Raw genomic sequence first — 52,625 nt, forward strand, 5'->3', positions numbered from 1 at the left:
GACGGTGCCGTCATAATAGCCGGCGACGCGCGAGCGGGCGTCGAGATCGAACACGGTGTCGAACGCCCCCTCGGCGGCGAGCGCGCGCCCCTCGGCCTGGCGGATGCGGGCCAGCGCCTCGATGATCTGCGGCGCGGCGCGCGCGGACGCGCTCAGCACCTCGTCCAGCGTCAGCGGCGCCGGCGCGGTGGGCGGTGCGGGTGCTGGCGCCGGGGCGAGCGGGGCGGGGCGGGTGGCGGCACCGGCCGCCGATGGCGAAAGCGCGAGCAGCAGGAACGCGAGCAAGCGGATCATGACTTTTTTGCCTTGTCGTCCTCACCTTTGGGTGGCGCCGCGTCCTTTGCCGGTGCCGCGCCGCCCGCGTCCTTGGCGGCGGTGGGGCGATGGCCGAATTCGAGCGGGAAATCGTTGAGCTGGCGCCACAGTTCATAACCGACCAGCACACGCTCGCCCTGCACCCAGCCGCGCACCTTGCCGCCGGGGCGCACGAAGATGCCGCCGGGCCAGGCCGGCTTGCCGGGTTGCGGCTCGACGAGGATGCGGAAGGTGCCGTCGGGCGCGGCATTGGGGTCGATCGCGCGCACGCGCCCGTCGAACATGCCCTGCGCCACCGACGGCCAGCCGCTGAACTGGATGGCGGGCCAGCCCTCGAACTCCAGCCGGACCGGGCGGCCGGCGCGGACCAGCGGCAGGTCGCGGCCATCGACATAGAGCTCGACCGCGCGTTCGACCCGTTCGGGGGCGATCACCGCCAGCACCGTGCCGGGCGCGACCAGCGCGCTGCCGCCGACGGCGTTGAGCTGCTGTATGCGGCCGTCGCGCGGCGCGCGCACCAGTTGCGCCGACTGGCGGTTGAGCTGGATGTCGATGCGGTTGAGCTTGGCGCGCGCCTCGGCGAGCTTGGCGCCGGCATCGGCGACCTTGATCTGGGTCTGCTCATAATCGCGCCGCGCCGCCAGCCCCTCGGCGAGCAACTGGCCGGTGCGCGCCACGTCGATGCCGGCGACCGCGCGGCTCTGGCTGATCGCGGCGATCTCGGCCTGCACCTGGGCGCGCTCGGCGGCGAGGCGGGCGATCAGGTCGGGGTCGAGATCGCTGACCCGCGCGATCGGGTCGCCGCGCGCGACATGCTGGCCGTCATGCACATACCAGCGATCGACCCGGCCGGGGACCAACGCGGTGACCTGTTGCGGCCGATCGTCGGGGTCGAGCGCGACCACCTGGCCGGCGGCGCTGGCGGTCTGCACCCAGGGCACCAGCGCCATGATCGCGATGGCGAGCGCGATGCCGATGAGCAGCATCGCGGCGAGCACACGCGCAAGCCTGGGCGGTTTCATCGCCGCCAGCGTCGGGAAATGCGCCAGGCGATCAGGCTGGTACGGCATCATGCAACCCCCGGTCGGGCGGCGGCGAGCAACGCCGCGCAACTGGCGAAGCGGCGCTGTTCGCGCGGGCCGAGATGGAACCAGCCATCCAGCGCGATGTCCTCGGGCCGGCCGGTGCACAGCAGCACCGTCGTCCCGGCCTGTTTCAGGCGGCGCAGCACGCCGAGCAGACGATCGGTCGGCAACAGGTCGTACAGCGGCGACAAGACCAGCACATGCGGCCGGACGAGCAACGCATTGGCGAGCTTCAGCGCCATCACCTCGCCGATCGACAGCGGATAGCCCGACCCGGCGAGCCGCGTGTCGAGGCCTTGCGGCAGCCCGGCGATGCGCGCGCGCAGGCCAAGCGCGTCGAGCGCCTCCAGCATGACGTCGGGGGTGGCATCGGCGGCGGCGAGCGCGAGATATTCGCGGATCGTCACCTCGACGATGGTCGGCCGGTCGAGCACGAGGATCTCGGAGCGCAGCAGATACATGTCGAACGCCGCCATGTCGGCGCCGCCGACCGTCACCAGCCCGCGCTCGGGCACGATATGGCGTTTCAGCACCATCGCCAGCAGGCGTTCCGCCCCGCCATCGGCCAGCGTGACGAGCTGCTCGCCCGCCTCGAGCGCGAAATCGAAGCGGGCGCCGTCCACTACCACGCCGTCGAGCCGGATCGCGCCGTGGTTTGGCGCCTGGCCGGCGGCGGCGACGGGGCGCTCCTGCGGGATCGCGAAGAGCAGCGACAGTTCCTCGGCGCTGGCGACGAGATCGTAGAGTGAATCGAGATAACCGCCGAGTTGCGACACGCCGTAGAACACGCCGCTGAGGATCAGTTCGGCGGCGACGAGCTGGCCGATCGACAGCTCGCCGCGCAGGATCAGGCTGCCGCCCAGTGCGAGCAGCGCGGCGCTGGCAAAGGCATAGAGCAGCAGGAACGCCACGGTCTGCGTGAAGCTGTAGCGGAAATAGCGCCGGTGGCGGTCGACATAGGTCGCGGTCACCGCCTCCGACCGGTCCATCGCGAAATCGAGATGGCGGCTCGACTTATAGAAACCGTTCGAGCTGCCGACGCTTTCCAGCCAGTGCGCCGCCGCGTGCTTGGCATGGCTCAGCGCCACCGCCGAACGGATCGAGCCATGCGACCATAAGAGCCAGATGGCGAGGATGACGAGCAGCAGCAGCGCGTTGAAGCCGAGGAAGAAGGGGTGATAGAAACTCGTCACGACCAGCCCGACCGCCGATTGCAGGATGATGGTGAAGGCGCCGATGACGAGGCTCGGCACAGCCTTTTGCACCACCACCAGGTCGAAATAGCGGTTGAACAGGTCGCCGCGATTCTGGTCGGCGAAGAACGGGTTCTGCGCATGGACCGCGCGCAGCGTGATCTCCGCGACGATGCGCGCGAACAGGCGTCGCTCGAACAGCGCCATCATCCATACCCGCACCGCGCTGAGGCCGGTGACGAGCAGCAGCAGCGCGAGCAGCAGCCCCGACAGCGTCCATAGCGGCGCGGGCAAGGCGGTGTTGGCGACACTGTTGATCAGCAGCTGGACCGAGATCGGCGTGGCCAGCGACAACAGGCTGATCGCCGCGCCGAACACGATGCCGAGCCGGATATAGGGCGTGTCGGGGCCGACGATCTCCGCCAGCCACCCCATCGCCGTCCGCCATTCGATCCGTTGACCCGCCATCCGATCCTCGCTGAAGGTGCGGGCGGAAAATCGGTCAATGGCGTCATTGGCACAAGACAGCGATGCTTATTCTATCGATAGGATTTTCCTATGACATCGCGCAGCAGGTCGGCGATCAGGCCATAGGCCGGCGCGCGCCCCGCGCCCTGCCGCCACAAGAGCCCGATCTCGCGATAATAGCGCCCGCCGCGGATCGGCCGGACGACGACATCGTCGCCCTCGCGGATTTCCTGCCGGACATAGAGTTCGGGCAGCAGCGCGAGGCCCATGCCCATGCCGGCCATCTGGCGAATCGCGTCGAGGCTGGTGCCCTGGTAGTCGCGCAGCACCGTCGCCCCGACCGCGGCGGCGATCGCCGCGACCTGCTCGGCCATGCGATATTCGGGCAGCAGGGTGAGCAGGCTGGTGCCGCGCAGATCGGCCGGCGCGATGATCGTGCGGGCGCGCAGCGGATGGTCCGACGCCATGGCGAGGTAGAGCGGCTCGCGGAACAACCGCTCGCTGTGGAAGCTGCGCCCGGCGACCGGCAGTTGCGCGAGGATGACGTCGTGCAGACCGGTCGCCAGCCCCTCGGCCAGCGCGGTCGGCAGGCCCTCGCGGACATGGACGCGCAGCGTGGGATGTTCGCGGTGCAGCCGCGCGACGAGGCTCGGCAGCAGATAGGCGCCGAGCGTCGGCGACACGCCGAGCCGGATCGTTCCGCTGAGCGGGTCGGCGGCGGTGGTGCCGAATTCCTCCAGCTCGGCGACCTCCAGCAGTATCCGGCGCGCGCGCGCCAGCAGGTCGCGGCCCATGGGCGTCAGGATCGCCGGCCCGCCGCGCTCGACCAGCGTCGCGCCGACGGCGGCTTCGAGCAGGCGGATCTGTTGCGACAGCGATGGTTGCGACACGTCCATCCGCTCCGCCGCGCGGGTGAAGCTGCCGCAATCGGCCAGCGCGACGAAGTAACTGAGCTGGCGAACGGTGATTCTGGACCGCGACATACCCCACGCTATCGCCTCCGCCGCCCGTTGCGCACCCCCTTTCGCAGCGAACGATGTGCCCGGGCGCCGCATGCCCGGGGGTTTTCATGCGTTCCCCGGCCCGCGCCCGTCGGCGGAAGGTGCCGATGAAAAAGGGACGCCCGAACCCGGACGCCCCTTCTTCAAGCCATGATCGTGCTACCGCTCAGAAGCGGAAGCCGACCCCGCCCCCGACGTGGCGGTGCGCCAGGTTGACGCCGCCAAAATTGCCGTAATCGCCATAGTTCAGGTCGGCCATCAGATAGACATGCTTGCTGAGGTTGACGTCGACGCCGAGCGCACCCTGCACGCCACCCTTGCTGTCGGTCGCCGAGAAGTTGCCCGAGGTCGCCTTGAAGCTGATCCGGGCATAGCCGCCCTTGGCGTAGATCACGACCTTGGGCGAGACTGCGACGCCGACGCGCAGACCGGCACCGAGATTGCCCTGCTCCTTGACGCAGGCGCCGCCGTTGCACAGGCTGACGCTCGAAAACTCGTAACCGCATAAGGTCCGGCCTGGACGGTCTTGCCGAGTTTGAAATCGAAGCCGAGCTCGCCGCCATAGGACACTGCGCTGCCGATCTTGTAGATCGAGCCGCTGTCGCTGATGGTCGGCGTTTCATAACCGATGCGTGCTTCGGCGCGGACACCGACGAGCGTGGCATCGCCGTCCTGCGCCATCGCGGCGCACGGAACGAACGCCAGCACTGCGGCCAGCGCGAAAAACTTCTTCATTGGATCCCCCGTTTTTGGATCCCCCGTTTTTGATTTATATTAAAGAACCCCGCTACCACGATGATATCGGGGCGAAGCGCGGTTAACGAGCACCCCGCAAATTGTCCAGAAAAACAAGGTCCAAAGTTGCGGTATTGCGCCCTGGCTAGCATTTTTGGCTAGTCGCGACTCCGCTGCGGCCGGGGCGCGCGGCAAGCCTTGCCCCGCAATGTCATCACGCTCTAAGTGGCGCGTCTGTGTCGCAGGCTCCGTCAATTACTTCGCGCGGACGTGACGTGCGCGCATTTCCCACGCTGCCGACGGTCGGTGGCTCAGGCCGCGATGCGCAGCCGGTCGGCCGGTACCAGCGCGGCATAGCGCGCGAACAGCGCGGCGAAATGCTGGTCCATCGTGCGCACGCCGGCGGCGGCGATGGCGCGCTGGCGTTGCAGCGCGACACCGCGATCGGCGAAGATCCGCACCGCATTGGTCAGCGCGCGCTCGTCGCCCGAGGCGTAGGACAGGCCGGCGCCGGCCAGGCGCTGGTCGTGCGCGCCACCGCGATCGGGCACGATCAGCGGCAAGCCGCTGGCGCGCGCCTCGCTCGCCACCATGCAGAAGGTCTCGGCCTCGCAGCCATGGACCAGCGCGTCGCCGCTCGCCAGCACAGCGGCGAGCTCGCCGCGGTCGGACAGCGGCCCGCCGATCGCGACATGGCCGGAGCCGGCGGCGATCTTTTCGAGCCGGGCGCGGGCGCGGTCGCTGCCATTGCCGATCAGCATCAGCCCGATCGGGCGATCGCGCCCGGCGGCGGCGGCGGCGCGGACGACCATCTGCCAGCGTTTCTCGGCGGCGAAACGCCCGACGCCGAGCAGCAAGGTGGCGTCCTCGCCCAGGCCGCAGCGCGCCAGCATCTCGCGGCGCAGCTCGGCGGAACGGTGCGCCGGCGAAAAGATGCCGGGTTCGACCCCCATCGGCTCGGTGATGACCTTGCTGACGCCGCCGGCGAGCAGCCGGTCGGACAGGCCGCCGCTCGCGCTGACCACCAGGTCGAACTGCTGGTCGAGGCTGCGCAGGTGGCGCCAGAAGCGGTCGAAGCCGCGATCGATCGTCGCGATGCTGGCGACGCGGCCGAACCAGCGATAGGCATAGGCCGCGAGCGGATCGGCGTGCATCACCAGCGCGCGCGGTGCCCACCCCTGCCAGCGGCCGACCATCGCCGCGCTCGACCAGGGCGAGGAAGCCTCGACCAGATCGGGCTGCAGCGCGTCGAGCGCGGCGTGGAGCCGGCGCTCGTCGTCGAACCAGCGATATTTGCGGTCGAGCGGAAAGGTCGGCGCGGCGATCGTCACCAGCCGGCCGCCGCGACCGATTTCGGTCACGCTGTCGGTCTCGCCCGGCGCGAGGATGATCATCTCATGGCCCAGCGCCGGTGCCGCGCGCAGCTTGCGCTCGACATAGGTTCTCACGCCACCGCCATGCGGTGTGTAGAAGGCACAGACATCGACAATCCGCAAAATCTATCCCCAGATAGGCGCTGCCCCCCGGCGCACCTTTTGGTACCTGTCGCAGCTAGGATGCCGCGCTGCAGCGAAACCGCAGTTCACCCCCTGGCGGGAGAAATTGCCCATGCCGTGCTCACTTAACGGCGGAAATGGGGCGGCGTCGGTGCGGCTTGCCGCCGCCGGACCGCTGGTGCAAGGCGGCGGCCCACGCCATGGACAGCTCGGATCCACCCCCTGCCGCCGGCCTGCTCGCGGCCTATGACGCGGACCGCGCGGCGTTGCGGCGCTTCCTCGCGGCGCGCTCGGGCGATGCGACCGAGGCCGAGGATCTGATGCAGGAATTGTGGCTCGCCGCGCAGGCCGGGACGAGCGGCCCGGTGAGCCATGCGCGCGCTTATCTTTTTCGCATGGCCAACAATCTCGTGCTGGCGCGGCGGCGTGCCGCGTTGCGCGGGGCGGCGCGCGACCGGGCCTGGATCACGTTGCGCCATGGCGCGGTGACCGAGCCCGAGGACGATGCGCCTGCCGCGGATGCCGCGATGATCGCGCGCGAGGAGGCCGCCGCCCTGGCCTCGGCGATCGCCAACCTGCCGCCGGCGGCAGGGCGCGCCTTTCGGCTGCACAAGTTCGAGGGGCTGTCGCACGAACAGGTCGCGCAGCAACTGGGCATCAGCCGCTCGGGGGTCGAGAAGCATATCGCCGTCGCGATGGCGCATCTGCGGCGCGCGCTGGCCGACGATGACGGCGGACTGCGGTGATGACATGATGGCGGCACCTATAATGCGAATCGGTGACGCATGATGCGCGCCATTCCGGGGTTTGGGATGAACGAGGGCGATCAGATGCGGGAGGCAGTGGCGTGGCACGCGATGCTGTCGCGCGACGACGCCGATTGGGATCGCTTCACCGCCTGGCTCGAGGCCGACCCCGCCAACGCCCGTGCCTATGATACCGTCGCGCTGGCCGATGCGCTGGTCGACGAGCATCGCGACACGCTGACCGGTTTGCTCGAGGCACCCGCGCCGACACCGTGGTGGCGCCGCCGCGGGATCGCCGCCGGCGCACTGGGCGGCGCGATTGCCGCGACGCTGGCGGCGGTGATGGTCGCGGTGCCGGCGACACAGTCCCCGGTGGCGGCGTCGACGTGGCAGACCGGCGCGGGCGAGCGCCGTACCATCGCCTTTGCCGACGGTGCCGAGGCGACGCTCGCCCCGGCGACGCGGCTGGCGGCGCAGGGCGGCCAGCTGACGCTCGACGGCACGGCATTCTTTTCGATCCGGCACGATCCGTCGCGGCCGGTGACGATCACCGCCAATGGCGTGACGGTCAGCGATGTCGGCACGCGCTTCGAGATGGCGGCCGACAGCGACACGGTGCGCGTCGCGGTTGCCGAGGGCGAGGTCGCGGTGGCGCCGCAGGGCCGGGCGGCGGTGCCGATCGTTGCCGGGCACCGTGTGCTGGTGGCGGGCAGCACGGTCGAGACCGGGCTTGCCGCGTCGGGCGACGTCGCGTCATGGCGCGGCGGCCGGCTGGTTTATGACCGCGTACCGTTGGCGCTGGTCGCGGCCGACATCGCGCGCTACGCGGGCGGCCGGGTCACGGTCGATCCGCGCGATGCCGACCGGCGCTTTTCGGGCGCCATGGCGATCGGCGACCGCGTGACGATGGCCAGGTCGCTGGCGGTTTTGATGGGACTCGATGCCAAGGTCGATGGCGACACGGTTAAGCTGGGCGATCGTAGCGGGCGTTAGCCTTGCGCCGACGGCGCTGCATGCCGCCGATCGCGACATCTATATCGATCTGCCCGCCGCGACGCTGGCCCAGTCGATCGCCGCGCTGTCGACGCAGACCGGGGTAAGCATCGGCACCGAGGGCGGGCTGCCCTATCTGCGCACCCCCGATGTGCGCGGGCGGATGAGCGTGGCCAGGGCGCTGGACAAGCTGCTTTCCGGCACCGCGTGGCGCGCGCGGCGCGTCTCGCCGACCGCCTATCGCATCGTCGCGCGGCAACATTACAAGCCGCCGCCGCACTATATCGTGCCGGACTATCCCTATCCCGCGCCGATCCCCGATGTCGTGGTCACCGCGCGCAAGATCGCCGAGCCCGAATCGAGCCTGCCCGGCCCGGTCGCGGTCTATGTGCCGACGCGTGCCAACCGCAGCGGCGCGAGCGCGGGATCGCGCAGCGTGGCGCGCACCGTCGAGGGGCTGACCGCGATCGATGCCGGGCCCGATGCCGGCCGGCTGTTCATCCGCGGCGTCGCCGACACGCCGTTCAGCGGCTATGGCCAGTCGCCGGTCAGCGTCGAGATCGATGAGGCGCGCGCGACCTTCGACGCGCCCGACCCCGATTTGCGGTTGGTCGATGTCGCGCGGGTCGAACTGCTCAAGGGCCCGCAGGGGCCGCTCTACGGCACCGGCGCGCTGGGCGGGGTGTACCGCGTGGTGCTCAACGCGCCCAACCCGGCCGCGCCGGCGGCGCGCTTCCGCTACGATCTCGGCGCGGTCGAGGCCGGCGGGCCGGGCTCTTCGGCCGAGGCGATGGTCAATTTGCCGGTGGCGAACGGGCAGGGCGCGGTGCGCGCGGTGGCCTATGGCGAGCTGGCCTCGGGCTGGATCAAGAATGTCGGCGGGCGCGCTGCGCTCAACCAGACGCGCACCTGGGGCGCACGACTGGCCGGGCGGCTCGATCTCGGCGAATGGCGCGTGTCGCTGACCGGGCTGACGCAATCAGTCGCCGCGCGCGACAGCCGTTATATCGACCGGCTCGGCGAGGATCTGGTGCGCACGCCGCGGCTGCCCGAGCCGCGCCAGGGCGACATCCACCAGGCGGCCGCGACGGTCACCGGCCCGCTCGGCGCGGCGACGCTGACCTTTGCGTCGAGCTTCACCGCGCAGCATATCGCGCGCACCGACGATGCCTCGGCCTCGGCCGCGCTGCTCGGCGCCGCCGCGCCGCTCGCCTATCATGAGGAGCGCGACTATGCGCTGGTCGACCAGGAACTGCGCATCGCCAGCACCGCCGATCGCCGGCTGAGCTGGATCGTCGGCCTGTCCTATCTCCATTCGACGATCACCGTCGCGGGCGCGTTGCGACCGCCGGGCGACGCGACGCTCGGCATCCTCGACCTGCACCGCAATGTCAGCGAGGTGGCGGTCTATGGCGAGGCGACGTTGCGCATCGCGCCGCGGCTGCGCGCCGCGATTGGCGCGCGCGTGTTTCACTCCGCCGCCGAGGACGGTCGCGCCGAAAAGGCCGGCAAGGCCGACAATGCCAACAACAACGCCAATGGCGCATCGACCGTCGGCATTACGCCCAGCGCCTCGCTGTCGCTGGCGACCTCGGGCGGCGGCCTGGTCTATGCGCGCGTCGCCACCGCCTTTCGCCCCGGCGGGCTCGATCCGGCCAACAGCGTGACGCACCGTTATGACGCCGACCAGCTGAGCAATATCGATATCGGCGTGCGCGGCACCGCGCTGCGCGGTTCGCTGACGCTCGATTTCGGGGCCTATCGCACGCGCTGGCTGCACATGCAGTCGGACTATCTGCTGCCCAACGGCCTGCTCACGACGCACAATGTCGGCGATGCGCTGATCATGGGCATGGAAGGGTCGCTGGCCTGGCATGCCGGCGGCGGCTGGACGCTGAGCGGCGGCGGCACACTGCAGCGCGCGCGGCTGACGCGGGCGGAGGACGGGACCAAGCTGCTCACCGACCTGCGGCTGCCGGTCGTGCCCGACGTGGCCGGGCGGCTGGCGCTGGCATGGCAGCATGACTGGCATGGCTGGAGCATCGAGCCGAGCATCGCGGCGCGTTATGGCGGCCCGTCGCGGCTCAGCTTCGACCCCGGGCTCGACCGGCGCATGGGCGGGTTCGGCGAGGCCGATGTCGCGCTCGCCGCGACGCGCGGGCGGATGCGCGCGACGCTGTCGATCGACAATCTGTTCGACGCGCGCGGCGACAGCTTCGCCTTCGGCAACCCCTTTTCGGTGCGGACCGAGACGCAATACACCCCGACCCGGCCACGCAGCGCGACGCTGTCGTTCGCGGTGGATTTTTAGTTTCCAGACTGAAAAGCGCTTTCATGCTTGTCGGCCCCTTGCAATGGCGGATCGAAAATGGCGCAACGCGATTTTTGACAAAGATTGTCAAAAACTGCCATAAGGCGGGGCAGGAGATAGCGTAATGGCGACCATGAACATTTCCCTCCCCGACCCGATGAAGGGCTGGGTCGAGGCGCAGGCCGAGACGGGCCGCTACAGCAATGCGAGCGACTATGTGCGCGACCTGATCCGTCGCGATCAGGAGCGAACCGCGAAGATTGCACATATGCAATACCTGGTGGACGAAGCGCGCGCGGGCGGAATCAGTGACGATACCATGAGCGACATTCGTGCTCGCGCCTTGCGGCAGGCGGGACTCGAAGGCTGAGCGTGCCGAACTATCGGCTTGCTCCCGCAGCGTCAGGCGACATTGCGGGAATTTTCCTTGAGGGGCTGGCGCAATTCGGGCTTGAGCAGGCCGACCGCTATCATGAGGGGTTGACCAGCACCTTTGAATTTCTGGCCGAATACCCTCGCGCGGCACGCCTGCGCGAGGAAATCGACCCACCCGTGCGCGCCTATCCCTATAGATCTCATGTGATCGTGTACGAGCTGGGCGCGGGCGACATGGTGATAATCCTGGGGGTACGACATGCCCGCGAGGACTGGATGCCCGATGTGAACTAGCACATCTTCCCGGGTTTTTCGGGACGCCGACGCTCTGGCGACGTTACGTGAATCGATCCACGTTCTCCAGACGAGCGCCGTAGCGCGCGGGGTCGTGGCATGCATTACGGCGGCATCGCCGCCAGTCATTGACCGTCAGCGAGACGCTGGCGCATATCCTTCGCCATGCGGCGGGTTCCGGCTTTCATTGTTGCGTGGCGACCCGAGATCGCGACCTTTGCAGTCTTTGTCCTGTTGCAGCCGATCCTCAGCTTCGCCATCGTCTGTCTGGTTGGCGGCGGCCCGATCGGCCTGTTGTTCGCGGCGGTGATGTTTCTCTTCCGGGTGATCGACGTTCCCGGCCTGGCTGTCGGACCGATCGTCGGCCTGGCGCTGCTGCCCGCGCTTGCCGCCGGGGCCGTGACCGCGACGCTCAGCGGCGCCGGGCGCTTCTGGCTGTTCTGCCTTGCCAGCATGGTGGCGGGCGGGCTGGCGATGTTGAGTATCCTGTTGGTCACGGACTTCTTCGACGATTCCGACGGTCCGGGCGTAGCCCTGATGTCGTCGGCGACGGTGCTCGCCGCCGGGCTTTGCGCGGTGGCCAGCTATCTGCTCGGGCGCCGCATATCGCCTGGGCCTAATCAAACGGCATGAAGACTTCCCGCAGCTCTTTTGAGACGACGCGGTTGCGACGGTCGAAAATGACGACGATGTACTGATTGGTGTGCGCGAGGCTGAAGCCGATATCGAAGAATTCGCCTTCCCCCTTGATGCCGATATACCATTCACAGCGCCGGGTGCCGGCGGGCTCCGCACGCGTCTCGCGCGGTGGGCCGATCAGGCCGACCACCGCATCATAGGACATGCCGGTCGCGATATGGCCAAGGCGTTCGACGAATGCCCTGGGTGTCTTCGGCATGTCATGGTGGCTGTGCGGCGCATGGGTGATGGCAAGAAACAGCGCGATGCCCGTCATCCAGACCAGCACGATGCCTATCAGGATCCTTGCGCGCGTCACGACAGCTCCCCGCTCTTACGGTATCATCGACAATTGCCAAGGCTAACCCGTGGTCGTGCCGGATGCCAGTGCGTCCGGGCACGGTTGCGGCAAGACTGTAGGTGACTGCTCGACCGGTAATGCCGTGAGTGCGACTTTCAAAAGGCTCGCCGCCCCAGCTACAGCACCCCGATTTCTGCGAGCCACCGCTCTACCAGCGCGGGCCACATCGCGACGGCATGCGGCGTGCGGCGCAGCGCGAAGGCGTGGCCGCCCTTGGCGAACAGGTGCACCTCGCTCGGCACGCCGGCATCGTCGAGCGCGCGGGCATAGAGCGTGCTGTTGCAGATATCGTCGACCGGGTCGTCCCATGCCTGCATCAGGAAGGTCGGCGGGGTTTGGCGGGTGACGTGGATGCCGGGATCGAGCCGGTTGCCGGGGCGGCAGAGATGGCCGGGATAGAAGGCCAGCGCAAAGTCGGGCCGGCTGCTGACGCGATCGACCGCATCGACGGGCTTATAGGCTGGCGCGAGGATGTTGCTGGTCTGGGCGACCAGATAGCCGCCGGCCGAAAAGCCGATCGCGCCGATTTTGTGCGGGTCGACGTGCAGCGAAGCGGCCTGCGACCGGACGAGCCGGATGGTGCGCTGGGCATCCTGCAGCGCGAAGGCGACCTTCGGGGTAACGCCACATTTGCACGCGGCGTCCCAATGGTGGTTGCTGTTGGGGACGCGGTATTTCGACAGGATGCAGGTGATGCCCCTGGCGGTGATCCAGTCGCAAATCTCGGTGCCCTCGATGGTGATCGCCAGGACCTGGAAGCCGCCGCCGGGAAACACCACCATCGCCGCGCCGGTGTTGCGGCCGCGCGGCGGATACACCGTCATGGTCGGCGCGGTCACGTCGAACACCGCCTCGGACGTCGTGCCGCCGATCGCGTCGGGGGTCTGCTTGATCAGCAGGTTTTCCGCCGGCCGGGGTACGCCCGCCATGTCCGGCGCGGCGCCGGGCCAGATCGGAATCTGCTTCAGCCCTGACGGCGGCTGCCAGATGCCGACGGTGCGTGTTTCCGCCGCCTGCGGGGGAGGGGCAGCCGGCGCTTGGGCGGGCGCGGCGACGGTGTTCTCCGGCATGACGACCGCTGCACCCGAAAGGCCCAGGACAAAGGCAAGAATCAACCATATCCGGCGCATCATCGTTCCCCCGCGTCTCGCCCGCGGAGACGTTGCTTCTCCCGGGTATCCTCATGTGGGGAGCAGGCTAACGATCGCTGCTGGGCGCAACAAAGCACGAATAGTCGGCGCTGCCCGGACATTTTCTCATGGCGTGAAGCGGACGGGCGCGCTTCCCCTTCGTCGCGCGGCATGCTCCAATCGCGCATCACGCACGCAAAGGGCCAATGCCACGCAAAACGATGGCCCGCATGGTTGTAAGATGAAAATGACCTGGGCGACGGAACGTCTCGAGGCACTCAAACGGGGCGAAGCAACACCGCCACCCGTGGTGCAAACCCTCGGGCTCGGTACCCTGGACGAATGGGGCGAAGGGTGGATCAGGAAAAAGTGGGATCCGACGCCGGAGCTTCTGAATGCCGACGGCTCGATGTTTGGCGGTTTTCTGGCGGCCCTTGCGGATCAGGCGCTCGCTTTCGCGACCATGACGGCAGTGCCGGCTGATGCCCTCTTCCGGACCGTCAATCTTCAAATGAACTATGTGCGCGTCGGTCGCGCGCATTCACTCTTGATCGAGGCACGGGTGATTGCTGCGACAAAGCAGATGATCACGGTGCGTGCTGAATTCCGAAGAGAGGATGGCGAATTGATTGCGGAGGCTTCCGCGCAACAACTCATCATGCCGTTTGCGACACGGGCCTGAACCGCGACAGCCTGGGCGGATCGAGATTGTCGACGGCAGTTACGACCAGGGCGCTCCTGAGCCGGGCGATGTCGCCCCGGCGGCCATGGGTGGCAGGCTAGTGCGACCATCAGCCGGGCCATTACGACGTCCGCGCGCAGGAGCTCGACATGTGGAGCCCGGACACGCCGCAGCGGTATTTCGCCTTACGGGGCGAGGCCGACAAGCCCGCTTCCCTTCCGCCGCGCCGCATGCTCCAATCGCGCATCACGCACGCAAGGGGGCAATGATGCGCAAGACGACATGGTTGGCCGGGATCGCGGCGTTGGTATTGCCGCTCGCCGCACAGGCGCAAAGCAGCCCGCTGACGCACGACGAGACGGAGTTCCGCGACCTGTATCGCGCGCTGGTCGAGACCGACACCAGCGCGACCACCGGCAGCTGCACCGCGCTGGCCGACAAGATCGAGCAGCATTTGCGCGCGAACGGCTATCGCGATCCCGACATCACGCGTTTCGCCGTGCCCGAGCGGCCGAAGGAGGGCGGGTTGGTCGTCATCCTGCGCGGCACGTCCGAGACGCTGAAGCCGCTGCTGCTGCTCGGCCATCTCGACGTGGTCGCGGCGAAGCGCGCCGACTGGACGCGCGACCCCTATGTGATGGTCGAGGAAAATGGCTATTTCTACGGCCGCGGCACCGCCGACATGAAGGCGATGGACGCGATCTGGATCGACGCGATGGCGCGGTTCCGCCTGCACGGCTTTCACCCCAAACGCACGATCAAGCTGGCGCTGACCTGTGGCGAGGAGGGCGGCTCGCCGTTCAACGGCGCCGAGTGGCTGGCCAAGAACCGGCCCGAGCTGATCGCTGCCGGCTTCGCGCTCAACGAAGGCGGCGGCGGGCGCACCGACGGGCATGGCAAGCTGCTCACCGCCAACATCCATGTCGGCGAGAAGGCCTCGCAGCATTACCGCATCGCCACCACCAACCCGGGCGGGCACAGCTCGGCGCCGGTGCGCGACAATGCCATCTACCAGCTCGCCGATGCGCTGGTGAAGGTGCGCACGCTGGAGTTCCCGATCCGCTTCAACCCGACGACGCGCGCCTATTTCGCGCGTGCCGGTGCGGCGCGGGGCGACGAGCTCGGCGCGGCGATGGTCGCGCTGGCGAAGAACCCGGGCGATGCGGCGGCGGAAGCGGTGGTCAATCGCGACAAGAGCTTCCATTCGATGCTGCGCACGACCTGCGTCGCGACGCTGATCGACGGCGGCCATGCCCCCAATGCGCTGCCGCAGCGCGCCGGCGCCAACATCAATTGCCGCATCATCCCCGGCGAGACGGTCGAGTCGACGCGCGCCGCGCTGGTCACGGCGATCGGCGACCCGGGCGTGACGGTGACGGCGGAGGGTGAGCGCGGCCCGCTGGCGGTGCCGCCGCCGCTCGACCCGAAGGTGATCGGCCCGGCGGAGAAGCTGGTGGCGAAATATTATCCCGGCGTGCCGCTGATCCCGACCATGTCGACCGGCGCGACCGACGGCATCTTCCTCGAGGCGATCGGCATCCCGTCCTACGGCCCGCCGGGGCTGTTCGGCGATCCTGACGGCAACGGCACGCACGGACTGAACGAGCGTGAGGCGGTGAAGGCGGTGTTCACCGGGCGGGCGCTGCTGACGGAATTGGTGAAGGTTTATGCCGATGCGGAGTGAGGGGGAGAGCCAGTCCACGGCCCGACGCGTGGCGCTGGTTGCGGCGTGGATCGCGGGCGGGGCCGTCGCGATGGTGGTGGCGCACCGGCTCCTCGCGGGCAACTTCGAAGGTATCGCGGTGAAGGCGGTCATCGGCGGATTGATCGGTCTCGTCATGAGCCCGGTCGGCTGGCTTAGCCGGGGCAAGCCGCTTTCGCATGACGATTGACGCCTACGACCTCGCCATCTTCGACTTCGATGGCACGCTGGCCGACAGTGCCGAATGGTTCTTCGCCGCTTATGACGCGGTGGCGGTGCGGTTCGGGTTGCGGCGGGCGTCGCGGGCCGAACTGGAGGGGATGCGTGCGCTGGGGACGCGCGAGATCATGCGTTCGCTCGACGTGCCGATGTGGAAGGTGCCGCTGATCGCGCGGCACATGCGGCGAATGATGGCGGGCGAGATTGGCGGGATCGCGCTGTTCCCCGGTATCGCGGATGCGCTGGTCGCGCTGCACGGGCGCGGCGTGGCGCTGGCGATCGTCAGTTCCAATGCTGAAGGCAATGTCCGCGCGGTGCTGGGCGAGGCGCTGGCCGGGCGGGTCGCATTCTGGGGCTGCGGCACCTCACTGTTCGGCAAGGCGAAGAAGCTGCGCCAGGCGATGCGGACCTGCGGGGTCGCGCCGGACCGCACGATCGCGATCGGCGACGAGACGCGCGATGTCGAGGCGGCGCGGGCGGTGGGGATCGCCTCGGGCGCGGTGCTGTGGGGCTATGCCGCGCCGGCGGCGCTGGTCGCGGCGGGGCCGACGGTGGTGTTTCGCGAGGTGGGGGAGATGGCGTCTCTCTAAAAATACCTCCCCGGCACGGGGAGGGGGACCGCGCGCTTCTTCAGCGCGTGGTGGAGGGGCTGGTGGGGATCTTCCAGCCCCAATGCGCAACGGCGCGTTTGCCGGGCGAGGGGCGAACGGACCCGGTCGCGTTTGTCGCCTGCTTCCGCCCCGACCAGCCCCTCCACCATGCTTCGCATGGTCCCCCTCCCCGTTCCGGGGAGGTATTTTAGGGAAGAAGTCCCTCCACCCATTCGATCAGATCCCGCGTCACCTCGTCGCGGTTGATCTCGTTGAGCATCTCATGCCGCCCATCGGGATAGATGCGCGTGGTCAGGCGCGTCAGGCCGGCCGCGCGGTAGCTGTCGATCAGCCCCTGCAGTTTCGCGCCGACCGGGTCGCGTTCGCCGCTGAAGATGTAGAGCGGCAGGTCCTTTGGCACACGGCTCGCCAGTTTGGCGGAGCCGAGATCGGCCAGCGCGCCGGCGACGTCGCGTGCCAGCTGCGCCGTCAGCGGGAAGCCGCATAGCGGGTCGGCGGCATAGGCATCGACCTCGGCCGGGTCGCGCGACAGCCAGTCATAGGGGGTGCGCGCCGGCTCGAACGCCTTGTTGAGTCCGTCGAACATCAGGCTCTGGATCAGCTTGCTATGGCCGCGCGGGCCGACGCGCAGCCGTTCGATCGCGAGCAGCAGCCCGGCGACGCGCAGGATGGCGGGCGGCGGGCCGGCGCTGCCCGACAGCACGGCGCCGGCAAAGTCTTCGCCATGTTCGGCGATGTAGCTCTGGCCCATGAACGAGCCCATCGAATGGCCGAAGAAGATCAGCGGTAGCCCGGGGTGGCTGGCGCGAATTGTTTGCGCGACGGTATGAATATCATCGAGGCAGGCGCGCCACCCGTCATGCTCGGCGAAGAAGGCCAGATCGGCGGGCGGGCAGGCCGGGCCATGGCCGCGATGGTCGTGCGCGTAAACCACGATGCCGATCGCGGTCAGCGCCGCGGCGAGCCGGGCATAGCGCCCGCCATGTTCGGCCAGGCCATGCGCGATCATCAATGCGGCGCGCGGTGGTCCTTCGGGCGACCAGCGCCGCGTGAAGATGCCGCGCCCGGCGCGTTCGACCGGAATGATGTCGGGCTTCATGCTCGTTCTCCCCCGCTACCGGCTGACGCGGAAGCAGGTGGGTTATGCCCGACGCGCGGCCGCGGCGAAACGGCCTTTTCGCCGCGCGGCTCAGCCCTGCGCGCGTCGGCGGCCGAGCAGCACCGCCTTGATGTCGCCCTGCTCCTGGAAGCTGGCGATCAGCAGATAGATACCGAGGAAGCCGAAGCCGCCGAAAAAGGCCACCACGGACAATACCAGCCCCAGCGCTGAGAAATGATGGCGCCACGCCACCCACAGCGCCGACAGCAGGAGAAAGCAGCTGAAGTCGACATTGAACTGGCCGGGCCAGGCCATGGCGCGGAGATCGGCATTGAACGCGGGGAAGAAGTTGATCCCGTCATGCGCGATGACGATCGCGGTGTAGAAGGTGAGGACCGCCAGCATGGCGATTAACAAGGCTCGAAACGCGGTCATGATGCTGCTCCCTCGCTGCTCGTGCGGGGTATTGTAGCGACCGCTACAGACTATGCCAAGGGGCGCTGGACCAGCGCGCGCCGCGCGGTGTCGCGCAGCAGCACGATCATCGCGCCGAACGCCGCGCCGAGCGTGACGAGCATGCCGATCGCGGCAAGTACGATGACCGTGACCGCATCGATCGCGACGATCAGCCGCGCGCCCCCGAGCATCGCCACGAAGGTCGCGAACAGCGCGGCGCCGAACAGCGCACTGACCACAAGCCGGGCACCCCAACGCGGGCGGCGGTGGCGCGGCGCGGCGAGCTGGGTCAGCGCGCCGAGCCAGATGATCACGACCATCGTCACGTCCTGCATCGCGCGTCTCCCTTCACTTCGCCGGCGCTGTGCCGGCCGGCACGATGATCCGCCCGAGCATTTTCGCGCCATTGCTGTCGCGGGTCAGTTCGATATCGACGACCTGCTCCTGCTGGCTCGGCCGGCCGAAATCGCGGAACAGATGCGCGGTCAGCACCGAGGCGCCGTTGGGATCGAGCGCGTCGGGCGCGAAGACATTGGCCTGCACGGTGTAGGTGCCGGCGCGGGCGCGGTGCAGGAGATATTCCTCCGGGCCATAGCCCTGCGTCATGTCGTTCGACAGATGGCCACCGATCGCGGTGAGCGGGTTGTTGTAGATCGAGCGCTCGCCGGTCGGCTCGTCGACCCATAGATCGAGGTCGCTGGCATCGGTGGTCCAGTCGACGACGACGCGGATATCGGTATCGAGCAGCGCAATCAGGCGCGGGTCGAGATCGGGCGTGCCGCCGAGCGCGCGCAGTTTCGGCATCAGCGCATTGGCCTCGACCAGCGAGATCATGTCGATCCCGTCCCAGCGCGTATCGTTGGGCGCGACCGCGACCTCGCCGAGCAGGCGGATCGCGCGGGTCAGGTCGGCGCGGGCCAGATCTCGGCGGCTTGCGGGTTGGAGCGCGGCGCGGCGAGCCAGCGCCAGTGCGAGCAGGCGCTTGGGCTGTGGCCGATCGGGATCGAGCGCGGCCTGGCGCGTGCGCAGTTCGACCGCGCGGTCGATCTGGCCATAGCGTTCGAGCCGGTCGGCAACGATGCCGAGCGTCGCCTCATTGGCGCTGGGCAGGTCGAGCGCCGACAGCACCATCTCGGCCGCCTCGCTGGTGCGGCCATGCTTGCGCAGCCATTCGGCGGTGTCGAGATAGAAGGCCGGAATGCCGCCACGGCGCTGCTCGGCCTCAAGGAAGCGTTCGTCGAACGCGATCGGCCTGCCGTCGTAGAGTTCGAGATAGGGGCGGTCGGGCTGCCAGGCGTCGATCTGGATCGCCGGTGCCGCCGCTGCGGCTGGGGCGTTACGGGTGCGCGACCCGGTCACGACGGTAACGCCATTCCTGCCGCCGCTCCTGGCCAGATCGGGCGCGCCCCGGCGTTGCGCGGTGACCACGACATCCGCGTAGCCGCGATTGTCCCCGCCCGTCGGCGCGGCCGCTGCGGTCGGCGCCGACGGCGCTGGCGCCGTCGATATGGATGGCACGGCCATGGGCGATGGTGGCGGCGGGGGAGGTGGCGGTGGTGGCGGGGCGTACGCCTCCGTCTGGTCGAAAGTGCGCGACGTGGCGACGCGCGTTGGCCGCGCGTCCGCGTTGAACGGCTTCTTCCACCAGGTCACTTCCTTGGCCCAGTCATGGATCACGCGCGCCAGCCGCTCGCGCTTCGCCGCATCGGACTCGCCGGCGAGCGCCTTGAACGCCCGGTTGTACGCGTTGCGCAGCTCGGCCGGGTAGTTGGCCGGCGGGGTGACATCGGCGTCGCGATAATCCTGCGGTACCTCCAGCACGAGGAACGACAGGCTCGGGCTGGCGATGCCGTAACGGCGGCTGAGGGCGAGAAAGTCGGCGCGGCGTTCGGTCGCGGTCAGCGTGGCGAGCTGGTCATTGGCGATGAGCGCGCCGGCGCCGTCGAACGGCGGAAGCGCCAGGTCGCCGGTGTCGCCGATCGCGACGCGGCGGGTCTCGCCACCGACACGGACCAGCAAGGGCCCGGCCTCGGGCGCGCGGGTCAGGATGCGCCAGCTGCCGGGCGCGGCGTCGAGCGCGACGAAGGGGAGGGCGGCGCCGTCCTGATCGGTAACCGCGCGGACGCCCGCGACGCCGCCGGCCAGGCCGCGCAGCACCGCGTCGGCATCGGCGCCCTCGGTCAGGCGAAAGGCGTGGCCGCCATGCGCGGTGGCGAGATGCGCGAGCCAGGCGGTGTCGGCGTCGGGCGCGCTGCTCACGATGTCGAGCCGGCAATCGGCGGCGAAGGCGGTATCGCGGTCGATCGTCGGGGCGCCCCCGCCGACCAGCAGGCAGCGATCGGCCGCGCCGTCATGGGCGATGGCGGCGAGGCTGGTCGCACCGCGATAGGTCAGCGCGCCGAGCCAGGTCGCCGCTTCCGCGCCGGTCGCCACGCTGTGGCGCTGCGCGCCGCTGCTGTTGAACGCGACCAGCTCGATCGCCTGCGGGCGGACGGTGTCGAGCCAGCGCGCAACCAGCGCGATCTCGGCATCGTGGCGGCTGTCCTTGCGCGCGCGGGCGCGGTCCCAATAGATCCGCACGCTGGCCGGGTGCGTCGTGGCGCCGGTCGGCAGCGCGCCGCCCAGCTCGACATCGCGCTCGCCGCTGGCGTGGCGGCTGAGCAGCAGGTCGGCGACGGTCGGGGTGGCGATGGCGAGCGTGCCGGCAAGTCCTGTTCCTCTTTCCGATGCCCCGACTAGAAATGGATCGTTTGATGCTGGCTGCGGCGCCTTGCCGTTTGGCAGGGTGATGGGGGGCAAGGTGGCTCCGGTGGTCGAAACCCATATTGCCCAGCCATGCGCGGGCGCGTCGATCGCCAGCGGCAGGGCATAGCCACTAGCGCCGATCGTGGTGACGAAGCGCAGGCGGATCGTCCGTCCGCCGCCTGGCGGGATCGGGAAGATATGCGTTTCGAACAGGCCGTCGCGGCGCACTTCGGCGACACCGGGGTCGACCCCGGCGCGGACGCGCTCGGCATAGACGGCGCGGGCGCGCGGCCGATCGACCAGTACGCCATCGACCAATTTGCCGCCGATATCGAGCGCATAGCCGGTGACCACCGCGCCGGCCGGGAGCTGGAAGCGGAAGTCGCCTTCCAGTGTTTCGGACGAGGGGTTGGCGAAGGTCGCGGTGATGCTGGTCTCGGCGACGCTGCCGCGCAGTCGCACCTCGACCTTGAACGTGTCGAGCCCGAGCGCGCGGGCATGCGCGGCGTCATCGATGCCGCGAACGTGTGCGGTCAGCCCGGGATTATTGGTCGGGGACGTCTGCGCCGCGCCCGCGACGGGGGACAGCAGCAACGCCATGGCGACGGCAATTCGCGACCAGCCCGACATCCGCACTCTCTCCCGAACGTGACATGCCGGGTGTATAGCGTTATATTATATCATGCAACGGGCATGTCGCACCGCCCCGTTCGTTCGCGCGATCACCCATTGATGCTGTCATACAGCCCCTCGAGCCGGTCGACATCGGCGACGACGGTCTGCTGCTCGTGCAGCCAGCGCGCGGTAGCGTCGTGCATCGGCTTGCCTTCGCGACCGTCATGCAGCGTGGCGCCCTGTTCGATCAGGAAGATCATGTCGCGGGCGCGCGTGCGCTGGAGCCGCAGATGCGTCATCCATTGTTCGACGATCTCGGCGGGAACGGGCCTTTTCATGCAACTCTCCTGTCGGGTGGCATATGGGGAACGGGGTCGGTACATCACAGGGGCGCCGACGGGATGCGGGAGGACATTGCGTGACGAACGACCTGACGAGCGAACGCGCCGACCTGACGCGCCTGGTGAGCCTGCCGCTGATGTTCGGCCTGGTTGCCGCGCCGCTGCTGTTCGGCTGGTTGCTGTTGCGGCGCGGTTATGCGCCGAGCCTGCGTCGCATCGTCTGCGTCTATGCGCTGCTCAGCCCGGTGCTTGCCTTGTTCGTGATGGCGGTGTCGCTGGTCGCCCGGGCCGCGATCGGCGCGGGCGGCTGATCAGGCGGGCGCCGCGCTTGCCGTGCCGATCGGTACGGTCGCTTCGGCGTCGCGCGAATAGGTACCGGTGAGCAGGCCGAGGCCGATCACCTTGCCCGCCATCGCCGCGACCAGCGCGGTGCGGCCGGGATTGGCGCCGAGATCGAGCCGCTCGGACAGCGCGAACAGCTGAAAGACATATTCATGCTCGCCGTGGCCACGCGGCGGATCGGGCGGCAGCCAGCCCTCGACGAAGCCGCTGTTGAGCCCGACATCGCCGCGATCATCGTCGCCGCCGCCATCGGGGACGATCGTGCCTTCGGCCAACTCTCGCGTCTCGGGCGCCATGTCGGCGACGATGGCATGGACCAGTGGGCGTAGCGCCGGCGCGTCGGGGTCCTCGACGATCAGCACCAGCGCCTGCGTTGCCGCCGGCAGCTCACCCCAGTTGAGCGGCGGCGAGACGCCGGCGCCATCGGCGGTGAAGCGATCGGCCAGGCGGCCGCCATTGGCGAAGGCCGGGCTCGACAGGTCGATGAAGCTGTCGGTGGCAAGATGGGGGTCGACCGCGCTGAGCTTGGCATGGCCGGCGCGGACATTGTGCAGCAAGGCGCCGAGCCAGGTAGGGACATGTTCGAGCATTGCCGGTCTCCGAAATGTGTTTTGCCTACACAACCATCGAGCGCGTCCGAATATCCGTGATGATGCGTAGCGCCGGCGATCAGGCGGCGGTGCGCATCCGACAGGCGTGGCGCAGCGCGCGGCGCCGGGCGCGGAAGCGGTAGCGCCACAGCCCGGCCTGGGCGCGCGGCGGCATCGGCAGTTCGCGGCACGGTGGCGCGCGGCGCACCACGCCGCCGGCCGCCGGCGCGAGCATGCGGCGGCAGCTCGGGCGGATCGCGAGATAGGCGCGTTGCGCTGCGGCGGTCGCCTCGTCATGGACCTGGTCGCGCTCGCCGGGGCGCGGGCGGAACGGGCCTTGGCCGAACCGGCGATGCTCCTCGCGGAGCGCGGCGAAGCGCGACGCCGCCCAGAAGCGATGCGCCAGCCGGTACCCGCGATCGAGCCGCGCGCGCAGCTCGTCATCGACCGGCGAGACGGCACAGAGCGAGCGCCGCGTGCCATCGGTATTGACCCAGATTTCGTAAAGCAGTTGCGCCATCGAACCCCCCGATTCTGCACACAGTTTACCGAAATCGCGGCGTGATGCGAGCGGGATGTGCCGTAGCACATTCCCGCCAGGGTACAGCGCCGCGCGGCCGCTTCAGGCCGTCGCGTCCGCCGCGGCGCTGACCATCGTCCAGCGTGCGCCGCGACGATCGAGCACGAAGCGGTGGTAGAGCAACGACAGCAGGATCACTGTCGCAACCGCGATCACCCCCGGGCGGCCGCTCGCGACATCCTGCCAGGCGATGATCGCCAGCGCGGCCGCGCCGATCAGGCTGACGATGTGCGTCAGCGGGAACAGCGGCGCGCGATAGGTGCCCGGACCACCGGTCAGCCCGCGCCGCCGCCCGACGATGCCGGCGATGTTGAGCAGCACCCATTGCGCGATGCCGCAGCCCGAGGCGAGCACGATCAGCCGCGACAGGCCGAGAAAGCAGCACGCCACCGCCGAGAGTGCGACGACCAGCGTGGCGATCCATGGTGACCCGAAACGGGCATGGATGCGCACCAGCGCCCGGTTGATCGGCGCGCTCCAGATGCGGTCGCGGCCCGAGCTGTAGAGAAAGCGACCATAGCAGGTGATGCCCGAGACCAGCGCGTTGAACAGCGCGGCGATGACGCCGATCGTCACCAGGGTCGCGATCAGCGGCGAGGCGCGCTCGGCGAGGAAGGCGGTGAACGGCGCGTCGCTCGAGAATACCGAAGGCAGATGCTCGGTGCCGATGACGATGCCGAGCACCGGCACGAACTCGAACAGGATGGTCATCATCACGATGGCGATGACCAGCCGGCCGACGCTGGCGGGGGCGTGCATCTCCTCGCTGAAATAGATCGCCTGGCCTGCGCCGCTCGTCGCCCAGGACGCCGCCGCCACGGCCAGCCCCATGCCGGCGAGCGTCAGGTGCGTCGGCGCGCCGCCGGCAAAGGCCAGCGGCGCGGTGAAGACGGCGCCCAGCGATTGCACCGGGTGCATGAAGCCGAGCAGCGCGATCAGCGCCAGCGCGCCGAGTTCGACGACGAGGAAGGTGCCGGTCAGCAGGGCGCCGGTGCGGATGTTGAGCAGCGCGATCGCCGCCGCCAGCGCCAGCGCGGCAAGCGCGATGCCGAGGGCGGGCAGGCCCGGCGCCAGCACGTGCAGATAAAGCCCGACGCCGGTTGCCGAGACGGCGATGAACACCGGCGTTTGGAGCAGGTTGACGCCGAACTGCACGAAGCCGGCGCGCGGGCCCAGCGTGTTGCCGATCGTCGCATAGTCGCCGCCGGCGAGCGGGAAGGAGGAGCCGAGCTCGGCCTGGGCGAAGGTGAAGATCAGCGTCAGCAGGCCACCCAGCAGAAACGCCAGCGCCGCCCCGGTGCCGGCCTGGTGCAGGATATCGGCCCCGGCGACCAGCACCGAGGCACCGGGCGAGAGGACCGAAAGCGTCAGCATCGTCACGCCGATCGGGCCGAGCACGCGTTGCAGGGGCGGGGCCGTCACGTCGTTCATGCAGGGTAACTCCATATGGTGTGAGGCGGTATTTCGGGTGGCTGCGCTACCGTGTAGCGTAACGGTGGCGGGCGCCTTGTCCAGCAGGCCGGAAATGACCTTCGTGCAGGATTATCGCGCGCTCGGCGCTGCTGGCGGGAAACGCTTGTCTGCCAGCACTTCCTTGCGGCGCACGTTCGCGGCAAGGCGATCGGCGCTCCAGCCTTTTTCAATGCCGGGAATGGACGATGTCCGTTCATATCAAATGTCTTTCGCGCGCAGTTTTGTCAGATGCACGTCGAACACATCATCCGCCGGTATCGGTTTTCGTTAAGGCGGTCGTGGCCGATTTTGTCGCCGTCGATTCGGGCATAGGCAGTTTAGTATTGCGTCCCCGAAATACGCGGCCAAGCGCCGACCGCCAGCGTCGCCGCGCACCGACCCGCGGTTGATCGCCGCATGCCAGGTGCCGTGTTCCGGTGCGTTGCGCCGGCGCTGCGCCGCCACCGGGCACTCTTGCGGTCTCGTCGTCGAATGATGCAGAAAATCTACCCTGATCCAGCGATTTTTTGTGCGGATTTATCCCTTATACTGCAATGGCTTGATGAGCTTCTCCCCTGCTGGCGAAAAGCACGGGAGAAGAGAGCGGGGAGCAGGGGAGAAATCGCTGTCCCGCCGCGTGGGAATTCGCGCCAAGCAGGGGCGCGTTCCCGGCTGGATCGACGATGCGAAAGAGCAGGCGCTTACCGGCTCGAAGCGATGCGCGCATGCTGCCATGGACCAAATCGGCGAAAATTGAATCACGGGCTTCCGGCTTCCCATAACCCGCGCAACGCGTCAGGAAGCACGCATGACCGCGCCGTGCCGCATCGTCTATCTCCACGGCGTGCCCGGCGGCCCGGGCGAGCTGGCGCTATTCGGCGGCGCGCCCTTTGCGGGATGCGACCTGTACGCGCCCGACCGCACCGGTGATGCGCCAGCGGACTGGGACGCGCTGGCGGCGGCGATCGACGCGCGCTTCGCCGGGGAGCCGGTCGCGCTGGTCGGCTTCTCGCTCGGCGCGTTCGTCGCGTTGCAACTGGCGGCGCGGCTCGGTGCGCGGGTGACGCGGATCGACCTGATCGCGGCCGCGGCGCCGCTGGAGAGCGGCGATTATCTCGCCGCGATGGCCGGCGCGCCGGTGTTCCGCGCGGCGCAGGGGTCGCCATGGCGTTTTGCCGCGTTGCTGCGTTTCCAGGCACTGCTGATGCGGGTGGCGCCGGCCCTGCTCTATCGCATGGTCTTTGCCGGTGCGGCGGGGGCCGATCGCGCGCTGGTCGGCGCGCCGGGTTTTCGCGATGGCATCCGCGCGATCCTCGCCGCGGCGCTGCGCGACGGGGCGCCGGGTTATCGTCGCGAGCTGCTGGCCTATGTTGCGCCATGGTCTTCGGTTTTGGCCGAGGTGACGGCGCCGGTGACCTTGTGGCACGGCGATGCGGACACTTGGACGCCGATCGCGATGGCCGATGCGCTGGCGGCAGCGCTCCCCAATGTCGTGGCGGTGCACCGCCTGGCGGGGCTGTCGCATTATTCGACGCTGGCGCATGTGCTCGGTGCGTGTCGGCAATGATCGGGCAACGGAGCATGCGTCCGGCGCCGATCATCTGGTTCGAGCGGTTGATCGTCGCGACGCTGCTGCTGGGCGCGCTGGAAACCTTCATGATGTCGGGCGTGCCGTGGCGTTACGCCCTCAACGTCGCGATCGTCATGCGGTATCTGATCATGGCGGCGCTGGTGGTCGCGGTGATGCTGCGCATCTCGCGTTCGGGCAGCAGGATCGCGATGTGGTTCGCGATTCTGTGGAGCGTCTGCGATGTGGCGGTAGTCTTTACGATCGGTCGGCCGCTCATGCTGCAGGCGATGGCGCCGGGCAAGATTCCCGGCTGGACCTGGCTGGGCGTGGCGCATGTCGCGGTGCAACTCATCGCCTGTGCCTTGCTGCTCACCCCCGCCGCGCGGCGCTGGAGGAGGGGCGATTCGCTCGATCGTCTGGAGCGGACATTTTCCTGAGCCGCCGCGCCGCGTTCGCGTCGATTGACCCGCCTGCCGCATCGGTTCAGGCTGGGCGGACCACGGCAATAGGGGGTGACAATGGGCTTTCTCGACAATCGCGGGCCGCAACTGCGCGCGCTGCTGCGCATCATGGCGGCGCTGCTGTTCATGGAACATGGGCTGATGAAGCTGTTCGCCTTTCCGGCGGCGCAGCCCGGCGCGCCGTCACCCCTGCCGGCGATGCTCGTCGCCGCCGCAGTGCTGGAGGTCGGCGGCGGCGCGCTGATCGCGCTTGGGCTGTTCACCCGGCTCGCCGCCTTTGTTTGCGCCGGCGAGATGGCGGTGGCCTATTTCATGGCGCACGGGTCGAAGACCTTCTGGCCGGCGCTCAATGGCGGCGACGCGGCGATCCTGTTCTGCTTCATCTTCCTCTACATCGCCGCCGCCGGGCCGGGCGCGTGGAGCGTCGACGGGATGCGCGGCAAGAATAGCGGCTGATACGCGTACGCCGGGTGCCGCCGATGGCGGTACCCGGTAGGGCGTCGGGCAGGCGTCAGGCGGGCTCGCCGCCGAACTTCACCCAGAAATCGTCGCGACTGTTGGTGCGCGGAAAGGGCGTGTCGGGCACCGCGACGCCGAGGAACGCGCATAGCGGCGCCCATCCTTGCGCGACGTCGAACACCAGCAACCGTTCGGCCGGGATCGCCGCGCGGACATCGGCCTCGCGCCGGGCATAGGCGGCCAGGGCATGGTCCTTGTCGGTAGCGCGGCCGCCAAAGGTCTGCGTGCCGACGATCGTCTCGACCGCCGCGCTCATCGCGGCGACATGCGGCGGCATCGGCAGGCCGCGATAGATCGCCAGGAACTTGCCGATCGTCCCCGAAAAACTGTTCCACCATGCCTCGGGCGGTCGCACGCTATGGATCACCCTGGCGTCCGGATAAGCCGCGGCAAGTTCCCGCCAGACATGCGCGCCCGGCCAGTCGATCTGTGCGCCATAGCCGGCAAAGACTTCGTCCCAGTCGACCGGCTCGTCACGCGCGACAGCGCACCAAAAATCGACCTGCTTTGGATTCGGGAACACCTCCTCCATATGGTGGCACGGCCCGAACCCGAGCAGTTCCAGCGCATCCTTGAGCGAGCGCGTGCCCGTGCGGCCGAAGCCCGAGCCGATGACCGACAATGCCATGATGACGCCCCCGCTATCCCCGGCGGCAGGATAGCGGAGATCGTCAGCCGGGCAACGCCTTATGCCACGGTCAGCCCGACATCGACATTGCCGCGCGTGGCGTTGGAATAGGGGCAGACCTCATGCGCGGCATGGACGAGCTTTTCGGCCTCGGCCCGGTCGACGCCGGGCATGCTGACGGTCAGGTCGGCGGTGATGCCGAAACCGCCCTCGGCGCGCGGGCCGAAGCCGATCTCGGCGGTGACGCTGGCATCGGCCGGCACCTTGACGCCGACCTTGCCCGACATCGCCTTCATCGCGCTGAGGAAACAGGCCGAATAGCCGGCCGCGAACAGCTTTTCGGGATTGGCGCCGACGCCGCCGGGGCCGCCCATTTCCTTCGGGATGACGAGCGTGACATCGACGCTGCCGTCGTCGCTGCGCGTGCGTCCGTCGCGGCCGCCGGTTGCGGTGGCGCTGGTCTTGTAGATCACGGTGACGGACATCGGCTTGCTCCTCGTCGGGAAATCACAGGCGCGATATAGGGGGCGGTTGGCGGCGGACAACTCAGGACGGTACGGCGCGGCGCAGCGCCGGGAACAGCGCATACGCGCCTTGCGCGGCGAGACCCGCCGCCGCGGCAAAGTGGCGATAGCCGGCGAAATGCTGCGCCGGGGTCTGGCCGAACAACAGCACGGCCAGGCCGAATTCGGCGACCATCACCAGCGCGAAGGCGAGCAAACCCATCGCCAGCCGCGGCGAAGTTTGCGGCGGGACGGCGAAGCGCCGCACGCACCAGCCCGCCGCGACCCAGCTCGCCGCCAGCATCACCGGCAGTTCGACCAGCACCGCCGCCGTCTCGCCGATGCGCGGGATGACGAACAGGACACGGATCGTGCCGAGCAGGAAACCGAGGCCGAAGACGATGGCGAAATAAGCGAGGGCGGCGGCGATGATGCGTGTCATGCGTGCTTCCGTACATGGCCTGGCTTCGAACCGGTTATTTGTTCGCGCAGAGGCGCAGAGGCGCAGAGAGGTTTCTTCTTCGCGCCTTTTCCGGTTGTGTTCCGGATTCTCCTACCTGTCTAGGAGTTTTCCTGCGATCTTGGCGTCTGACAACCCAATGGCGCGTGTAACGATTGTATCAGTTCGGCGCGGCGGCTAATCTGCCCCTCAAGGAGCCACAATCATATGACGTTCCTGATTTTTCTGCTCGCGCTCATGGGCTCATGGCAGGCCGATCCCGTGATTACCGATAATCGGATCCCCGATGGCGCTGTCGTGGCGGCGATGGAAGCGCGCATCGTCATGCCAACAGGCGCGGAGCCTCTTGAAAACTATGATCGAAAATACACCCAAGCACGCGTCGATGGAAAGGACATGATCCTTGGGCAGTTGATTGACCACCGTTTGACGGTGGAGATAGCTGACGGTGGCCATGGGCCTCTGCCTCCGCCGGTTCGCCGCGTGCTTATGGGCGATATGCAGATGGTTTTCGACGGCGGTTGCGGTATCATTACTGTGACCTACGAACTGGATTCCAGTTCGCCGCCAAAGGCGTTTTGCAACCCGCAGGGCCCACACCCGCAGTGACGATTGCCCGCGACGTTCATGCCGCGCGTTCATCATCGATCCCCTCTATCACACGGTCATGATCGCGACAGCGCCGCGAGATACTCTGTGCCTCTGCGCCTCTGCGCGAACCAATCATCTGGCTGCACTGGCGGGTACCGCGCTTGAGGGCGAGGCCGAAGATGGCGGCGAGACGGGTAAGGGCTGCTCCTTCCCGGCGCGCCGTGTGGTTGTGGTGAGCGCCGCTTTCGGGCGCTCAATCGATCGCGCCGATCGAGGCATGCAGCGAGACCACTTTGGCCCCATTGCTCGATGGCCGATCGTCACGCTGTTCAGCGACGATCCTGAGGATGACGAATTGGCGACCGCGATCCTGGCCGGTCCACAGCGTCAGTTCGTCGTCGAAGATCGATGAACCTTGCGCGTCCTTTCGGGAATGGCTGGCCACGTCGCCCAATTGCTTGACCGTCATCCGCTTGAGCAGCGCGATCGCATCGCAGGGCGCGCTGTCATCCGGCCGCTTGGCCTGCGTCGTGTCCTGGCAGGAATGGGGAACGTCGAGCCGGCCCGACTGCGCCCTCGCGATCATCGCATCGAGCAGATCGGCACCGCGCATGGCGGCGGATGGGCTGTCCGCCCGGATCATGTGATCGAAGTCGCGATAGGCGGCGCAGGCTTTCTGGCCGGCGGGCGCCGGCTGGTCGGGCGAGGTCGGCCGCTTCCAGATACCGAACCGCTCGCCGACCTTCACGTCGTTGTCGGGCGTGTTTGCGACGACATGCGCCGCCAGCGTGTAGGTCCCGATGCGGCAAAGGGAGCCACCGACGAGGGTGGGCTGTTCGTAGAAGGTGACGCCGTCGGGGCCGCGCGGCTGGCCGTGGCGGTTGTCGGCGACGAAATGCTTGTCGATCCGCGGCATCAGGCGCGCGGCGCGTTCGTCCGATGACGGATTGTCGCGTGCTACCCTGGTCGGGGCGCCGATGCGGCCGGTCTGCCAGCCCCACCAGCCGATCGCCAGCGCTGCGGCAATTGCCACCACCAGCAGGACGAGGGGGCGTGAGCGCATTACTGTGGCGTAGCGTGTCGAGGCTTGTCTCACCAGCCGGGAGATGTGCCGCACTGGCTGGCAATGGGCGAGGATTTTAGGGCAGGAAAAATCCTAGACAGGTAGGATAATACGGAACACAACCAGAACATGCCCACCGCCACGCGACTCGAACCGATCGTGCTTCAGGAACCGCAATGCGATGTCGGGTGCCGGACGTGCCTGCTCGAATGTGCGATCATGCCCGAGCGGTTGGCGTGGTGGCACGGCGAGATCGAGCGGCTGTATCGCGAGCGGGCGCTGGCGGCGGATCGGCGGCTTTACGATGCCCCGCTGCGAATAGCCGAAGCCGCGTCAGCAGCGCTGGCCCGACGAATGGCGGATAGTCCGCGAGGGCGGTGCCCGCCGGCAGCTCGGCCTGCACATCGGCCAGCATTTGCGCGAGTTCGGCTGCATTAGGCAACGTGTCGGCCGGCGCGGGGGCGGGGTCGCCGGCGAGCAGCGCGGAAAGGCTCAGCCCGGCGGTGCGCGCCAGCGCCTCGACCGTGTCGATGCGCGGCATCGTGCCCTTGCGCAGATCACGCCAGAAGCCGGTATTGACCCCGGCGTCGAGGCACCAGCGCCGATCCGACAGCGGCTTGCCAGCGTCGTCGTGCGGGCGGGCCGCCTCGAGCAGGGCGACGATGTTGGCGGCGGGAGTGTCGGTCATGTGCGAAGGATCGCACATCGTTAGCGGCGGCGCTATTTGAGATATTTCGCACAATAGCATTGCAATGTGAGAAATATCGCAATATCGCGATGGCATGCAAGACAGTGAATCAAGCAGCAGCGCCCCGCTCGACCGGGGCGGTCCCGCCAATGGCTATGCCCGCATCCACCGGTCGCTGCTCGGCCATCCGGCCTTCCGCAACGATGCCGAGGCGATGGCCTTTGCCTGGTTGGTGCTGCGCGCCGGCTGGCAAGCGGGGCGCGTGCGCTACAAGGAGCGAATGATCGGGCTGCGGCGCGGGCAACTCGCGCTGTCGATCCGCGATTTCGCGGCGACGATGGATCGACCCAAGGGCTGGGTCGAGCGGCTTTTCGCACGCCTTCGCGACCAGACCATGATCGAGACCAGCGTCGGACACGGCGTGTTGGTCATAACGATATGCAATTACGACTTTTATCAGGCGACCGGCGACGATCGCGAGACAGGCGCCGGGACGCGCGGCGAGACACTGGCCGGACAGCGGCCGGACACAGATAAAAGAAGGGAAGAATCTAAGAAAGGGAATCCCCCGCTGGCAGCAGCGGGTGGGGTCGCGAAAACTTTTCTACCGGGGGATTGGGTGGTCCCCCCTATCGCCGATCTGCCGCCCAACGCGCGCGCCTGTGCCGCGCAGTGGCGCGCCGAAAGCTATGCCGCACAAGGCGAGGCGTTCGCGGGTTATTGGCGCGGGCGCCGTGGGCGCAATGCCGATTGGGTGGCGACCTGGGCCAATCGCGTCGTGACGATTCACGGGATGGTGATGCGCGACGAGAAATTCGGCCGCGCCCCGCCCGCCGGCACCACCGCGCCGCCGCGCCCGGCGATGAGCGCCGATGAGCGCGCCGCCTATCTCGCCCGACTCGCCGCCCAGCCCTGGGCCGCCGCGACGCCGCAAGCCCTCACATCGGGAGCCATGTCATGACCGACCAGCCCGTCCCGCCGCCCGCCCGCATCGCCTTGCCCGGCACGCTCTACCCGTCGCACATCCTGGCGTTTCGCTGCATCGAGGCGGCGGCGAATGAGGGGCGCTATGTCACCGCCGCCGAACTCGATGCGGCGATCGGCAGCGAGAATGTCGCCGGGTCGACCCAGGCCGCGGCGTGCCGCGCGCTCGAACGTGCCGGGTTGATCGCCACCACCAAGTTCCAGCGCGGGCGGCAATTCACCGTGCTGGCGACGGGGCGCAAGACCGCCCCACCGCGCAACACCACGCCCCACTGGCGCACGCTGAAACGGCCCAAGCGGCTGCCCTCGCTGGCGACCGAGGCGCTGCGGCGCAGCGAGCCCGATCTCGCGCGCCAGATGCTCAACGCCGCGCGTGAGGAGGGGATGAGCATGCCCGAATTGCTGCTCGAGCTGGTGTGGGTCGGGTGGCGCCATCGCAACAAGGGGCGGTGACCAGGCGCGCACCAGCTCCCTTCCTGTTCCCCGGCGAAGACCGGGGCCCAGTTGGGAGGAGATGGGTAACGGCGCGGCGCGCTCCATCACGAACATCGTCAAACTGGGCCCCGGCCTTCGCCGGGGAAGGAAATAAAGGAGAATGAACATGGCCACCAAACGCCCGTCCGCCCGCCTGCTCACCGACCTAGCTCGCGCACAAACCCAGGCGGCGGTCGCGGTGCTGGTGACGATCATGACCGAGGAATCGGTGACCGCGCCCGCGCGGATCGCGGCGGCCAATGCGCTGCTCGATCGCGGCTGGGGGCGCCCGCGTGGCGAGGTCGAGGCCGCGCCGGCGATCGACATCGCCGCGATCGTCGCGCAGCGCCGCCGGCAGGTCATCGAAGGGCTGAAGGACGAGGAGGCGTGAGCAGGGCCACCCCCGCGACCATCGCGCGCGACATTGCCGGGCATTGCCACAGCCCGCTCGGCCATGCGCTCTACGCCTATGCCTGGGGGGTGGGGCCGCTGGCGGGTGAGAACGGCCCGCGCAAGTGGCAGCGCGATGTGCTGGCGGCGATCGGCCGGCATCTCGCCGATCCGGCGACGCGCCACCGGCCGTGCCGCGTCGCGCGCGCCAGTGGGCATGGCATCGGCAAGTCGGCGCTGATCGCGATGATCGTGAAGTGGGCGCTCGACACCTGCGAGGACACGCGCATCGTCATCACCGCCAATACCGAGAGCCAGCTGCTGACCAAGACCGCGCCCGAGCTGGCGAAATGGTCCAACCTCGCGGTCACCGCCGACTGGTTCCGCCCGACCGCGACCGCGCTGATCTCGACCGCGCCGGGCCGCGACAAAAGCTGGCGGGCCGATCTCGTCACCTGGTCGGCGACCAACACCGAGGCCTTTGCCGGGCTGCACAACAAGGGGCGGCGGCTGGTGCTGGTGTTCGACGAAGCCTCGGGTATCGATGCGCGGGTGTGGGAGGTGGCGCTGGGCGCGCTGACCGATGTCGCGACCGAGATCATCTTTCTCGCCTTCGGCAACCCGACGATCAACAGCGGGCCGTTCCGCGAGATTTTCGGCCGTCACCGCCATTTGTGGAACACCGGCCAGATCGACAGCCGCACGGTCGAGGGGACCAACAAACCCTATCTCGACGAACTGGTCGCGACCTATGGCGAGGACAGCGACATCGTGCGGGTGCGTGTGCGCGGGCAATTCCCCAGCGCCTCGTCGATGCAGTTCATCGCGCAGGATGTGGTCAGCGCGGCGCGGACGCGCGAGCCGCCGCCGGGGTTGTCGGGCGATCCGGTGATCTTCGGGGTCGATTGCGCGCGTTATGGCGACGACCATTCGACGCTGGCGATCCGGTGCGGCCGCGATGCGCGCAGCCGGCCGTGGAAGCGCTGGTTTCACCAGGACGCGATGACGCTGGCCGGCGATATCGCGCTGGAGGCGGCGCGCTGGTTTCCCGACGAGATCTTCGTCGATGCCGGCAATATCGGCGCGGCGGTGATCGACCGGTTGCGGCAATTGCTGCCCGATACGCTGGTCGCCGAGGTGTGGTTCGGCAGCACGCGGGTGCGCGAGGCGCGCTGGGCCGGCGAGACACGCATCCGCGTCGCCAACAAGCGCGCCGAGATGTGGACCAACCTGCGCGCCTGGCTCGGCGGGGCGGGCGCCGGCGCGTGGGACGGCCCGGGCGGCGGCGGCTGCATCCCCGACCATCAGGGCCTGGCCGACGACCTGACCGGGCCGCATTACGGCTTCAACGCCGACCAGGCCGTGCTGCTCGAGGAAAAGAAACATATGAAGGCGCGCGGGCTGGCCTCGCCCGACGATGCCGATGCGCTGGCCTGCACCTTCGCCGAGCCGGTGCTGCCGCGCGCGAAGCCGGCCTATCTCGATCGCACGCGGTGGAGTGGTGCGGGGCGGGCGCGTGGGGAGGAGGGGGATTTGTATGCGGAGCTGCGGGGGTGAGCAATGCGTCATGCCGTGACATCGCGCTTTTCCTTGGATAGCCTGCGGCCATGTCACGCGACGATTGGACCGATGCCCAGAATGACGGGCTCGTGGCTGATTATTTCGCGATGCTTGCCGACGATCTCGCGGGGCGCAGCTACAACAAGGCAGCGCACAACCGTGCCCTGCAATCGGCGATTGGTCGCACGCGCGGATCGATTGAGTTCAAGCACCAGAATGTCAGCGCGGTTTTAAAGGGGCTCGGCGAGGCATGGGTGACGGGTTATCTGCCCGCGTTAAATTATCAGGACCGCCTCATCGACGCGGTGGCGCGCTGGCTCGCCCTTCACCCGGCCTGGCTGTCGCGTCCGCCGGCTGCTGTCGGCGCGGCGCGGGTGGCGGAGGCCGCACCCTTATGGATCGGTCCGCCACCGGCGCAGCGAAATGCACCGCCCCCGGACGAACTGGCACAGATGACGGGTATCGCACGCCGCTTCGACGTCGCCGAGCGCGACGCGCGCAATCGGGCGCTCGGTCGCGCCGGCGAAGAACGCGTGCTGGCGCACGAACGCATGGCACTCGCCCATGAAGGGCGGCACGACCTTGCCCGCAGTGTCAGATGGGTATCGGACGAGGATGGCGATGGCGCGGGTTACGACATTGCCAGCTTCACGCCGACCGGCGGCGCGAGGCTAATCGAGGTCAAAACGACCAATGGCTGGGAACGCACGCCCTTCCATATCACCCGCAACGAACTGGCCGTCGCCGAGGCGCGGCGCGATGACTGGTGCCTCGTGCGGCTATGGGACTTTGCGCGCGCGCCGCGCGCGTTCGAGATCCGCCCGCCGCTCGATGCGCACGTCGCGCTGACACCGATGAGCTTTCAGGCCAGTCTGTTATAAGCGCGACGGTTCGAGAGAGACGAACCGAGGCCGAAGCCCAGCCCATAGCCCATTGCGTCGCCGCCGCTTCTCCGCTTGAAGCTGAGCGAAAGCGATCGAACCGGGGGGCAGCGCGCAGATGGAAATCCACATCCCGAAGATGGTGCATGGCTGGCGCGCGCTGGCCAAGGAAGTCGGGATCATCGTCATCGGTGTGCTCATCGCGCTCGGCGCCGAACAGGCGGTGCAGGGGGTCGAGTGGCGCCACAAGACCGAGGCGGCCGAAGAGGCGATGCGGCGCGAGCTGAGCAAGGACGATGGGCCGCAGGTGTGGGGCCGCTACGCCATGCACCGGTGCATCGACGACGCGCTCGACGCGATCCGCGCCGGCGCGGAGAAGCCTGTCGGCCGCGCCGAGATGGTCGCGCTGATCGCGCGCCACCGCACGCCGTTCTGGACATGGGATTCGCTGGCCTTTTCCGCCGCCAATGCCTCCGACGTGTCGCTGCATCTGCCGAGCGAGACGATGCATCGCTGGACGCTGGCCTATGCCGCAATCCCGGCGCTCAACCAGGCCAATGTCAAGGAATTCAACGACGGCGCGGACCTTGCCGCGCTGAGCAGGACCGGCGGGCCGCTGTCTGAGGCCGAGCGCGGCCAGATCCTGCGTGCGGTCGAGATGCTGCGGCGTGACAATGCGACGATCTTCGTCGGCGTGCGCGTCGCGCTGCCGTCGATCTACAAGACCGGGGTGCGGATCGATCCGACGGTCAGGCAGGCCGTCATGGCGGCGGCGGAGCGCGATTACGGCAAGGCCTGTCTCGTCGCGCCGCCCGAGCCCGCCTGATCGGGTTGCGCGCACCCGCGACGCCGTCTCACGCATTGAGCGCTTCATCATGCCGCGCCAGCTCAAGGTCTTTCGCACGCCGATCGGGTTTCACGACGCCTATGTCGCGGCGCCGAGCCGCAAGGCCGCGCTCGAAGCATGGGGCAGCGACGCCGATCTGTTCGCGCGCGGCATGGCGGATGTGGTCACCGATCCGGCGCTGACCGCCGATCCGCTGGCGCAGCCCGGCGTGGTGATCCGCCGCACGCGCGGCTCGGCGGCGGAGCATTTCGCGGCCTTGCCTGCCGACAAGGCCAAGCCTCAGCGGACGCGTGACGAACCGCCTAACCTCGAAAAGGTCGCCGCGGCCGCGAAGCCCGTCGCCCGCAAGCCCAAGGCGAGGCCGCGACCAAGCCGCGCGACGCTGGACGCCGCGCAAGACGCGGTCGAACGGGCGGAAAGGGACCACCGCGATCAATTGACGGCGCTGCGGCAACGCGAGGAAGCGCTGGCGCGCGAGCGCCGGGCGCTGGAGCGGCGCCAGGCGGAAGAGGCCGCGGCGCTCGCCGACGGTCTCGCCCGCGCGCAACAGGCCTATGATCGCGCCATCGCCAAGTGGCGGGGATGACGCGCGTTGCGCATCGGGGCACGCCGATGACGCGACCTCGATGTGGCAGCGCTGCGGGTGGCAGGCTCAGCGATTGTCAGTGGACGAGCCCATCAGCGTTGCCGTGGGGATGTCGCGCCGCATCATCGCCTCGATCTCGTGCTGGAAGCGGATCAGGGACGGATAGTCGGTATCGAAACGAACCCGACAGCTGTTTTCGGGCGCGTAATAATTGGCGAGCGCCACCTCGGCGACCACCGCGCCGCTCGCGCCGGTAGGGGCAATGCTGAGCCGGGTGATGGCGGTATAGCGTCCTTTCTCGCCAAAGCCCCAGTCGCAGGCGACCGGATCGGCGACGGTGAGCGGGAAGCGCCCCAACGTCGCCGCGAAATCCACCACGTCCTGCCATTGCACCCACATGCCGTTGCGGCCGCTGAACTCGGGCGTGTGCAGATGGGCGCGCAGCCAGCCGAAATCATCGCCGTCGCGGTTGAATTCATAGGTGAAGGACAGGCTGCAATTCATTGTCGGGAGCGTGCCACGTCTCCCGCCTGTTCGCCAAGGCTTTGAACGCGTCCTCCCGCCTCACGGCCGCCGCCGCGCCAGCCACGCTTTTTCCGCCGGTCCTTCGGCGAGCGCGATCGCCTGGTCGTAGCTGGCGCGGCTTTCCGCGGCGCGGCCCAGCCGGCGCAGCAGGTCGGCGCGCAGCGCGTGCCAGGGCTGGAAGCCGGCGAGGCGCGCGTCGGCGAGGCGGTCGATCTCGTCGAGCGCGGCTTGCGGCCCGGTCAGCTCGGCCAGCGCGACCGCGCGGTTGAGGCGGACGATCACGTCGTCGCGCTGCCGCAGCATGGCGTCGTAAAGCTGCAGGATCGTCGGCCACGCCACCGGCTCGTCGCGGCTGGCGCGCGCGCACCACAGGCCGTGGATCGCCGCGTTGAGCGCGCGCGGCCCGAACGCGCCGAGATTGCCGGCGCGGTGGAGAAAGCGATCGGCCTCGTCGATCAGCGGCCGCCGCCACAGCGCCGGGTCCTGCTCGGACAGCGGGATCATCGCGCCCTCGGCATCGACCCGCGCCGGCCGCCGCGCCTCGGCATAGCGCACCAGCGCGGCGAGGCCGAGCACCTCGCCCTGGTCGGGCAGCAGCGTCGCCAGCGTCGCGGTGAGCGCGAGAATCTCGCTGGCGAAGCCGGCATGCCGGCCGGCGCCGGCGGCGTCGGCGTCGGCGTCGGCGTGCGCCCGGGCATAGGCGATGTCGAGCGTCGCCAGCACCGCCTCGAGCCGCGCCGCCCGATCGGCCGGGCCGGGGAGGGTGAACGGCACCCCGGCGGCGGCGATCTTGCGCTTGGCGCGCGTCAGGCGTTGCAGCAGCGTCGGCTCGGGGAGGGAGGAAGGCGGCGGCGATCTCGGCGGCGGACAGGCCGCAGACGAGACGCAGGGTGAGCGCCGCGCGCGCCTCGGCGGCGATCGCCGGATGGCAGCAGACGAAGATCAGCCGCGACCGCTCGTCGGGGATCAGCCGGGCCTCGTCGGCGACATGGTCTTCGGGCGTCACCGCCGGCGGTGGCGGGTCGGGCGGTAGGCGGCGGCGCACGGCTGCGCGGCGCGTGGCGTCGATCGCGCGGCGCTGGGCCACGCGATAGAGCCAGGCCAGCGGATCGTCGGGTTCGCCCTCGATCGGCCAGCGTCGCGCCGCCGCCTCGGACGCATCGGCATAGGCCTCCTCGGCGAGATCGAGATCGCGAAAGCGCGCGGCGAGCGCCGCGACGATCCGCCCGGCATGCGCGCGCACTGCCCGATCGAGCGCGCCCGCCACGCTCAGCCCGCCTTGCGCTGGTCCTGGCCCAGCAGCGGGCGGATTTCGACCGCGCCCTCGGCGAGGATCGGGATGCGCCGGGCGATGGCGATGGCATCGTCGAGATCGTCGGCCTCGATCAGATAATAGCCGCCGAGCTGCTCGCGCGTTTCGGCAAACGGGCCGTCATGGACGATCTTATCGCCGCCGGCGGTGGTGCGCACCGTCGTTGCGGTCGGCGTGTTCAGCAAACCCGCGCCGCCCAGCTGCTTCGCGCCGAGCTCCTGGCTCAGCGCCATGTGCCCGGCGACGATCCGGTTCATCGCGTCGCCCGCCTTGTCCGGCCCATAGCCGCGCTCATCCTCATAGATCAGCATGATGTACTGCATCGTTCGTCTCCCTCACCTCCCGCACGGCGTGCACGGGATTATCGCAAAGACGCGCGGGCGGCACCGGATTCGACAGCGCGGGCGGGGCGGTGGTGCATTTTATGCAACACGGACGGCGCGGTCGCGTCGAAGGTGCGGTTACGGGTCGTCACGACATGCCGCCGCGGCCATCGGCGGCGCGTTGCGATCGGTGTGCGATGCGACGTCGAAGCGGCTTGGTCAAAAGCCCGCTGGACGCCGCAATCCCCCCTGTAATAGGCTGGGAAAGGGGAGAATCGCATGCGTATTAAAATGATGGTGGCGGCGTTGCTCGGCGTCGCGGCGATTGCGCCGGTGCCGGCGCTGGGCCAGATCTGGATCGGCCAGATTGCCGGGGAGATGGCCTCGCAGGCGGCCGCGGCGGCGCGCGAGCGGGCCTGTCGTGCAGGTGTCCCCGCGTCCGATAAGCGCATTGCCGAAGCGACGAGCGCGGCGGCGACGTTGATGCAGGGTTATTTTGCGCTCAGCGCCAGGGCGAAGGCGGGCGATTTTAAGCGTGTCTTTGCGATGAAGGTCCCCGATGTGAGCTGGAAGGGGCCGGACGGTGTCGTGCCGATCGCCGCGCTCGGGGCGTTGCTCGATACGCCGGTGCCGACGCTCACGCCGGTCAATTTCGTCGTCGGCGGCGACGGGACGACGGCGCGCGGCGTGTGGCAGGCCAGCTATGCCGATGGCACAAGGCCGGGCGAATTCTATGCGGTCGATTTTACCGGCGGTTCCGGTTCGATCTGGAGCAGCGGCTGGCGTATCTGGCACATGACGCTGGTGCCGGGCGATCAGGCGCCGCCCGCGCCCGCCGCTTATTGCCACTATGACAAGGACCAGGCCTGGTAGGCGGCACGCGCCGCACCCGGCTTCGTGGCCTCAATAAACGTCGCGCAGCCCGGTGCCGTCGCCCTTGTCGTCCAGCGCGACGGTGACTTCGGTGAGCGATGCCGGCGCGATGAGCGCGCGGCGCGACCATAAGGGCAGGGTGACGCCGCCCTGTTTGTCGCGCTTCAGCCGGCGCGACCAGATCAGCACGCGCCGCTCGCCGCGCCGGGCATAACCTTCGAACATGGCGCGGCTGGGGGTGAGTTCGGCCAGCACGATGTCGAGCGTCAACGGACCCAGATCGTCGCCGGCACGCTCGGTCAGCGCGATCGGCGCGGTGATCGGCTCCAGCGCGAAGCCGCCATCATAGGGGCCGGCAAGCCAGTCGAAGCCGGCCGGTCGGAATACGGCGTAGAAGGTGCGAAAGGTGCTGAAGCAATAGACGCTCGGTGCGGGCGCACCGCCGGCGGAGGTCTGCATCACCGGGCCGCACCACGTCGATCCGGCATCGCGCAGCAACGGGTGGCGCTGCGACCGGTAATCGACCTGGTGGAACACCGCCCCGGCCTTTGCCGCGATCTTGACCAGTCCGTCGGAGGTGGCGACGTCATGGTCGAGCGTCGCGGTACGCCAGCGCTCGATCCTGCCGGTCAGCAGGACGCCGCCCTTGGTCACCGGACCCGTCGTGGCGACAAGGCTTTCGGGCAGGAAACGCAGCCCGCCGATCGTCGCCGGGGCATCGCGATAGGCGGGCAAGGGCGGCACCGTCGGTGTCAGCACGGCGGCGATGCGCGCGGCGAGATCGGTCGCCAGAAAGCGTTCCTCCCATGCCCGCTGCGCGGCGGGATCGCGCTTGAGATATTCCGCCTTCTCCGCCGCGGTCAGCGGCACCGGCGCATAGCCCATATTTTCGAGGCAAAAAGCCTCGCCCTTGCGGTGCGCCTTGCCGTCCTCGATCAGCGCGATGATCAGAAAGGCGATCGACGCGCCCATTGCCGCGGGCATCCCGCCGCCGCCATAGCCGGCCGGCATCGGCGTTCGCGTGACGTCGGGCATATCGGCGCCGGGCGCGTCGGCGACGATCTTTGCGCATTGCGCACGATCGGCATCGCGTTGCGCGATGCTGCCGCCGGCACGCGCGAGCACCGTGATCGGCTTTTCCGGCGCCGCGAATGCCGGCGAGGTCATCGCCCCGATACACAAAGATGCGAGCAATGACCGCGCAACCGACATACGTCCCCCGTCGTATCACGGCGATTCCGATCTTCGCCGACCCCGATCCGAGTATCGGGCGGCGAAGGCCGAAAGCAATCCACTATCGACGACTGCGGGAGTCGGTCGACCCGATCCCGCACAGGCGGCACGCCGTGGCCACGCGGACGCGATGAGCCTGCCCGCCGCCCATCGCGCCCTGCGCATCGCCGGCAAGATCGGCTATGGCGCCGCGATGCGCCGCCTCGCTCTCCTGTCCGCCCCGTGCCTGTTGCTCGCCGCCCCGGCCTGGGCGGATGGGCCGTTGCAGGCATGGCCGGCGCTGTCGGTGACCGTGCCGCTGGGCGGCAAATGGTCGGGGACGGCGGAGACGCTGGCGCGCGTGTCGCGCGCGCCGCGGCAACGGGCCAACCAGTATCGCTGGCGCTTGCAGCTGGCGCGCGCGCTGTCGTCGCGGCTGACGGTTGCGGTGAGCAGCGGCCATCTCGTCACCGACAATGTCGGGCGCCGCGATGGCATCGAGGACCAGATCGTCGAGCAACTGGTGTGGACGGTCGGCAAGATCGGGCCGGCCACGCTCACCACGCGCACCCGGATCGAACAGCGTTTCATCGTCGGGAATGACGGGCTGGCGTGGCGCCTGCGCGAGCAGCTGCGCGTCGTCGCGCCGATCGGGCGCTCGCCGCTGTCTGCCGTGCTGTGGGCCGAGCCGTTCATCGCGCTCAACCGCACCAGTGCGACGCGCGAGACCTTCGACCAGCTGCGTGTCTTTGCCGGGGTGTCGCTACGCGTCTCGCGCCATGCCGATATCGAGTTCGGTTACCTCAACCAGCATCTCCACCGGTTGTCGGGCAATGTGTCCAATGATGTCGTGCCGGTGGTGCTCAACCTGCATTTTTGAGCGGGACGTTACCTCAGCGTACCGCCGACACGCGCCCGAGAATGACGCTGTCGTCGTCATAATCGCGCGCGCCATAGGTCGGACGGATCAGCATGATCGCGGCGGCCTCGCCCAGCGCGACGGGCAGCAGGGCGTAGCGATGCAGCACCAGCGCAGCGAACAGCGCGCAGCCCAGCGTGACCAGCGCCAGCAAGGCGAGGATGCCGAACGACAGGCGACTGCCGCCGATCCCGTAAAGCGCGAGCGACGCGCCGCCGCCGATCGCGCAGGAAATCGCCACCTCATTGGGCGCGACCACCGCCAGCCATAGCAGCGACAGCGCGAACAGCGCGATGCCGGCCTGGATCCGGCCGCTCCACACGAACGCTCCCTGTAATGGCATTGTCATTCCCCTGCTTGCGCGCGGTCCTTCAACGCCAGCATGGCAACGAGGTTCCGTCCTCGGCAAGCGGGCGCGATACGATTCCGGTGGATAACCCGGCCGCGCGCCGCGATGGCCCCCGCCCGTCACAGCAGGCGCGCCTGCTCGCCCGGCCCGGTCAACGCCGCGCGGGCATGTTGCGCCGCGCCTACCGCCTGGCGGTAATGCACCGTGCCATAACGCTCGGCCTCGTCGAAGCCGAACGGCGCCCAGTCGTCACTCGGATAACAGGCGTCGTAGATCGCGCGTGCCGCGGCACGCAGCGGCCCATCATGCTCCATGCGGGTTGCTCCATCGTCATCGAATCACCGCGCGCGGCGGGCATTCGGTTTAGAACAAAATGGGAACAAAAGGCAAGCCGCGCGCCGCGATGCTGCGCGGCATCCGCCGCCGGGGTCAAAGCAGCATCCAGGCGCACCATCCCGCGACGGCGATCAGAAAGGCGATGAACAATGTCGCCGCCGCGGCGATCGCGACATGCCGGTCGCGCTGTTCCTCGATCCCGGCGATCGGCGTGTAGCCGCGCGTCGCGACGCGCGACAGCGCCGCGCGCACCGCCACGGCGACGCGGCCTTCGTCCACGCCGAGACGGCGGGCATAAGTCGTGCCGAAGGCGATGGCGCCGGGGCGCGCGCCGGGATCGGCGAAATCGCTCGCCTCGATCGCGCGCAGCACGCGCGCCGGGATGCGCGTCTCGACCGCGATGTCCTCGATCGTCAGGTCTCGGGCGAGCCGCGCGGCGCGCAGCGCCTCGCCGGCGGCAGGTTGATCCGCCGCCATTCCGTCGACGTCGATGGGCGCCGGGGAAGCCGGCAGCGCGCCGCCGCCTGCGGGTGACGTTATCATTTGCTCCGCGCTATTCGAAAAATCCATGCATCACTCGCCCCCCCGGTCAGACCCGACGTGGCGTTGCCGCGCGCAGCATGACAGGCTGTTCTCGGGCGATTTTGTCGCGCCGCCGAGCAGGCCGCAACGTTGTGCATACCCAAATTGATAACGGTACCAGTCGGCGGGCCGCGCGATCGCCATCGCGACGGGCGACGTGCGCGACGATCGGAATAAGATAGGTCGCGGCGAGCGAGCATGTTAACGTACGTTAAATGCTCGGCTTGCGGACCGCGGACGGTTCGGGAGCCGAGTCGATGCTACCGGGTATGGCTTTCGCTCCGCGAGTCTCCGGCCCCCAAAGGCTACGGCCATGGAATTCATTACGCCCATCGCCCATTCCGCCGAGACGAGCCTCGGTCTGGCTCTCGTCATGTCGTCCGCCACACCGCTGCTGCTGCTCGACGAAGAACTGGCCGTCCGCGCGGCGAGCAGCTCCTTCTGCACCGCGTTCGATCTCGACCCCGCCGCCGTCACCGGCGCCACGCTGCCCGCGCTCGGCACGGGCGAGTGGGGCGGGCGGCAGCTGCGGTCGCTGTTGCGCGCCACCGTGACGGGCGATGCGGCGGTCAAGGCCTATGACATGGATCTGGTGCGCCTGGGCCATGATACGCGCCAGCTGGTCGTCAACGCGCACCTGCTCGATTATGTCGGCGCCGATGCGCGGATCGCCGTTGCCATCCAGGACGTCACCGACCTGCGCCGGATCGAGCGCCAGAAGGATGACGTCATCCGCGAAAAGCACGTGCTGATGCAGGAGCTGCAGCACCGCGTCGCCAACAGCCTGCAGATCATCGCCAGCGTGCTGATGCAGAGCGCGCGCAAGGTGCAGTCGGACGAGGCGCGTGCGCAGATCAACGACGCGCATCACCGCGTCATGTCGATCGCGACGCTGCAGCGCCAGCTTGCCGCGACGCGCGCCGGCGATGTCGTGCTGAAATCCTATTTCGGGGAACTGTGCGACAGCATCGGCGCGTCGATGATCTTCGACCATGACGCGCTGACGCTGGAAACGATCGTCGACGACAGCGCCGCGCCGTGCGAAGTCTCGGTGAGTCTCGGGTTGATCGTCACCGAACTCGTCATCAACGCGCTCAAGCATGCCTTTCCGGAAGCCGCGCATAACGGCGGGATCACGGTCGAATATTGGTCGCGCCCGACCGGGTGGCGGCTGACGGTCGAGGATAATGGCGTCGGCATGCCGGACGATCCGGCGGACGCCAAGCCCGGGCTCGGCACCGGCATCGTCGAGGCGCTGGCGAATCAGCTCGATGCGACGGTGACGGTGACCGGGCTCAACCCCGGCACGCGGGTGGCGATCACGCACAGCAATGCCCGGGGTGCCCCATCGACCAAGCCCGACACGGCGGTCTGAGCGCCCAACGAGGAACGCGCGGTGCTTGCGCCCGCGCGCCATGCCCGGCACAACGCGATCGTCATGCGATGCTTTGATTTCACCCAGGCGATCGTGCGGGCACCGGGGCGCTCGGTGGTCGATGGCCTCAGCGCACAGGACGGGCCGGCGCCCGACTTTGCCGCGGTCGTGCGCGAGCATGACGGCTATGCCCGCGCGCTCGCCGCGTGCGGGCTCGACGTGACGATGCTCGATCCGCTCGAGGCGCATCCCGATGCGCTGTTCGTCGAGGATCCGGCGTTGGTTTTTCCCGAAGGCGCGATCGTGTTGCGGCCGGGTGCGCCGAGCCGCGCCGACGAGGCCGCGCTGCTGCGGCCCGCGCTCGAACGGCATTTTGCCGATGTGCAGGTCCTGGACGACGGCCATGCCGATGGCGGCGACGTGATGGTCACGCCCGACGTCGTGATGATCGGCCTGTCGGCACGCACCGACGCGGCCGGGGCGGTCGCGCTGAGCGCGGCGCTGGCGCGGCTCGGCCGGCGCGCGATGATGGTCGTGCCGCCGGCCGGCGCGCTGCACCTCAAGACCATCGCCAGCCTGATCGACGAGGAGACGATCCTCACCACGCCCGAGGGCGCGGCGAGCGGGCTGTTTTCGCGCTTTCGCCAGATCGTGCTCGCGCCGGACGAGGCGGCGGCGGCCAATGCCGTGCGTATCAACGACACGCTGCTGCTTCCCGCGCATCATCCGCGCATCGCCGATCAGCTGGCCGGGCTGGGCCATCACCTGATGCTGCTCGACACGACCCATGTCGCGCGGATCGATGCCGGCCTGTCGTGCATGTCGCTGCGCTGGTAGTCGCGGCAGCGTGACGATGATCGATGGCGCGGACATGCGCGTGGCGCCCGCGCCCGACGCGGCCGCGAAGGCGCCGCGCACCCAGGCGATCGAGCTGCTGCGCATCCTTGCCTGTTTCGGCATCGTCGCGTTTCACGATGAGGCCGCGTTTCACGACCTCGCTTATGCCGGGCTGATCGCCTTTCTGATCCTGTCGCCGTTCGTCGATCTCGGTTTCAATGCGACGCGGGTCCGTTCGCCGGTGGCGCTGGCGCGCGCGCTGATCGTGCCGTGGCTGTTCTGGCTGGTCTTCTATGGCGGGCTGAAAGTGTTGCGCGGCTATCCGTTCATCCCCGACGGCAATGTCGTGCTGGCTTTGCTCCAGGGGTCGACGCCGCATCTGTGGTTCCTGCCCTTCATGTTCGGCGTGCTGGTCATGCTCAACGCGATCAAGACGCGCGTGCCGCCGGCCGCGCTGTTCTGGCCCGCGCTGCTTGCGGCGGCCCCGCTGTTCGCCTCGGCCGCATGGTGGCGGCCGCTGTCGGCCGAGTGGACGCCGCCGCTGGCGCAGTGGATGCATGCCGCGCCGGCGGTTTTCGCCGGCATCGCGCTCGGGCTTGCGCCGCGTCTCGCTTATGGTCGGGCGATCGCCGCCGCGCTGCTGCTCGCCGCGCTTGCCATCGCCGCTGCTGCGCACCTGCCGGGAGTCAGCCTGACCTATCCCGTCGGCGTCATCGTCACCGCCATCGTCGCCTGGTGGGGCGGGCGGCTATGGCCGGCGCGGTGGAATGTCGCGCCGGTCGCGCGGTGCACGATGGGCATTTATCTGTCGCACATCGTGTGGCTGTCATTCGTGCGGCATTATACCGGATCGTCCAACTATCTGACGGTCGCCGTCACCTTCGCCGCCGCGCTCGCCTCGGTCTGGGTGGCGCGCCGCTTCGTGCCGATGACGCGGCTGGTGTTGGGGTGAGGGCGGCCGGGGCGGGCGGGGTTACTTGCCGGCGAACAGCCGCTTCGGCAGCACGACGTGCACGCCCTTGTTGCGGTCGACCAGCTCGGTCACCTCGACATCGCCGGCGACGCTGACCAGCATATAGGCGTCGTCGCGCGTCATGCCCTTCGCCGCGACGAGGAAGTCGATCATGTTGCGCAGCGCCTTGCGCGTCGCGTTGCTGAGGTCGTCGTCGAAGCCCATCGCGATGAACGCGTCGGGCGTCTCGGCGCGCGGATAGGGCAGCTGCGTGTCGCTGCCCTTCTTGTGCAGGATGAACTGGAAGGTGCCGGTCAGCGAGGTTTCCAGCGCGGTGATGTCGACCTCGCCATTGCCCTGCGCGGCATGGCCGTCACCGGCCTGGAACAGCGCGCCCCTGGCATGGACCGGCAGGAACAAAATGGTGCCGGCGACCAGCGCCTTGTCGTCCATATTGCCGCCGTTGATCGTCGGTGGCGCGCTGTCGTAGCGGCCGAAGGCGGCCGGCGGGGCGACCCCCATGCTGCCGAAGAACGGGCGCAGCGGCACCTCGATGCCGGGGCCGAACAGCCCGACCATGCGCGTGCGGTCGAGCGGCACGATCTTCATCCGCGCATAGGGAAAGTCGTCGGTCAGGAAGCCCGCGCCATAACGAAAGGCGTTATAGGCGTAAGGGATGTCGATGCCGATCTTGAGGATGCGCACCTCGAGCGTGTCGCCCGGTTCTGCCCCCTCGATCGCCACCGGCCCGGTCAGGATATGCCCGCCCGGCCCGCGCGCCGACGCCGGAACGCCGTCATAGACCGCGCGCAGCTCGGCCTGGATGTCGCTCGGCGCGACCCCGGCCTTGGCGAGGCCGGTCGGGCTGTTGGTGAGCAGCGTGTGCATCACGACGATGTCGCCCGACTGGACGACCAGCACCGGCGCGTCGCCGGCGTCGTAGTGGCCCCAGGCGACGGTCTGCGACGAGGCGGGCAGGTCCCAGGTTTTCGCGGTGGCCGGGGCGGCGAGGGTGAGGGCGAGCGCGGCGAACGGAAGGATGCGCATGGGGGCTGCTTTCTCGATGTGACGGGGGCGTTGATGTTGTCCAACACTGTCCGGGCTTTCGCGCATGGTGGCAAGCGGGCGCAGGGCGTTCGGCGATTTTTCCCGTGGCACAGCGCGGTGATTGACATTATTTCTACATAGGTAGATTTAATCACGACATGCTTCGTCGTCGTGCCTTGTCGCCTGCTGCGCGTCAGCTGCTTGCCATCTTGGCGGCGGGCGGGGAGGCGTGGTTGCACGGTTATAACCTGTGCGTTCAGGCCGGTATCAAGTCGGGCACGCTTTATCCGTTGCTGATCCGGCTGGAGGCGCAAGGCTTTCTGGAGGCGATGTGGCAGCAGCCGGTCGCGCGCGGGCGCCCGCCACGTCATGGCTATCGCCTGACACAAAGCGGGCGGCAGCTGGCGCGGGAAAATCCGCCATTGGCGGGATCGGCGGTTGCGCCGCATCTGTCGGGCAGTCCGGCATGAGCGGCAGAGCACCCGATCATGTCGCGCGCGCCCTGTTGTGGCTTGCCGGGCTGATCCTGCCGCCGCCGCTGCGCCACTGGGGCATGGCGATGCGGCATGAACTGGACGTCGCCGGGAGCGGTGCGGCCGCCTGTCGCTTTGCGCTGGGGTGCCTGGGCAGCGCGGTGCGCGTGGCGGCGGCTTATCATGTGGTCGCGTTGATGGGTGGCAATGCTGGTGCGGGAATTGGGGTGATGAGCGGGAGCAATGACATGATGAACGAGCCGCGCCACCTGGTGTTTGCCAGTGCCGCCGGGGCCACGCTGATCGGGCTGGCGCAGCTCGCGCTGGCCGGGGCGCCGCTGCGCTATCTGGCGATCAACGCCGCCGCGCTGGTGATCGGCGTGGCGCTGGTCGGGATAGTGACGATCGCGGCGCGCGCCGGGCGCGCGGCGCAGCTTGTCGCCGCCATGGCGCCGGGGCTGGTGCTGCTCGCGACCAGCCAGTTCGGCGTGTCGATCGATGGCGCGACGCGCTGGATCGGCATTGCTGGGATACAGATTCAGCCGAGCATGATGCTGATGCCGGCGCTGGCGATCCATTTTGCCGCCACGCGTGACCGGCTGGGGGCGCTGGCGGCGGGGATGGTGGCACTGGCGCTGGCGCGGCCGGAGCGCGTGGTGCTGGCCGCAGCAGCGGCGGCGCTGGCGGGCTTTGCCGTTGTCCTGGCTCAGCCTGATCGCCTGCCTGCGGTGCGCCATGTCGAACAGGTGTTGTTCTCATCCTTCGCGGTGCATCCGCTGGCCGGGGTGGCGGTGGTGCTGGCGATGCTGCTGATGATCGCCCCGGCCTGGATCGGCTATCGTCGCGACCGCGCCGCCGCCGCGCCGTGGCTGGTGTTCGGCGCGGTATGGCTGGGGGTGATCGCGGCGGCGGCGCTGGGCAATTATCCGACGCCGCTGGTCGGCTATGGCGGCAGCGCGATCATCGGCTATGTCCTCGGCCTTGCCGCCTTGCCGCGATGGGCGGCCCCGGCGGGCAGCGCCCGGCACGATGTCATTGCCGAGGCGGCGGCCGATCCGGTCGGGCGGCATGATCTGGTCGGGGCATCCTGCCCGGCATGACGATCGACACGGTCAACACGTTTCACGCGGCGCCCCTGTCGCGCAGGCGCCCGTGGATCATCCGACGGTGGGTGCCGCGGGAAGGGCTTGGTGCCTTGCGCCTCGCGGCCGAGTGGGTAAGCCGCCGCGATGCGCCTTGCCGTCTTTCAACGCCATCCGATCGCGGGCGACCCTGCGCGTGCTGCCGAGATTATCGCGCATGACCTGCGTTGGGCGGACGCGCATCGGGTCGATCTCGCGCTGTTCCCCGAGGGCTTCCTGACCGGGCACAGTTATGATCCGGCGATCATTGCGGCCGTGGCAATCGAACACGATGGGCCGGAATGGCGGACGCTGCTCGACACGCTCACACCGGGCCACCCAACGGCGATCGTCGGCGCGTTCGAGCGCCGTGGCGAGGCTATCTTCAACAGCGCCTTCGTGGTGGAAGATCGCGCGGTGAGCGGGCGCTATGCCAAGGCCCATCCCAACGAACCCGGCGTGACGGCGGGCGGCGACAGCCCGGTCTTCGTCCGCGCCGGGCTAACCTACGGCATCAACATCTGCGCCGACGCCAACCATCCCGCCACCGCGCAGCGCCTCGCCGACGCCGGCGCGCGACTGATCTGCTATCCACTCAACAACTGGCTGCCGCTCGCCACCGCCGATCGCTGGCGCGAACGCAGCATCGCCAACCTCCAGGCCCGCGCGCGGCAGACCGGCTGCTGGGTCGCGTCGGCCGACGTGACCGGCACGGGCGAGGGGGTGATAAGCCACGGCTGCACGATGATCGTCGCGCCCGATGGCGCGATCGTGGCGCGGGTCGATGAGGGGCAGGAGGGCGTGGCGTTGTGCGATATTGCGGCGGCCCTGCATTGACGGGCATGATCGAGACGCTGACGTTCGAGTTTTATGCTGGAGATGCTGGATGATGCGACTGGCGGCATGGTCGATTTTGGTCATATTATCGCTCGGCGGAGCGGTAACTTCCGTCGCCGCCCGCCCGCCCGAGGAGGAGCGTGCGCTCACATCGCGTGAGGTCCGGACGGCTCTCGTTGGTAAGCTGATCATGTACACGCCAGCGGGCACCGCGGACATGGGCGTTCACGAAGAATTTCATCCCGATGGCTTGTGGCGTGGGGCGTTGTACGGGCGGGGTCCTATCCCCTTCTCTGGAAGATGGTCGATCGAGCGGGACCAGATATGTGTCGCAGCCGATGGCGGAACCCCGGCCAAGCGCTGGCATCCCGAACTATACTGCCGCAACGTGTGGCAGAATCGAAGAACCGGAGAGTTGCGGATGAACTACCTCCCGGATCAACCCGCCCCATCGCAGAAGATGGGCTTGCAGACGCTCACGGTTCGCGACCTGATTATGGTCAGGTGATCTCAGTATTTCGGAGGCGTATGAATAATGGCGATAGTCCCCCTTACGCACCGTCGCTTTTAGCTTACCGGAACGCAAGGGAAACCTTGGAGAGCCAGCAGCACCAAATCTGACGCAGGCAAACGTCGCTTTGATGGGTTATCGCGAAGATAGACAACCACGATATCGGCCAACTGCTCTCGCGTCATCCCTTCAGGCTCGCAAACTGATGCCCAGTTGACCGTTTCAGGCATCCTGCGGGCGTCCACAACGCCAGCTATGTACGAACGGCAGGCCTGTCTTCTGATCGGAGTTCGACTGGCGCAGTCGGCAAGCAGCGCATCACCAGAAACCATTCGCGCCAAATCCGTTGCCGCCAGCATCATCATTAGACCGATCATCGTGCCAGCTCGACCGCAACGCCATGCGCGATGTCGGTCCACGCCGCATCGGTGGTCAGCGCCACCGCGTCCAGTTCGCCCGCCAGCGCGAGGCAGGCCCGATCGCCAAGGGAGAGGCCCTTCGACCGGGTGAGATTGCGCAAGGTGCCGGCGCGCAGGGCCTGCGCCGTGTCGAAGTCACGCACGTCGAGATCGAGATCGGACAGGCTCTCATGGATCGATTCATCGGGAACGCCGCGCTCCGACAGCTTGGCGACAACCTCGGAGAGGTTCACCGCACTGATGCAGGCATCGGCAAAATGCGCTTCGACGGTGCGCGCGCCACGTTCCCCCAACATCGCCGCCAGCAAGGCGGAGGCGTCGAGCACGTAGCGGACGTCACTCATGCTCGGATGCACGCCTGCGATCCGCGATCAACTCATCGGACAGGCTGGCCTCGGCGGGAATATGCTGCCGCAAACGCGCCTGCACCCGGCCCAGCGCATTGCGCACCGGCCGCACCTGCAACGCGCCATCGACGATCCGCAACAGCACCGGGTCGCCATCCGCCAGCCCAAGCGCGCGCCGGATATCGGCAGGAACCTGCAACCGACCGCCGCTCACCAGTTTGCCTCGTTGCGCGTTCATGTATCATGGACCATCTTTATACAGATCAGATCTCAATATACATTTCCAGCTATGGCGACAATCCGTCGCGCGTTGCTGACCCCGCGTCCTCCGATCTCGGCGGCAAAGTTACCCGGTTGGGGGTTGTCCGCAAGGGGATCGGTCAGCGACCGGCGCGTCTTCTGGAAACGCGACACGCGGCGAAGCGGCCACTTACCGATGTGCCGATCGCGCGCTAGACGATCAGTCGGCCGTTCCCGAGGGGAGATCACGCGTGCGCCTTACCCTGCTCCTCGCCGCCGCCTTGGGCATGTTGGGCGTCATGACGGGAACCCCCGCCTTTGCCGCCGACGAACGCGTTTATGAAGGCACTGCCGGGAATGCCCGCCTCGTCATGGCGATCGACGACAGCGGCGAGGCGGTGGACGGTCGCTATTTCTACGACAGCACCCGACGGTCCGTCGATCTGACCGGCCAGCGCCACGGGGCAACGCTGACCCTCGCTTCCGACATGACGGGAGACAAGATCACGATGACGGTGTCCGGCGTCACTTTGACCGGAACGCTGGTGACGGCCAGGGGGCGCAGCCTGCCGATCAGCCTGCACGCGGCGGCGCTGCCCGGCATCCTGCCCGCGGATATACCCCCTGACCTCGGCCTTTACGAAAAGCTCCAGCTCGCCGGGTTGAAGCTGGTGCCGCAACAGGCGGCGACGGTCGATGGCAAGGCGATCCACTGGTACCGCGAGGGGCGCAGCGGCCTGCGCCTGTTTCGCGTCGAAAGCGGCTATGCCCCGGCGGCGATGGCGGCGGTAAACCAGCTGCTGGCCCGGCAGCAATGGCGTTCCGTGTCCGACTGGCTGGGCTGCACCGACACCGACGGGCAGCCGGGAATCGAAGTGTCAGAGGCAGACGCGCTTTGGCTCGGTGCGCATGTGATGAGCTACAGGTGGAGGTCGAGCTGGTTCTGCGCCCACGCCGCCCATCCCGATTTCGGCACCGAAGGGCATAGCTTCGATATGGTGACCGGCCGCGCATTGAGGTTGGAGGATCTATTGTATTTCGGCGCCGGCCGTCCGCCGGCGGAAGACAGTGATGCCTCGGCCACCTATCGCGACAGCGTCTTCGCGCGCTCGGTCATCGCCTTGCTGCGCCGCTACCATCCTCGGGAAATGGCCCCGTCCAAGGCCGCCGATGACGCGTGCGATTACACCGAAGCGGAAGCCTGGAAGTTCCCAA

68 protein-coding genes (2 of these 68 running past the window's edge) are annotated in these 52,625 nt (G+C 68.6%); 35 read left to right on the forward strand and 33 right to left on the reverse strand.

Annotated elements, in window-relative coordinates; all coding sequences use genetic code 11:
* The 7 genes from U1839_RS01335 to U1839_RS01365 all read right to left on the reverse strand — a co-directional run.
* On the reverse strand, positions 1-294 hold the 5' portion of the coding sequence (locus tag U1839_RS01335) for a TolC family protein (protein WP_332801873.1). 1,158 nt of this gene lie to the left of the window's left edge; only the first 294 of its 1,452 coding nucleotides appear in the window; it begins with the start codon at positions 292-294; its stop codon lies beyond the left edge, outside the window.
* Entirely contained in the window at positions 291-1,385 is a 1,095-nt protein-coding gene (locus U1839_RS01340; RefSeq protein WP_332801874.1) for an efflux RND transporter periplasmic adaptor subunit, read from the reverse strand. Before U1839_RS01340 ends, U1839_RS01335 begins: the two co-directional genes overlap by 4 nt.
* Positions 1,385-3,061 (reverse strand): ABC transporter transmembrane domain-containing protein, encoded by a 1,677-nt coding sequence (locus U1839_RS01345; RefSeq protein ID WP_332801875.1) that lies wholly within the window; start codon positions 3,059-3,061, stop codon positions 1,385-1,387. The genes U1839_RS01340 and U1839_RS01345 overlap by 1 nt, the downstream gene beginning before the upstream one ends.
* Positions 3,062-3,132: 71 nt before the next feature.
* Positions 3,133-4,044, reverse strand: coding sequence for a LysR substrate-binding domain-containing protein (locus U1839_RS01350; protein WP_332801876.1), 912 nt, complete (start codon positions 4,042-4,044; stop codon positions 3,133-3,135).
* Positions 4,045-4,228: 184 nt separating this feature from the next.
* Positions 4,229-4,456, reverse strand: coding sequence for an outer membrane beta-barrel protein (locus U1839_RS01355; protein ID WP_332801877.1), 228 nt, complete (start codon positions 4,454-4,456; stop codon positions 4,229-4,231).
* Positions 4,453-4,797 carry a hypothetical protein gene (locus tag U1839_RS01360; protein WP_332801878.1) on the reverse strand — a complete coding sequence of 115 codons (345 nt, stop codon included), beginning with the start codon at positions 4,795-4,797 and terminating at the stop codon, positions 4,453-4,455. The genes U1839_RS01355 and U1839_RS01360 overlap by 4 nt, the downstream gene beginning before the upstream one ends.
* A 311-nt stretch (positions 4,798-5,108) precedes the next feature.
* Positions 5,109-6,293 carry a glycosyltransferase gene (locus U1839_RS01365; protein WP_332801879.1) on the reverse strand — a complete coding sequence of 395 codons (1,185 nt, stop codon included), beginning with the start codon at positions 6,291-6,293 and terminating at the stop codon, positions 5,109-5,111.
* A 200-nt stretch (positions 6,294-6,493) separates the two neighbouring features.
* On the opposite strand from U1839_RS01365, the gene U1839_RS01370 reads away from it, so the two are divergent.
* The 6 genes from U1839_RS01370 (at position 6,494) to U1839_RS01395 (ending at position 11,645) form a co-directional block, all read left to right on the forward strand.
* Positions 6,494-7,039, forward strand: a complete 546-nt coding sequence (locus U1839_RS01370; RefSeq protein WP_332801880.1) for an RNA polymerase sigma factor — start codon at positions 6,494-6,496, stop codon at positions 7,037-7,039.
* A gap of 39 nt (positions 7,040-7,078) precedes the next feature.
* Positions 7,079-8,032, forward strand: coding sequence for a FecR family protein (locus U1839_RS01375; RefSeq protein ID WP_332801881.1), 954 nt, complete (start codon positions 7,079-7,081; stop codon positions 8,030-8,032).
* Positions 7,992-10,343 (forward strand): TonB-dependent receptor, encoded by a 2,352-nt coding sequence (locus U1839_RS01380; protein ID WP_332801882.1) that lies wholly within the window; start codon positions 7,992-7,994, stop codon positions 10,341-10,343. Before U1839_RS01375 ends, U1839_RS01380 begins: the two co-directional genes overlap by 41 nt.
* Before the next feature lie 124 nt (positions 10,344-10,467).
* Positions 10,468-10,713, forward strand: a complete 246-nt coding sequence (locus tag U1839_RS01385) for a type II toxin-antitoxin system ParD family antitoxin (protein ID WP_332801883.1) — start codon at positions 10,468-10,470, stop codon at positions 10,711-10,713.
* Between the two features lie 2 nt (positions 10,714-10,715).
* Entirely contained in the window at positions 10,716-11,012 is a 297-nt protein-coding gene (locus U1839_RS01390) for a type II toxin-antitoxin system RelE/ParE family toxin (protein WP_332801884.1), read from the forward strand.
* A gap of 234 nt (positions 11,013-11,246) precedes the next feature.
* A complete protein-coding gene (locus U1839_RS01395) occupies positions 11,247-11,645 on the forward strand; it encodes a hypothetical protein (protein WP_332801885.1) in 399 nt (132 codons plus the stop codon).
* Here U1839_RS01395 and U1839_RS01400 read toward each other — a convergent pair.
* A complete protein-coding gene (locus tag U1839_RS01400; RefSeq protein ID WP_332801886.1) occupies positions 11,629-11,967 on the reverse strand; it encodes a hypothetical protein in 339 nt (112 codons plus the stop codon). The two genes, U1839_RS01395 and U1839_RS01400, sit on opposite strands and share 17 nt — an antisense overlap.
* 200 nt (positions 11,968-12,167) lie before the next feature.
* Positions 12,168-13,121: an alpha/beta hydrolase gene (locus U1839_RS01405; protein ID WP_332801887.1), complete on the reverse strand. Its 954-nt coding sequence runs from the start codon at positions 13,119-13,121 to the stop codon at positions 12,168-12,170.
* Between the two features lie 301 nt (positions 13,122-13,422).
* Between U1839_RS01405 and U1839_RS01410 the strand changes: the two genes are divergently transcribed.
* From U1839_RS01410 to U1839_RS01425, 4 genes are all read left to right on the forward strand, one after another.
* Positions 13,423-13,863: a PaaI family thioesterase gene (locus tag U1839_RS01410; protein WP_332801888.1), complete on the forward strand. Its 441-nt coding sequence runs from the start codon at positions 13,423-13,425 to the stop codon at positions 13,861-13,863.
* A gap of 265 nt (positions 13,864-14,128) precedes the next feature.
* Positions 14,129-15,547, forward strand: coding sequence for a M20/M25/M40 family metallo-hydrolase (locus U1839_RS01415; protein WP_443030554.1), 1,419 nt, complete (start codon positions 14,129-14,131; stop codon positions 15,545-15,547).
* A 28-nt stretch (positions 15,548-15,575) separates the two neighbouring features.
* Positions 15,576-15,755: a hypothetical protein gene (locus U1839_RS01420; RefSeq protein WP_332801890.1), complete on the forward strand. Its 180-nt coding sequence runs from the start codon at positions 15,576-15,578 to the stop codon at positions 15,753-15,755.
* Complete coding sequence (locus U1839_RS01425) at positions 15,745-16,374, forward strand: HAD hydrolase-like protein (RefSeq protein WP_332801891.1); 630 nt, start codon at positions 15,745-15,747, stop codon at positions 16,372-16,374. Before U1839_RS01420 ends, U1839_RS01425 begins: the two co-directional genes overlap by 11 nt.
* Before the next feature lie 208 nt (positions 16,375-16,582).
* Here U1839_RS01425 and U1839_RS01430 read toward each other — a convergent pair whose 3' ends face one another.
* From U1839_RS01430 to U1839_RS01450, 5 genes are all read right to left on the reverse strand, one after another.
* Positions 16,583-17,494: an alpha/beta hydrolase gene (locus U1839_RS01430; RefSeq protein ID WP_332801892.1), complete on the reverse strand. Its 912-nt coding sequence runs from the start codon at positions 17,492-17,494 to the stop codon at positions 16,583-16,585.
* A gap of 90 nt (positions 17,495-17,584) precedes the next feature.
* A complete protein-coding gene (locus U1839_RS01435; protein WP_281129710.1) occupies positions 17,585-17,929 on the reverse strand; it encodes a hypothetical protein in 345 nt (114 codons plus the stop codon).
* Positions 17,930-17,979: 50 nt separating this feature from the next.
* Positions 17,980-18,285: a hypothetical protein gene (locus U1839_RS01440; RefSeq protein ID WP_332801893.1), complete on the reverse strand. Its 306-nt coding sequence runs from the start codon at positions 18,283-18,285 to the stop codon at positions 17,980-17,982.
* A 13-nt stretch (positions 18,286-18,298) separates the two neighbouring features.
* On the reverse strand, positions 18,299-21,295 hold the full coding sequence (locus tag U1839_RS01445) for a DUF2135 domain-containing protein (protein WP_332801894.1): 2,997 nt from the start codon (positions 21,293-21,295) through the stop codon (positions 18,299-18,301).
* Positions 21,296-21,417: 122 nt separating this feature from the next.
* The gene (locus U1839_RS01450) at positions 21,418-21,648 is read right to left on the reverse strand and encodes a hypothetical protein (protein ID WP_281129706.1); all 231 of its coding nucleotides are present in this window, start codon (positions 21,646-21,648) and stop codon (positions 21,418-21,420) included.
* Between the two features lie 80 nt (positions 21,649-21,728).
* Between U1839_RS01450 and U1839_RS01455 the strand changes: the two genes are divergently transcribed.
* Positions 21,729-21,962, forward strand: coding sequence for a hypothetical protein (locus U1839_RS01455; protein WP_332801895.1), 234 nt, complete (start codon positions 21,729-21,731; stop codon positions 21,960-21,962).
* Here U1839_RS01455 and U1839_RS01460 read toward each other — a convergent pair whose 3' ends face one another.
* The 3 genes from U1839_RS01460 to U1839_RS01470 form a co-directional block, all read right to left on the reverse strand.
* Positions 21,963-22,583 (reverse strand): YbhB/YbcL family Raf kinase inhibitor-like protein, encoded by a 621-nt coding sequence (locus tag U1839_RS01460; protein ID WP_332801896.1) that lies wholly within the window; start codon positions 22,581-22,583, stop codon positions 21,963-21,965. It abuts the gene before it with no gap.
* 79 nt (positions 22,584-22,662) lie between these two features.
* The gene (locus U1839_RS01465; protein WP_332801897.1) at positions 22,663-23,103 is read right to left on the reverse strand and encodes a hypothetical protein; all 441 of its coding nucleotides are present in this window, start codon (positions 23,101-23,103) and stop codon (positions 22,663-22,665) included.
* A gap of 102 nt (positions 23,104-23,205) precedes the next feature.
* Positions 23,206-24,594, reverse strand: coding sequence for an APC family permease (locus U1839_RS01470; RefSeq protein WP_332801898.1), 1,389 nt, complete (start codon positions 24,592-24,594; stop codon positions 23,206-23,208).
* Positions 24,595-25,177: 583 nt separating this feature from the next.
* Between U1839_RS01470 and U1839_RS01475 the strand changes: the two genes are divergently transcribed.
* The 4 genes from U1839_RS01475 to U1839_RS01490 all read left to right on the forward strand — a co-directional run bounded on the left by U1839_RS01475 (position 25,178) and on the right by U1839_RS01490 (position 27,102).
* Positions 25,178-25,372, forward strand: coding sequence for a hypothetical protein (locus U1839_RS01475; RefSeq protein ID WP_332801899.1), 195 nt, complete (start codon positions 25,178-25,180; stop codon positions 25,370-25,372).
* A 51-nt stretch (positions 25,373-25,423) separates the two neighbouring features.
* Positions 25,424-26,182, forward strand: a complete 759-nt coding sequence (locus U1839_RS01480) for an alpha/beta hydrolase (RefSeq protein WP_332801900.1) — start codon at positions 25,424-25,426, stop codon at positions 26,180-26,182.
* Positions 26,179-26,622, forward strand: a complete 444-nt coding sequence (locus U1839_RS01485) for a hypothetical protein (RefSeq protein ID WP_332801901.1) — start codon at positions 26,179-26,181, stop codon at positions 26,620-26,622. Before U1839_RS01480 ends, U1839_RS01485 begins: the two co-directional genes overlap by 4 nt.
* An 81-nt stretch (positions 26,623-26,703) precedes the next feature.
* Positions 26,704-27,102 carry a DoxX family protein gene (locus U1839_RS01490; RefSeq protein ID WP_332801902.1) on the forward strand — a complete coding sequence of 133 codons (399 nt, stop codon included), beginning with the start codon at positions 26,704-26,706 and terminating at the stop codon, positions 27,100-27,102.
* Between the two features lie 55 nt (positions 27,103-27,157).
* Here the strand turns inward: U1839_RS01490 and U1839_RS01495 are convergent, their stop codons facing one another.
* The 3 genes from U1839_RS01495 to U1839_RS01505 all read right to left on the reverse strand — a co-directional run bounded on the left by U1839_RS01495 (position 27,158) and on the right by U1839_RS01505 (position 28,738).
* Positions 27,158-27,793 carry a sulfotransferase family protein gene (locus U1839_RS01495; RefSeq protein ID WP_332801903.1) on the reverse strand — a complete coding sequence of 212 codons (636 nt, stop codon included), beginning with the start codon at positions 27,791-27,793 and terminating at the stop codon, positions 27,158-27,160.
* A 59-nt stretch (positions 27,794-27,852) separates the two neighbouring features.
* Positions 27,853-28,278: an organic hydroperoxide resistance protein gene (locus tag U1839_RS01500; protein WP_332801904.1), complete on the reverse strand. Its 426-nt coding sequence runs from the start codon at positions 28,276-28,278 to the stop codon at positions 27,853-27,855.
* A gap of 61 nt (positions 28,279-28,339) precedes the next feature.
* Positions 28,340-28,738 (reverse strand): hypothetical protein, encoded by a 399-nt coding sequence (locus tag U1839_RS01505; protein WP_332801905.1) that lies wholly within the window; start codon positions 28,736-28,738, stop codon positions 28,340-28,342.
* Between the two features lie 225 nt (positions 28,739-28,963).
* Here U1839_RS01505 and U1839_RS01510 point away from each other — a divergent pair, with 225 nt between their 5' ends.
* Positions 28,964-29,365, forward strand: a complete 402-nt coding sequence (locus tag U1839_RS01510; protein WP_332801906.1) for a hypothetical protein — start codon at positions 28,964-28,966, stop codon at positions 29,363-29,365.
* A gap of 235 nt (positions 29,366-29,600) precedes the next feature.
* Here U1839_RS01510 and U1839_RS01515 read toward each other — a convergent pair whose 3' ends face one another.
* Both U1839_RS01515 and U1839_RS01520 read right to left on the reverse strand, forming a co-directional pair.
* On the reverse strand, positions 29,601-30,410 hold the full coding sequence (locus tag U1839_RS01515; protein ID WP_332801907.1) for a hypothetical protein: 810 nt from the start codon (positions 30,408-30,410) through the stop codon (positions 29,601-29,603).
* A gap of 217 nt (positions 30,411-30,627) precedes the next feature.
* Positions 30,628-31,098, reverse strand: coding sequence for a hypothetical protein (locus U1839_RS01520; RefSeq protein WP_332801908.1), 471 nt, complete (start codon positions 31,096-31,098; stop codon positions 30,628-30,630).
* Between the two features lie 94 nt (positions 31,099-31,192).
* Between U1839_RS01520 and U1839_RS01525 the strand changes: the two genes are divergently transcribed.
* The 7 genes from U1839_RS01525 to U1839_RS01555 all read left to right on the forward strand — a co-directional run bounded on the left by U1839_RS01525 (position 31,193) and on the right by U1839_RS01555 (position 36,820).
* Positions 31,193-32,059: a hypothetical protein gene (locus U1839_RS01525; RefSeq protein ID WP_332801909.1), complete on the forward strand. Its 867-nt coding sequence runs from the start codon at positions 31,193-31,195 to the stop codon at positions 32,057-32,059.
* The gene (locus U1839_RS01530) at positions 32,056-32,535 is read left to right on the forward strand and encodes a hypothetical protein (RefSeq protein ID WP_332801910.1); all 480 of its coding nucleotides are present in this window, start codon (positions 32,056-32,058) and stop codon (positions 32,533-32,535) included. The genes U1839_RS01525 and U1839_RS01530 overlap by 4 nt, the downstream gene beginning before the upstream one ends.
* Before the next feature lie 148 nt (positions 32,536-32,683).
* The gene (locus U1839_RS01535) at positions 32,684-32,947 is read left to right on the forward strand and encodes a hypothetical protein (protein ID WP_332801911.1); all 264 of its coding nucleotides are present in this window, start codon (positions 32,684-32,686) and stop codon (positions 32,945-32,947) included.
* Positions 32,944-34,503, forward strand: coding sequence for a terminase (locus U1839_RS01540; protein ID WP_332801912.1), 1,560 nt, complete (start codon positions 32,944-32,946; stop codon positions 34,501-34,503). Before U1839_RS01535 ends, U1839_RS01540 begins: the two co-directional genes overlap by 4 nt.
* A gap of 50 nt (positions 34,504-34,553) precedes the next feature.
* A complete protein-coding gene (locus U1839_RS01545) occupies positions 34,554-35,387 on the forward strand; it encodes a protein NO VEIN domain-containing protein (protein WP_332801913.1) in 834 nt (277 codons plus the stop codon).
* A gap of 118 nt (positions 35,388-35,505) precedes the next feature.
* Positions 35,506-36,213 carry a hypothetical protein gene (locus tag U1839_RS01550; protein ID WP_332801914.1) on the forward strand — a complete coding sequence of 236 codons (708 nt, stop codon included), beginning with the start codon at positions 35,506-35,508 and terminating at the stop codon, positions 36,211-36,213.
* Between the two features lie 49 nt (positions 36,214-36,262).
* The gene (locus tag U1839_RS01555) at positions 36,263-36,820 is read left to right on the forward strand and encodes a hypothetical protein (RefSeq protein WP_332801915.1); all 558 of its coding nucleotides are present in this window, start codon (positions 36,263-36,265) and stop codon (positions 36,818-36,820) included.
* A 66-nt stretch (positions 36,821-36,886) separates the two neighbouring features.
* Here U1839_RS01555 and U1839_RS01560 read toward each other — a convergent pair whose 3' ends face one another.
* Together U1839_RS01560 and U1839_RS01565 are read right to left on the reverse strand one after the other, a co-directional pair.
* Entirely contained in the window at positions 36,887-37,324 is a 438-nt protein-coding gene (locus tag U1839_RS01560; RefSeq protein ID WP_332801916.1) for a hypothetical protein, read from the reverse strand.
* A gap of 60 nt (positions 37,325-37,384) precedes the next feature.
* Positions 37,385-38,119 (reverse strand): DUF6596 domain-containing protein, encoded by a 735-nt coding sequence (locus U1839_RS01565; RefSeq protein WP_332801917.1) that lies wholly within the window; start codon positions 38,117-38,119, stop codon positions 37,385-37,387.
* 116 nt (positions 38,120-38,235) lie between these two features.
* On the opposite strand from U1839_RS01565, the gene U1839_RS01570 reads away from it, so the two are divergent.
* Positions 38,236-38,439, forward strand: coding sequence for a hypothetical protein (locus U1839_RS01570; protein ID WP_332801918.1), 204 nt, complete (start codon positions 38,236-38,238; stop codon positions 38,437-38,439).
* 175 nt (positions 38,440-38,614) lie between these two features.
* Here the strand turns inward: U1839_RS01570 and U1839_RS01575 are convergent, their stop codons facing one another.
* Positions 38,615-38,980, reverse strand: coding sequence for a YciI family protein (locus U1839_RS01575; protein ID WP_332801919.1), 366 nt, complete (start codon positions 38,978-38,980; stop codon positions 38,615-38,617).
* Positions 38,981-39,259: 279 nt separating this feature from the next.
* Between U1839_RS01575 and U1839_RS01580 the strand changes: the two genes are divergently transcribed.
* A complete protein-coding gene (locus U1839_RS01580; RefSeq protein WP_332801920.1) occupies positions 39,260-39,853 on the forward strand; it encodes a hypothetical protein in 594 nt (197 codons plus the stop codon).
* Positions 39,854-39,883: 30 nt separating this feature from the next.
* Here U1839_RS01580 and U1839_RS01585 read toward each other — a convergent pair whose 3' ends face one another.
* Complete coding sequence (locus U1839_RS01585; RefSeq protein WP_332801921.1) at positions 39,884-41,020, reverse strand: hypothetical protein; 1,137 nt, start codon at positions 41,018-41,020, stop codon at positions 39,884-39,886.
* 196 nt (positions 41,021-41,216) lie between these two features.
* On the opposite strand from U1839_RS01585, the gene U1839_RS01590 reads away from it, so the two are divergent.
* A complete protein-coding gene (locus U1839_RS01590; protein WP_332801922.1) occupies positions 41,217-41,945 on the forward strand; it encodes a DUF2490 domain-containing protein in 729 nt (242 codons plus the stop codon).
* Between the two features lie 13 nt (positions 41,946-41,958).
* On the opposite strand, the gene U1839_RS01595 is transcribed toward U1839_RS01590, so the two are convergent.
* The 3 genes from U1839_RS01595 to U1839_RS01605 all read right to left on the reverse strand — a co-directional run bounded on the left by U1839_RS01595 (position 41,959) and on the right by U1839_RS01605 (position 43,212).
* On the reverse strand, positions 41,959-42,327 hold the full coding sequence (locus U1839_RS01595) for a hypothetical protein (protein ID WP_332801923.1): 369 nt from the start codon (positions 42,325-42,327) through the stop codon (positions 41,959-41,961).
* 125 nt (positions 42,328-42,452) lie between these two features.
* Positions 42,453-42,647, reverse strand: a complete 195-nt coding sequence (locus U1839_RS01600) for a hypothetical protein (protein WP_281129101.1) — start codon at positions 42,645-42,647, stop codon at positions 42,453-42,455.
* A 115-nt stretch (positions 42,648-42,762) separates the two neighbouring features.
* On the reverse strand, positions 42,763-43,212 hold the full coding sequence (locus tag U1839_RS01605) for a helix-turn-helix domain-containing protein (RefSeq protein WP_332801924.1): 450 nt from the start codon (positions 43,210-43,212) through the stop codon (positions 42,763-42,765).
* A 352-nt stretch (positions 43,213-43,564) separates the two neighbouring features.
* Between U1839_RS01605 and U1839_RS01610 the strand changes: the two genes are divergently transcribed.
* From U1839_RS01610 to U1839_RS01620, 3 genes are all read left to right on the forward strand, one after another.
* Complete coding sequence (locus tag U1839_RS01610; RefSeq protein ID WP_332801925.1) at positions 43,565-44,626, forward strand: sensor histidine kinase; 1,062 nt, start codon at positions 43,565-43,567, stop codon at positions 44,624-44,626.
* 63 nt (positions 44,627-44,689) lie between these two features.
* The gene (locus U1839_RS01615) at positions 44,690-45,463 is read left to right on the forward strand and encodes an arginine deiminase family protein (protein WP_332801926.1); all 774 of its coding nucleotides are present in this window, start codon (positions 44,690-44,692) and stop codon (positions 45,461-45,463) included.
* A 16-nt stretch (positions 45,464-45,479) separates the two neighbouring features.
* The gene (locus U1839_RS01620; RefSeq protein ID WP_332802084.1) at positions 45,480-46,415 is read left to right on the forward strand and encodes an acyltransferase family protein; all 936 of its coding nucleotides are present in this window, start codon (positions 45,480-45,482) and stop codon (positions 46,413-46,415) included.
* A 21-nt stretch (positions 46,416-46,436) separates the two neighbouring features.
* Here U1839_RS01620 and U1839_RS01625 read toward each other — a convergent pair whose 3' ends face one another.
* On the reverse strand, positions 46,437-47,462 hold the full coding sequence (locus U1839_RS01625) for an acetamidase/formamidase family protein (protein ID WP_332801927.1): 1,026 nt from the start codon (positions 47,460-47,462) through the stop codon (positions 46,437-46,439).
* A gap of 158 nt (positions 47,463-47,620) precedes the next feature.
* Here U1839_RS01625 and U1839_RS01630 point away from each other — a divergent pair, with 158 nt between their 5' ends.
* The 4 genes from U1839_RS01630 (at position 47,621) to U1839_RS01645 (ending at position 50,401) form a co-directional block, all read left to right on the forward strand.
* Positions 47,621-47,932 (forward strand): PadR family transcriptional regulator, encoded by a 312-nt coding sequence (locus U1839_RS01630; RefSeq protein ID WP_332801928.1) that lies wholly within the window; start codon positions 47,621-47,623, stop codon positions 47,930-47,932.
* The gene (locus U1839_RS01635) at positions 47,929-49,035 is read left to right on the forward strand and encodes an FtsW/RodA/SpoVE family cell cycle protein (protein ID WP_332801929.1); all 1,107 of its coding nucleotides are present in this window, start codon (positions 47,929-47,931) and stop codon (positions 49,033-49,035) included. Before U1839_RS01630 ends, U1839_RS01635 begins: the two co-directional genes overlap by 4 nt.
* A 129-nt stretch (positions 49,036-49,164) precedes the next feature.
* Positions 49,165-49,893 (forward strand): carbon-nitrogen hydrolase family protein, encoded by a 729-nt coding sequence (locus tag U1839_RS01640; RefSeq protein WP_332801930.1) that lies wholly within the window; start codon positions 49,165-49,167, stop codon positions 49,891-49,893.
* A gap of 49 nt (positions 49,894-49,942) precedes the next feature.
* Positions 49,943-50,401 (forward strand): hypothetical protein, encoded by a 459-nt coding sequence (locus U1839_RS01645; RefSeq protein WP_332801931.1) that lies wholly within the window; start codon positions 49,943-49,945, stop codon positions 50,399-50,401.
* A 59-nt stretch (positions 50,402-50,460) separates the two neighbouring features.
* Here the strand turns inward: U1839_RS01645 and U1839_RS01650 are convergent, their stop codons facing one another.
* The 3 genes from U1839_RS01650 to U1839_RS01660 are packed head-to-tail and all read right to left on the reverse strand — an operon-like array spanning position 50,461 to position 51,408.
* On the reverse strand, positions 50,461-50,769 hold the full coding sequence (locus tag U1839_RS01650) for a Rap1a/Tai family immunity protein (RefSeq protein ID WP_332801932.1): 309 nt from the start codon (positions 50,767-50,769) through the stop codon (positions 50,461-50,463).
* Positions 50,770-50,777: 8 nt separating this feature from the next.
* Positions 50,778-51,167 carry a type II toxin-antitoxin system VapC family toxin gene (locus U1839_RS01655; RefSeq protein WP_332801933.1) on the reverse strand — a complete coding sequence of 130 codons (390 nt, stop codon included), beginning with the start codon at positions 51,165-51,167 and terminating at the stop codon, positions 50,778-50,780.
* Entirely contained in the window at positions 51,160-51,408 is a 249-nt protein-coding gene (locus U1839_RS01660) for an AbrB/MazE/SpoVT family DNA-binding domain-containing protein (protein WP_332801934.1), read from the reverse strand. Before U1839_RS01660 ends, U1839_RS01655 begins: the two co-directional genes overlap by 8 nt.
* Before the next feature lie 5 nt (positions 51,409-51,413).
* Here U1839_RS01660 and U1839_RS01665 point away from each other — a divergent pair, with 5 nt between their 5' ends.
* Positions 51,414-51,626, forward strand: a complete 213-nt coding sequence (locus tag U1839_RS01665; RefSeq protein WP_332801935.1) for a hypothetical protein — start codon at positions 51,414-51,416, stop codon at positions 51,624-51,626.
* A 35-nt stretch (positions 51,627-51,661) separates the two neighbouring features.
* A protein-coding gene (locus U1839_RS01670) for a hypothetical protein (RefSeq protein ID WP_332801936.1) crosses the window boundary here: on the forward strand, positions 51,662-52,625 show its 5' portion. The gene runs 119 nt beyond the window's last position; the window shows 964 of its 1,083 coding nt (coding positions 1-964); the start codon lies at positions 51,662-51,664; its stop codon lies off the right edge, out of view.

The organism is Parasphingomonas halimpatiens, assembly GCF_036663795.1.
In the GTDB taxonomy this organism is placed as follows: domain Bacteria; phylum Pseudomonadota; class Alphaproteobacteria; order Sphingomonadales; family Sphingomonadaceae; genus Sphingomonas.

Coding starts and splice junctions, on each gene's coding strand:
- U1839_RS01340 (WP_332801874.1), bottom strand. CDS start 1,385: ATGCCGTACCAGCCTGATCGCCTGGCGCATTTCCCGACGCTGGCGGCG.
- U1839_RS01560 (WP_332801916.1), bottom strand. CDS start 37,324: ATGAATTGCAGCCTGTCCTTCACCTATGAATTCAACCGCGACGGCGAT.
- U1839_RS01450 (WP_281129706.1), bottom strand. CDS start 21,648: ATGAAAAGGCCCGTTCCCGCCGAGATCGTCGAACAATGGATGACGCAT.
- U1839_RS01345 (WP_332801875.1), bottom strand. CDS start 3,061: ATGGCGGGTCAACGGATCGAATGGCGGACGGCGATGGGGTGGCTGGCG.
- U1839_RS01640 (WP_332801930.1), top strand. CDS start 49,165: ATGCGCCTTGCCGTCTTTCAACGCCATCCGATCGCGGGCGACCCTGCG.
- U1839_RS01470 (WP_332801898.1), bottom strand. CDS start 24,594: ATGAACGACGTGACGGCCCCGCCCCTGCAACGCGTGCTCGGCCCGATC.
- U1839_RS01605 (WP_332801924.1), bottom strand. CDS start 43,212: ATGATAACGTCACCCGCAGGCGGCGGCGCGCTGCCGGCTTCCCCGGCG.
- U1839_RS01595 (WP_332801923.1), bottom strand. CDS start 42,327: ATGCCATTACAGGGAGCGTTCGTGTGGAGCGGCCGGATCCAGGCCGGC.
- U1839_RS01350 (WP_332801876.1), bottom strand. CDS start 4,044: ATGTCGCGGTCCAGAATCACCGTTCGCCAGCTCAGTTACTTCGTCGCG.
- U1839_RS01445 (WP_332801894.1), bottom strand. CDS start 21,295: ATGGCGTTGCTGCTGTCCCCCGTCGCGGGCGCGGCGCAGACGTCCCCG.
- U1839_RS01520 (WP_332801908.1), bottom strand. CDS start 31,098: ATGACCGACACTCCCGCCGCCAACATCGTCGCCCTGCTCGAGGCGGCC.
- U1839_RS01630 (WP_332801928.1), top strand. CDS start 47,621: ATGCTTCGTCGTCGTGCCTTGTCGCCTGCTGCGCGTCAGCTGCTTGCC.
- U1839_RS01580 (WP_332801920.1), top strand. CDS start 39,260: ATGCGTATTAAAATGATGGTGGCGGCGTTGCTCGGCGTCGCGGCGATT.
- U1839_RS01370 (WP_332801880.1), top strand. CDS start 6,494: ATGGACAGCTCGGATCCACCCCCTGCCGCCGGCCTGCTCGCGGCCTAT.
- U1839_RS01495 (WP_332801903.1), bottom strand. CDS start 27,793: ATGGCATTGTCGGTCATCGGCTCGGGCTTCGGCCGCACGGGCACGCGC.
- U1839_RS01650 (WP_332801932.1), bottom strand. CDS start 50,769: ATGATGATGCTGGCGGCAACGGATTTGGCGCGAATGGTTTCTGGTGAT.
- U1839_RS01585 (WP_332801921.1), bottom strand. CDS start 41,020: ATGACCTCGCCGGCATTCGCGGCGCCGGAAAAGCCGATCACGGTGCTC.
- U1839_RS01385 (WP_332801883.1), top strand. CDS start 10,468: ATGGCGACCATGAACATTTCCCTCCCCGACCCGATGAAGGGCTGGGTC.
- U1839_RS01590 (WP_332801922.1), top strand. CDS start 41,217: ATGAGCCTGCCCGCCGCCCATCGCGCCCTGCGCATCGCCGGCAAGATC.
- U1839_RS01535 (WP_332801911.1), top strand. CDS start 32,684: ATGGCCACCAAACGCCCGTCCGCCCGCCTGCTCACCGACCTAGCTCGC.
- U1839_RS01575 (WP_332801919.1), bottom strand. CDS start 38,980: ATGCAGTACATCATGCTGATCTATGAGGATGAGCGCGGCTATGGGCCG.
- U1839_RS01635 (WP_332801929.1), top strand. CDS start 47,929: ATGAGCGGCAGAGCACCCGATCATGTCGCGCGCGCCCTGTTGTGGCTT.
- U1839_RS01550 (WP_332801914.1), top strand. CDS start 35,506: ATGGAAATCCACATCCCGAAGATGGTGCATGGCTGGCGCGCGCTGGCC.
- U1839_RS01465 (WP_332801897.1), bottom strand. CDS start 23,103: ATGGCGCAACTGCTTTACGAAATCTGGGTCAATACCGATGGCACGCGG.
- U1839_RS01505 (WP_332801905.1), bottom strand. CDS start 28,738: ATGACACGCATCATCGCCGCCGCCCTCGCTTATTTCGCCATCGTCTTC.
- U1839_RS01430 (WP_332801892.1), bottom strand. CDS start 17,494: ATGAAGCCCGACATCATTCCGGTCGAACGCGCCGGGCGCGGCATCTTC.
- U1839_RS01625 (WP_332801927.1), bottom strand. CDS start 47,462: ATGCGCATCCTTCCGTTCGCCGCGCTCGCCCTCACCCTCGCCGCCCCG.
- U1839_RS01600 (WP_281129101.1), bottom strand. CDS start 42,647: ATGGAGCATGATGGGCCGCTGCGTGCCGCGGCACGCGCGATCTACGAC.
- U1839_RS01460 (WP_332801896.1), bottom strand. CDS start 22,583: ATGCTCGAACATGTCCCTACCTGGCTCGGCGCCTTGCTGCACAATGTC.
- U1839_RS01525 (WP_332801909.1), top strand. CDS start 31,193: ATGCAAGACAGTGAATCAAGCAGCAGCGCCCCGCTCGACCGGGGCGGT.
- U1839_RS01665 (WP_332801935.1), top strand. CDS start 51,414: ATGGACCATCTTTATACAGATCAGATCTCAATATACATTTCCAGCTAT.
- U1839_RS01655 (WP_332801933.1), bottom strand. CDS start 51,167: ATGAGTGACGTCCGCTACGTGCTCGACGCCTCCGCCTTGCTGGCGGCG.
- U1839_RS01500 (WP_332801904.1), bottom strand. CDS start 28,278: ATGTCCGTCACCGTGATCTACAAGACCAGCGCCACCGCAACCGGCGGC.
- U1839_RS01360 (WP_332801878.1), bottom strand. CDS start 4,797: ATGAAGAAGTTTTTCGCGCTGGCCGCAGTGCTGGCGTTCGTTCCGTGC.
- U1839_RS01510 (WP_332801906.1), top strand. CDS start 28,964: ATGACGTTCCTGATTTTTCTGCTCGCGCTCATGGGCTCATGGCAGGCC.
- U1839_RS01440 (WP_332801893.1), bottom strand. CDS start 18,285: ATGCAGGACGTGACGATGGTCGTGATCATCTGGCTCGGCGCGCTGACC.
- U1839_RS01425 (WP_332801891.1), top strand. CDS start 15,745: ATGACGATTGACGCCTACGACCTCGCCATCTTCGACTTCGATGGCACG.
- U1839_RS01375 (WP_332801881.1), top strand. CDS start 7,079: ATGATGCGCGCCATTCCGGGGTTTGGGATGAACGAGGGCGATCAGATG.
- U1839_RS01415 (WP_443030554.1), top strand. CDS start 14,129: ATGATGCGCAAGACGACATGGTTGGCCGGGATCGCGGCGTTGGTATTG.
- U1839_RS01620 (WP_332802084.1), top strand. CDS start 45,480: ATGATCGATGGCGCGGACATGCGCGTGGCGCCCGCGCCCGACGCGGCC.
- U1839_RS01555 (WP_332801915.1), top strand. CDS start 36,263: ATGCCGCGCCAGCTCAAGGTCTTTCGCACGCCGATCGGGTTTCACGAC.
- U1839_RS01380 (WP_332801882.1), top strand. CDS start 7,992: ATGGCGACACGGTTAAGCTGGGCGATCGTAGCGGGCGTTAGCCTTGCG.
- U1839_RS01405 (WP_332801887.1), bottom strand. CDS start 13,121: ATGCCGGAGAACACCGTCGCCGCGCCCGCCCAAGCGCCGGCTGCCCCT.
- U1839_RS01480 (WP_332801900.1), top strand. CDS start 25,424: ATGACCGCGCCGTGCCGCATCGTCTATCTCCACGGCGTGCCCGGCGGC.
- U1839_RS01660 (WP_332801934.1), bottom strand. CDS start 51,408: ATGAACGCGCAACGAGGCAAACTGGTGAGCGGCGGTCGGTTGCAGGTT.
- U1839_RS01530 (WP_332801910.1), top strand. CDS start 32,056: ATGACCGACCAGCCCGTCCCGCCGCCCGCCCGCATCGCCTTGCCCGGC.
- U1839_RS01485 (WP_332801901.1), top strand. CDS start 26,179: ATGATCGGGCAACGGAGCATGCGTCCGGCGCCGATCATCTGGTTCGAG.
- U1839_RS01490 (WP_332801902.1), top strand. CDS start 26,704: ATGGGCTTTCTCGACAATCGCGGGCCGCAACTGCGCGCGCTGCTGCGC.
- U1839_RS01410 (WP_332801888.1), top strand. CDS start 13,423: ATGAAAATGACCTGGGCGACGGAACGTCTCGAGGCACTCAAACGGGGC.
- U1839_RS01475 (WP_332801899.1), top strand. CDS start 25,178: ATGAGCTTCTCCCCTGCTGGCGAAAAGCACGGGAGAAGAGAGCGGGGA.
- U1839_RS01645 (WP_332801931.1), top strand. CDS start 49,943: ATGATGCGACTGGCGGCATGGTCGATTTTGGTCATATTATCGCTCGGC.
- U1839_RS01515 (WP_332801907.1), bottom strand. CDS start 30,410: ATGCGCTCACGCCCCCTCGTCCTGCTGGTGGTGGCAATTGCCGCAGCG.
- U1839_RS01615 (WP_332801926.1), top strand. CDS start 44,690: ATGCGATGCTTTGATTTCACCCAGGCGATCGTGCGGGCACCGGGGCGC.
- U1839_RS01610 (WP_332801925.1), top strand. CDS start 43,565: ATGGAATTCATTACGCCCATCGCCCATTCCGCCGAGACGAGCCTCGGT.
- U1839_RS01435 (WP_281129710.1), bottom strand. CDS start 17,929: ATGACCGCGTTTCGAGCCTTGTTAATCGCCATGCTGGCGGTCCTCACC.
- U1839_RS01545 (WP_332801913.1), top strand. CDS start 34,554: ATGTCACGCGACGATTGGACCGATGCCCAGAATGACGGGCTCGTGGCT.
- U1839_RS01400 (WP_332801886.1), bottom strand. CDS start 11,967: ATGACGGGCATCGCGCTGTTTCTTGCCATCACCCATGCGCCGCACAGC.